61 protein-coding genes (1 of these 61 running past the window's edge) are annotated in these 57,671 nt (G+C 44.9%); 54 read left to right on the top strand and 7 right to left on the bottom strand.

All coding sequences use genetic code 11. From position 1 onward, the window contains the following. From OCV77_RS14885 to OCV77_RS14800, 18 genes are all read left to right on the top strand, one after another. On the top strand, positions 1-108 hold the end of the coding sequence (locus OCV77_RS14885; protein ID WP_227061835.1) for a sensor histidine kinase. It extends 1,149 nt beyond the left edge of the window; the window shows 108 of its 1,257 coding nt (coding positions 1,150-1,257); the start codon falls outside the window, past its left edge; its stop codon occupies positions 106-108. A gap of 95 nt (positions 109-203) precedes the next feature. Further along, the gene (locus tag OCV77_RS14880; protein WP_015517761.1) at positions 204-977 is read left to right on the top strand and encodes a hypothetical protein; all 774 of its coding nucleotides are present in this window, start codon (positions 204-206) and stop codon (positions 975-977) included. 45 nt (positions 978-1,022) lie between these two features. Further along, positions 1,023-1,571: a hypothetical protein gene (locus tag OCV77_RS14875; RefSeq protein ID WP_118092030.1), complete on the top strand. Its 549-nt coding sequence runs from the start codon at positions 1,023-1,025 to the stop codon at positions 1,569-1,571. A gap of 126 nt (positions 1,572-1,697) precedes the next feature. Further along, positions 1,698-2,144: a hypothetical protein gene (locus OCV77_RS14870; RefSeq protein WP_154269157.1), complete on the top strand. Its 447-nt coding sequence runs from the start codon at positions 1,698-1,700 to the stop codon at positions 2,142-2,144. Between the two features lie 114 nt (positions 2,145-2,258). Beyond that, positions 2,259-3,227 carry a hypothetical protein gene (locus tag OCV77_RS14865; RefSeq protein WP_227061836.1) on the top strand — a complete coding sequence of 323 codons (969 nt, stop codon included), beginning with the start codon at positions 2,259-2,261 and terminating at the stop codon, positions 3,225-3,227. 197 nt (positions 3,228-3,424) lie between these two features. Beyond that, entirely contained in the window at positions 3,425-3,613 is a 189-nt protein-coding gene (locus tag OCV77_RS14860) for a hypothetical protein (RefSeq protein WP_227061838.1), read from the top strand. A gap of 39 nt (positions 3,614-3,652) precedes the next feature. After that, positions 3,653-4,165, top strand: coding sequence for a hypothetical protein (locus tag OCV77_RS14855; RefSeq protein ID WP_015517455.1), 513 nt, complete (start codon positions 3,653-3,655; stop codon positions 4,163-4,165). Between the two features lie 153 nt (positions 4,166-4,318). Then, a complete protein-coding gene (locus OCV77_RS14850; RefSeq protein WP_015517456.1) occupies positions 4,319-4,903 on the top strand; it encodes a hypothetical protein in 585 nt (194 codons plus the stop codon). Positions 4,904-4,912: 9 nt separating this feature from the next. Further along, complete coding sequence (locus OCV77_RS14845; RefSeq protein ID WP_015517457.1) at positions 4,913-5,500, top strand: hypothetical protein; 588 nt, start codon at positions 4,913-4,915, stop codon at positions 5,498-5,500. Next, complete coding sequence (locus OCV77_RS14840) at positions 5,497-5,859, top strand: hypothetical protein (RefSeq protein ID WP_262575796.1); 363 nt, start codon at positions 5,497-5,499, stop codon at positions 5,857-5,859. Before OCV77_RS14845 ends, OCV77_RS14840 begins: the two co-directional genes overlap by 4 nt. Before the next feature lie 65 nt (positions 5,860-5,924). Continuing rightward, a complete protein-coding gene (locus OCV77_RS14835) occupies positions 5,925-7,457 on the top strand; it encodes a hypothetical protein (protein WP_262575794.1) in 1,533 nt (510 codons plus the stop codon). Between the two features lie 36 nt (positions 7,458-7,493). Beyond that, on the top strand, positions 7,494-7,643 hold the full coding sequence (locus OCV77_RS14830) for a hypothetical protein (protein WP_242854980.1): 150 nt from the start codon (positions 7,494-7,496) through the stop codon (positions 7,641-7,643). A gap of 3 nt (positions 7,644-7,646) precedes the next feature. Next, positions 7,647-7,859 (top strand): hypothetical protein, encoded by a 213-nt coding sequence (locus tag OCV77_RS14825; protein WP_055288240.1) that lies wholly within the window; start codon positions 7,647-7,649, stop codon positions 7,857-7,859. 149 nt (positions 7,860-8,008) lie between these two features. Then, positions 8,009-9,073, top strand: coding sequence for a hypothetical protein (locus OCV77_RS14820; RefSeq protein ID WP_262575791.1), 1,065 nt, complete (start codon positions 8,009-8,011; stop codon positions 9,071-9,073). 162 nt (positions 9,074-9,235) lie between these two features. After that, complete coding sequence (locus OCV77_RS14815; RefSeq protein ID WP_262575790.1) at positions 9,236-9,637, top strand: HTH domain-containing protein; 402 nt, start codon at positions 9,236-9,238, stop codon at positions 9,635-9,637. Positions 9,638-9,663: 26 nt separating this feature from the next. After that, on the top strand, positions 9,664-10,314 hold the full coding sequence (locus OCV77_RS14810) for a hypothetical protein (protein ID WP_012744349.1): 651 nt from the start codon (positions 9,664-9,666) through the stop codon (positions 10,312-10,314). 13 nt (positions 10,315-10,327) lie between these two features. Further along, on the top strand, positions 10,328-10,582 hold the full coding sequence (locus OCV77_RS14805) for an HTH domain-containing protein (protein WP_306723472.1): 255 nt from the start codon (positions 10,328-10,330) through the stop codon (positions 10,580-10,582). A gap of 121 nt (positions 10,583-10,703) precedes the next feature. Then, a complete protein-coding gene (locus tag OCV77_RS14800; RefSeq protein ID WP_262575800.1) occupies positions 10,704-11,330 on the top strand; it encodes a DUF3879 family protein in 627 nt (208 codons plus the stop codon). Positions 11,331-11,615: 285 nt separating this feature from the next. On the opposite strand, the gene OCV77_RS14795 is transcribed toward OCV77_RS14800, so the two are convergent. Next, positions 11,616-11,855, bottom strand: a complete 240-nt coding sequence (locus OCV77_RS14795; protein ID WP_262575789.1) for a DUF6061 family protein — start codon at positions 11,853-11,855, stop codon at positions 11,616-11,618. 534 nt (positions 11,856-12,389) lie between these two features. After that, the gene (locus tag OCV77_RS14790) at positions 12,390-12,827 is read right to left on the bottom strand and encodes a MerR family transcriptional regulator (protein WP_262575788.1); all 438 of its coding nucleotides are present in this window, start codon (positions 12,825-12,827) and stop codon (positions 12,390-12,392) included. 106 nt (positions 12,828-12,933) lie between these two features. On the opposite strand from OCV77_RS14790, the gene OCV77_RS14785 reads away from it, so the two are divergent. From OCV77_RS14785 to OCV77_RS14710, 16 genes are all read left to right on the top strand, one after another. Beyond that, positions 12,934-13,473, top strand: coding sequence for a flavodoxin family protein (locus tag OCV77_RS14785; protein ID WP_262575786.1), 540 nt, complete (start codon positions 12,934-12,936; stop codon positions 13,471-13,473). A gap of 3 nt (positions 13,474-13,476) precedes the next feature. After that, positions 13,477-14,241, top strand: a complete 765-nt coding sequence (locus OCV77_RS14780; RefSeq protein ID WP_262575784.1) for a carboxymuconolactone decarboxylase family protein — start codon at positions 13,477-13,479, stop codon at positions 14,239-14,241. A 2-nt stretch (positions 14,242-14,243) separates the two neighbouring features. Continuing rightward, a complete protein-coding gene (locus tag OCV77_RS14775) occupies positions 14,244-15,215 on the top strand; it encodes an alpha/beta hydrolase (protein WP_262575783.1) in 972 nt (323 codons plus the stop codon). Positions 15,216-15,818: 603 nt separating this feature from the next. Further along, entirely contained in the window at positions 15,819-16,286 is a 468-nt protein-coding gene (locus tag OCV77_RS14770; RefSeq protein ID WP_262575782.1) for an LptM family lipoprotein, read from the top strand. Between the two features lie 225 nt (positions 16,287-16,511). Continuing rightward, on the top strand, positions 16,512-16,676 hold the full coding sequence (locus OCV77_RS14765; RefSeq protein ID WP_262575781.1) for a hypothetical protein: 165 nt from the start codon (positions 16,512-16,514) through the stop codon (positions 16,674-16,676). A 21-nt stretch (positions 16,677-16,697) separates the two neighbouring features. Continuing rightward, on the top strand, positions 16,698-18,038 hold the full coding sequence (locus OCV77_RS14760; protein ID WP_262575779.1) for an MATE family efflux transporter: 1,341 nt from the start codon (positions 16,698-16,700) through the stop codon (positions 18,036-18,038). A 103-nt stretch (positions 18,039-18,141) separates the two neighbouring features. Then, complete coding sequence (locus tag OCV77_RS14755; RefSeq protein WP_262575778.1) at positions 18,142-19,512, top strand: MATE family efflux transporter; 1,371 nt, start codon at positions 18,142-18,144, stop codon at positions 19,510-19,512. Positions 19,513-19,595: 83 nt separating this feature from the next. Beyond that, positions 19,596-19,847 (top strand): kinase to dihydroxyacetone kinase, encoded by a 252-nt coding sequence (locus OCV77_RS14750; protein WP_118799213.1) that lies wholly within the window; start codon positions 19,596-19,598, stop codon positions 19,845-19,847. 10 nt (positions 19,848-19,857) lie between these two features. Beyond that, a complete protein-coding gene (locus OCV77_RS14745) occupies positions 19,858-20,091 on the top strand; it encodes a DUF896 domain-containing protein (RefSeq protein WP_262575777.1) in 234 nt (77 codons plus the stop codon). Next, entirely contained in the window at positions 20,088-21,371 is a 1,284-nt protein-coding gene (locus OCV77_RS14740) for an O-acetylhomoserine aminocarboxypropyltransferase/cysteine synthase family protein (RefSeq protein ID WP_262575775.1), read from the top strand. The genes OCV77_RS14745 and OCV77_RS14740 overlap by 4 nt, the downstream gene beginning before the upstream one ends. A 174-nt stretch (positions 21,372-21,545) precedes the next feature. Next, on the top strand, positions 21,546-22,529 hold the full coding sequence (locus OCV77_RS14735; protein WP_262575774.1) for an aldolase catalytic domain-containing protein: 984 nt from the start codon (positions 21,546-21,548) through the stop codon (positions 22,527-22,529). Positions 22,530-22,543: 14 nt separating this feature from the next. Further along, complete coding sequence (locus OCV77_RS14730; RefSeq protein ID WP_262575773.1) at positions 22,544-23,200, top strand: YkgJ family cysteine cluster protein; 657 nt, start codon at positions 22,544-22,546, stop codon at positions 23,198-23,200. Positions 23,201-23,326: 126 nt separating this feature from the next. Continuing rightward, the gene (locus OCV77_RS14725) at positions 23,327-24,160 is read left to right on the top strand and encodes a formate/nitrite transporter family protein (RefSeq protein ID WP_262575771.1); all 834 of its coding nucleotides are present in this window, start codon (positions 23,327-23,329) and stop codon (positions 24,158-24,160) included. A 24-nt stretch (positions 24,161-24,184) separates the two neighbouring features. Further along, positions 24,185-25,108: an SH3 domain-containing protein gene (locus OCV77_RS14720; protein ID WP_262575769.1), complete on the top strand. Its 924-nt coding sequence runs from the start codon at positions 24,185-24,187 to the stop codon at positions 25,106-25,108. A gap of 31 nt (positions 25,109-25,139) precedes the next feature. Next, positions 25,140-26,021, top strand: a complete 882-nt coding sequence (locus tag OCV77_RS14715; RefSeq protein WP_262575768.1) for an ROK family protein — start codon at positions 25,140-25,142, stop codon at positions 26,019-26,021. A 12-nt stretch (positions 26,022-26,033) separates the two neighbouring features. Then, the gene (locus OCV77_RS14710; protein WP_262575767.1) at positions 26,034-28,736 is read left to right on the top strand and encodes a translation factor GTPase family protein; all 2,703 of its coding nucleotides are present in this window, start codon (positions 26,034-26,036) and stop codon (positions 28,734-28,736) included. On the opposite strand, the gene OCV77_RS14705 is transcribed toward OCV77_RS14710, so the two are convergent. Further along, on the bottom strand, positions 28,708-30,306 hold the full coding sequence (locus OCV77_RS14705; RefSeq protein ID WP_262575765.1) for an ArnT family glycosyltransferase: 1,599 nt from the start codon (positions 30,304-30,306) through the stop codon (positions 28,708-28,710). The two genes, OCV77_RS14710 and OCV77_RS14705, sit on opposite strands and share 29 nt — an antisense overlap. Before the next feature lie 16 nt (positions 30,307-30,322). Then, entirely contained in the window at positions 30,323-31,369 is a 1,047-nt protein-coding gene (locus OCV77_RS14700; RefSeq protein WP_262575764.1) for a hypothetical protein, read from the bottom strand. Positions 31,370-31,465: 96 nt separating this feature from the next. Here OCV77_RS14700 and OCV77_RS14695 point away from each other — a divergent pair, with 96 nt between their 5' ends. The 5 genes from OCV77_RS14695 (at position 31,466) to OCV77_RS14675 (ending at position 37,136) form a co-directional block, all read left to right on the top strand. Next, a complete protein-coding gene (locus OCV77_RS14695) occupies positions 31,466-32,551 on the top strand; it encodes an acyltransferase family protein (protein ID WP_262575762.1) in 1,086 nt (361 codons plus the stop codon). Between the two features lie 230 nt (positions 32,552-32,781). Beyond that, positions 32,782-34,590, top strand: a complete 1,809-nt coding sequence (locus OCV77_RS14690; RefSeq protein ID WP_262575760.1) for a hypothetical protein — start codon at positions 32,782-32,784, stop codon at positions 34,588-34,590. Positions 34,591-34,729: 139 nt separating this feature from the next. Next, on the top strand, positions 34,730-35,629 hold the full coding sequence (locus OCV77_RS14685; protein WP_262575759.1) for a basic amino acid ABC transporter substrate-binding protein: 900 nt from the start codon (positions 34,730-34,732) through the stop codon (positions 35,627-35,629). A gap of 96 nt (positions 35,630-35,725) precedes the next feature. Further along, the gene (locus OCV77_RS14680; RefSeq protein WP_118799243.1) at positions 35,726-36,427 is read left to right on the top strand and encodes an amino acid ABC transporter permease; all 702 of its coding nucleotides are present in this window, start codon (positions 35,726-35,728) and stop codon (positions 36,425-36,427) included. Further along, positions 36,414-37,136, top strand: coding sequence for an amino acid ABC transporter ATP-binding protein (locus OCV77_RS14675; RefSeq protein ID WP_262575757.1), 723 nt, complete (start codon positions 36,414-36,416; stop codon positions 37,134-37,136). The genes OCV77_RS14680 and OCV77_RS14675 overlap by 14 nt, the downstream gene beginning before the upstream one ends. Before the next feature lie 22 nt (positions 37,137-37,158). On the opposite strand, the gene OCV77_RS14670 is transcribed toward OCV77_RS14675, so the two are convergent. Next, positions 37,159-38,982: a DUF6020 family protein gene (locus tag OCV77_RS14670; protein WP_262575756.1), complete on the bottom strand. Its 1,824-nt coding sequence runs from the start codon at positions 38,980-38,982 to the stop codon at positions 37,159-37,161. Between the two features lie 108 nt (positions 38,983-39,090). On the opposite strand from OCV77_RS14670, the gene OCV77_RS14665 reads away from it, so the two are divergent. The 7 genes from OCV77_RS14665 (at position 39,091) to OCV77_RS14635 (ending at position 46,599) form a co-directional block, all read left to right on the top strand. Continuing rightward, positions 39,091-40,098 carry a glycosyltransferase family 2 protein gene (locus OCV77_RS14665; protein ID WP_262575755.1) on the top strand — a complete coding sequence of 336 codons (1,008 nt, stop codon included), beginning with the start codon at positions 39,091-39,093 and terminating at the stop codon, positions 40,096-40,098. A 1-nt stretch (position 40,099) separates the two neighbouring features. Then, on the top strand, positions 40,100-41,155 hold the full coding sequence (hisC, locus tag OCV77_RS14660) for a histidinol-phosphate transaminase (protein WP_118799230.1): 1,056 nt from the start codon (positions 40,100-40,102) through the stop codon (positions 41,153-41,155). Positions 41,156-41,169: 14 nt separating this feature from the next. Further along, complete coding sequence (locus OCV77_RS14655; RefSeq protein ID WP_262575753.1) at positions 41,170-42,015, top strand: DUF368 domain-containing protein; 846 nt, start codon at positions 41,170-41,172, stop codon at positions 42,013-42,015. A gap of 24 nt (positions 42,016-42,039) precedes the next feature. Continuing rightward, the gene (locus OCV77_RS14650) at positions 42,040-42,945 is read left to right on the top strand and encodes a class I SAM-dependent DNA methyltransferase (protein WP_262575799.1); all 906 of its coding nucleotides are present in this window, start codon (positions 42,040-42,042) and stop codon (positions 42,943-42,945) included. Continuing rightward, a complete protein-coding gene (gene hslO, locus OCV77_RS14645) occupies positions 42,942-43,820 on the top strand; it encodes an Hsp33 family molecular chaperone HslO (protein WP_262575752.1) in 879 nt (292 codons plus the stop codon). The genes OCV77_RS14650 and hslO overlap by 4 nt, the downstream gene beginning before the upstream one ends. 10 nt (positions 43,821-43,830) lie before the next feature. Further along, positions 43,831-45,777, top strand: coding sequence for an NAD(+) synthase (locus OCV77_RS14640; RefSeq protein ID WP_262575751.1), 1,947 nt, complete (start codon positions 43,831-43,833; stop codon positions 45,775-45,777). Positions 45,778-45,855: 78 nt separating this feature from the next. Beyond that, a complete protein-coding gene (locus OCV77_RS14635; protein WP_262575750.1) occupies positions 45,856-46,599 on the top strand; it encodes a LuxR C-terminal-related transcriptional regulator in 744 nt (247 codons plus the stop codon). 73 nt (positions 46,600-46,672) lie between these two features. Here the strand turns inward: OCV77_RS14635 and OCV77_RS14630 are convergent, their stop codons facing one another. After that, a complete protein-coding gene (locus OCV77_RS14630) occupies positions 46,673-47,155 on the bottom strand; it encodes a hypothetical protein (RefSeq protein ID WP_262575748.1) in 483 nt (160 codons plus the stop codon). Positions 47,156-47,312: 157 nt separating this feature from the next. Here OCV77_RS14630 and glnA point away from each other — a divergent pair, with 157 nt between their 5' ends. The 6 genes from glnA to OCV77_RS14600 all read left to right on the top strand — a co-directional run bounded on the left by glnA (position 47,313) and on the right by OCV77_RS14600 (position 54,470). Then, positions 47,313-48,647, top strand: a complete 1,335-nt coding sequence (glnA, locus tag OCV77_RS14625) for a type I glutamate--ammonia ligase (protein WP_118799236.1) — start codon at positions 47,313-47,315, stop codon at positions 48,645-48,647. A gap of 29 nt (positions 48,648-48,676) precedes the next feature. Next, positions 48,677-49,228: an ANTAR domain-containing response regulator gene (locus tag OCV77_RS14620; RefSeq protein WP_118799237.1), complete on the top strand. Its 552-nt coding sequence runs from the start codon at positions 48,677-48,679 to the stop codon at positions 49,226-49,228. Between the two features lie 70 nt (positions 49,229-49,298). Beyond that, positions 49,299-50,447, top strand: a complete 1,149-nt coding sequence (locus tag OCV77_RS14615) for an aldo/keto reductase (RefSeq protein ID WP_262575746.1) — start codon at positions 49,299-49,301, stop codon at positions 50,445-50,447. A gap of 126 nt (positions 50,448-50,573) precedes the next feature. Next, positions 50,574-52,286 (top strand): Na/Pi cotransporter family protein, encoded by a 1,713-nt coding sequence (locus OCV77_RS14610; protein ID WP_262575744.1) that lies wholly within the window; start codon positions 50,574-50,576, stop codon positions 52,284-52,286. A gap of 97 nt (positions 52,287-52,383) precedes the next feature. Beyond that, positions 52,384-53,232 (top strand): diaminopimelate epimerase, encoded by an 849-nt coding sequence (gene dapF, locus OCV77_RS14605; RefSeq protein ID WP_262575742.1) that lies wholly within the window; start codon positions 52,384-52,386, stop codon positions 53,230-53,232. A 23-nt stretch (positions 53,233-53,255) separates the two neighbouring features. Continuing rightward, positions 53,256-54,470, top strand: coding sequence for an LL-diaminopimelate aminotransferase (locus tag OCV77_RS14600; protein WP_262575740.1), 1,215 nt, complete (start codon positions 53,256-53,258; stop codon positions 54,468-54,470). Positions 54,471-54,622: 152 nt separating this feature from the next. On the opposite strand, the gene OCV77_RS14595 is transcribed toward OCV77_RS14600, so the two are convergent. After that, on the bottom strand, positions 54,623-55,015 hold the full coding sequence (locus OCV77_RS14595; RefSeq protein ID WP_262575738.1) for a DUF5684 domain-containing protein: 393 nt from the start codon (positions 55,013-55,015) through the stop codon (positions 54,623-54,625). A gap of 560 nt (positions 55,016-55,575) precedes the next feature. Here OCV77_RS14595 and OCV77_RS14590 point away from each other — a divergent pair. Together OCV77_RS14590 and OCV77_RS14585 are read left to right on the top strand one after the other, a co-directional pair. Beyond that, complete coding sequence (locus OCV77_RS14590; protein ID WP_118799729.1) at positions 55,576-55,851, top strand: carbon storage regulator; 276 nt, start codon at positions 55,576-55,578, stop codon at positions 55,849-55,851. Positions 55,852-56,002: 151 nt separating this feature from the next. Beyond that, positions 56,003-57,382, top strand: coding sequence for a flagellin N-terminal helical domain-containing protein (locus tag OCV77_RS14585; RefSeq protein WP_262575735.1), 1,380 nt, complete (start codon positions 56,003-56,005; stop codon positions 57,380-57,382). Positions 57,383-57,671: the final 289 nt, after the last annotated feature.

The raw sequence follows: 57,671 nt of genomic DNA, 5'->3' as shown, positions 1-57,671 counted from the left end.
CATCACGGTATTGGATTGTTAAATGTAAAAGCAGTTGTGGATAAATATGGCGGTGATATGGTGCTTTCCTGCGATGAAAATGAATTTAAGGCAGTGGTCATCTTGTAAAGAGATGGTCTTTGTGTGCGTAATATGGTCGTTTGATGATATGGGACTAGGAGAACAGGTTATTTTATCCGATAAAGAAAGCAAAGGAGGTTACTATGAGTAATGCAATTAATGTGAACTATATGACACGGGCTTACAATCAGTACCAACAGAAAAATGCGGCTAAAGATCAGGAGAAGGAAGATACAAGGTTTGCGGATAGTGTAAGAGAAAAGAGCGAAGCTAGTGGAAGTATAGTGGGCAATTCAAAAATAGGTTCTGTGTCTGCTAAAGATATGACGATGGTGGAATACAAGCAGTACATTTACAATAAAATATCTCAAATTCCAATGCACCCCACAAGAGCAGGCGAATCAATATCTGTTACAATTTCAGAGGCGGGTTTTGAAGCAATGAAGAATGATCCAGAGTATGAAGCATGGGTATTAAATGATTTGCAAGTGGGTTGGTCACAACCAGATAAATGGTCCGGTATATGCGGAGGAGCGTTTTCTACAATATATTATGGAGCATCAAAAGAAGAATGTCATGCTGAGATGTGGAGTGCTGGTTATAACAATGGGAATGGTGGGAAGATTTTTAATGATAAGTCAAAAAATAGTTTTTGGGAGCGCAGAATAGAAAATAAAAAGAGAATAGAAAATCAGGTAAAGAAACAACAGGAAAAAAAGCGGATTCAGAAAAAACAAGCGGAAAGAACAGCTTATGAAGAATATGCGCAAAATAAAAGGTTATCCGCTCAGGATGCCAGAACTCGATTGGTGGCTGAGAGTAGTTCGTCTGTTAAGACTGTCACAATAAGTCAGGCAGTAGCTTCTTATGAGGCAAATTTTACAATGGCAGTAAGCGTATCGAACAAAACCCAATAGCCTGCAAATAAAAAATCAAGGCTAAATAGAAAGGAGAGATGCAGTATGGGAATTAATGGAGTATCATCGTATGCCAATACATACACATACGGAAATGTAAAAAATGAAAATGTAAAGCCATCAAAGAATAGTGAAAAGAATTATTATGCAGGATACACTATGAATTCAGCCAATAAGTTTAAAAATGTATCAGACTATTCAAAGTATTTGACTAACAAGTATAAATGTTTGACTCCATGCAAAAATGCTTCTGTATTGATTGACGGAAGTGTAATGCAAAAGGCATGTGGAGATGAAAAAACTGCGAAATGGCTTGAGGAAAATTTAGCAATTATGCCAGATGTTATACGAAATGCACAGAAGGCGGCAATAAGTCATGGTAGTAAACTGATATCAGTGGAGTTTAAGTTTACGAATAATGGAACCGAAATGACAACCTGTGGCATTTTTGGAGAGACTGGTACGGATTCAGAAATTGACAAATGGCTGGAGAGAATGAAAGAGGATAAAGAAAAAGAAGATAAAAAAACAGAAAATATGATTGCTATAGAAGCGACAACTAAAAATAAGGTAGGTTTTGATACATATGCATAGTATCAATTTCTATAATTTTGAAGAAAGGAGGAGTTCCATATGAAATTAGGGAAGAAAACAAAGACTGAAATCAAATTATTGGATGAACAATAATTTTGTTTATAAAATATTAGAAGAAGAAGCAATATGAGACTCAAAAAAAGTATTTTAGCAATGGTGTTGTCTTGTTTGACAATACTCAATGTATTTACCATTCCGGTAATGGCAGCAGAACCGGCAGCATCTGAAACTGAAGAAATAATGGTTGCAAGTGTGCCGTCTGATGCTAAATATGCAGGAACAATTTACCGAAACGGTGGTACTGTTTCACTTGGAAGTGTTACGTTAATCAACAATTCAAAGCTGTATGTGTATTTACCTAAAAACAATAATTTGGATTTGTATCAGGGTACGATAACATTCAGAAGCGGATTGAATGTAGTAACGAAGCAGCTCGCTAATTATTCGACAGATACATGGATTTATACTGCTGATGATATCGGATCAGGCACTTGGACTGTTACTGTAAGTGGGTATGCAGTTGGAACAACACAAAATGTGAAGTATGGTATAAAGCGGGAAATTGAGATTTAGGCACGGTGTAAATCTTGAATAGTGCTTTGGAGCAGTCTTGTTTTAAGAGGAAGGAATAGGTATAGATTTTCCTTCCCTCTTTTAAGAAGAATAATGAAATTGAGAGGTAAAATAATGAGAATAGAGAGTGGTTACTTAAAACAAGACAGGTTGTGTGGTCAAAAAAATAATAGAAATGCAGTAGGAAATTTTTCTGATGCAATGAATAAAGTCAGAGAGAGTATAAGTAATAAGGTTAGCACAAGGGATTCCTATGTGAATGGTATGGATTATAATAACTTTGGAATTTATACAAAAAATAGCATATCTCAAGATGTTGAATTACCAATAGAAACAGAAAGATATAAAATCGAAGATGCTACATATGTAAATGGAGTAGCAGCATATGAGATTGTAGATAAGCAGGCAGGAAAAGATTTTTATATAAGAGAAGATCAATTAGCAATTCAAAGAGATGAGAAAACAGGAATGGAGTTCCTGATTAATATGGATCAGCCATTTTCGTATAATGTAACCATGACAAGTGAACTGAAAAATCTTTTGAATGATTTGTCTGACAAAAGAAATATTGATATAAAGGAAATACCGCTACAGGGGGGATTGGTAGTAAACCGTGATTCAAAGACAGGGTTAAATTATTTGTCGATAAAAGGAAATGAGGCACAAGGAGTTTCGGTAATCATAACATCCGATAAAGATATAGAAACGCTGAATAAATTAGCCGATGAATTTCAAAAATATCCGGTAAGTTCGCAACAGTCTACGGCAGGATTATATGCTTTACTTGAGATATCAGGAAATCTGAAACGCGAAAAAGATGGTTTTACATTTTTGACTCCTAATGGAATTACATATATTCCGTATGATGGTGATTCCAGCAAAGCATGGGAAATTGATATGCCGGGTTCCTGTTATGCTACTGCCAGAAAATGTTTGGCGGCAGAAAATGATTGTGCAAACATAAGTACATGGACGAAAATTTTGAAAGGAATAAAGATATATTATGGTGATAATTATGGCGCCACTCAGGAAAATAATGCATATAAAGTTGATGATTTAGGCGGATATTGTATGTTTGCATAAGATATATATACAAGTATGAAACTAACAGTATGAACAGACAATGAGATTCTGTATTTTAGAAATATAATATTTTTTGGAACAGACAGAGAAAAAATCGGAATCTTGCAGACAAGCAGATTGCACTGACAAAAGGCGGAACATTAAATTTAACTATTTTAACATTAGATGGTTATGGTGTTCAAATTCAGAGTCAGGGCGTGAATGTATTGTTAAATACCGGTGCCGGCTGGGGATACGAAATGACTCCGGTAGAACTTACAAAAAAAGATGAATTCTATTCCATTTACTGGAAGGAATATAATGCCGTAAAGAATGGTATGAATTCTGAATTAAAAGAACTACCGGATTATCTGGAGAAAAGACCAGTTTTTGAAGCGAAAGCCTAATGATAATAATGCAATTCAAATAAAAAGGAGTATTGATATATGCAGATTAGTTCCAACTATTCTATGAATGGTGTGCCATATGAAAACAGACGCAGACAGAATGATATTCCTCAATTTAGTACAGAACGTGCTGAACAGGAAAATGAGAGTATAAATCCATATATGGAAGATACGGATTTTAACGAAAAAGCATTTGATATGATTGGTCCGAATGCTCCGCAGGATGTAAAAGATGCATGGATGGAAGCTGCTAAGGAAGTTAATGCAAACGGCATGGGAATAAAGAAAAATGGAATGTTGAGCCATATATCGCAGATGATGGTACAAAGGCTGAATAAACAGCTTAACGGAGAGGGAGATGTGGATAACATCGACATTTTGGGAAATACAACAGAGTCTACAATTCAGGCAACGAGTCAGGCTCTTTACGATTTAGATCACCCACGGGAATATGTTCCGAAAAGTATCGAAGTTCAGCGAGCTTGTATGAAAGAAAGAGAGTTTTATGTTGCTTTTCTGGAAAAATTAGAAAAACTAAAAGTAAAAATATAAGTATAGGTTTATTAACTGGAAACTCTTACATACACACTTGACAATATTCCTTTGAGGCGAACAATGATCCGAATGTTGCTGCAAAGGGAAGATAAAATAGCAGAAAATTGTAATGGATAAAAAAGGACACCTATAAAAATGGAGGAAACGAAAATGAGTATAGCAGGAATTAACGGTTATAATTATTCAAATTATTATACAGGAACAAAAAGAAACACTGCGAAAGCGAACGGTATGAATTCCGGTTTGTTATCAAATGTAAGCAGTACATCTTCTAATATTACATTACATATGTCGGGAACAGAAGATAGTGGAAATGCATTAACAGCAGTAGGATTTCCGGATGGCAGTAGTGCATCTGTATATAAATCAGATGCATATGATTCGGCAAACCCAGAATACAGGGTAAGATATTGGGACAAAGAAGGAAATTACACAGATACAAATGTACAGATAAATGATGTTGATCCAAGAAATGCAAGTTATTTGGAAATGCTTGCATATACAACATATAGTGATGTAGAAGGCTTTACGAAAAATGCTTTTGGAGATTTCATGAATGCGGCTGGTGGTGTGAATGGCAACATCACTTATGATTCTGACAGCATAAATGAAAAGAAAGACTATATGAGCATGATTAAAGAATTTATGCAGTTACAATATGATTCGAACAACTTATCAGGTTATCTGTCATATAAGGAATTGTATGATTACATAAATGACAGAACAGAGAGGTGATTCAATTAAATGGAAATATCAAATAATTATAGCACAGCAAAAGTGTGGAACACATCGAATAAAAATGTTTCTAAATCTTCTAAAAAAAACAAATGGAAATTAACGGATTCTTTAAAAGAGAAGATTGTTGATCTGGCAAAAAAAGATGCACAGGACAATGTATATATGGGAAATGCATTTATGAATTTGAGAAAGACGGAAGTAAGCAAAGTAGCCCCGAATAGAGCTGCTTTAATTGGAAAGTTTAGTCAATCAATGAATTCAGGTAAAATGTCAGCAATGAAAGAAGTTGAGGAAGCAGACAAAAAATGGCTCTGTATGCTGTTTGGAATACCTTATGAGGCAAAATATCAGGGAACAGGGACAGGCTCGGCAATTCATGTATACAATGAAGAGGGCGAAGAAGTTTTGACCTATACAGGGGGAGTAGGCTGGCAGGAAAAAGAAACAAAAGCAGAGTCACAGGTTCATTCAGCATTAAAAATGACATATTATGAGGCATTTAGTGAGGCGAGAAAAGCATTAAATAGTAAAGAAAAGACTGGTAGTGTAGGTGAAAACATAATATTGCAAGATAATTTTGATATGAAGGCATGAAGTATGCAATTAAAATAAGGTCTATAATTTGGAGGAAAATATCTATATATTCCGTTCAAGGCTTACCGGTAGGATCAAATAATGTTGGCTTTGATGTTATTGGAGCGTCACCGGAAGAATGTTACGGTTATGCAGGTCCAGTAGGAAAGAGTGGATCAGAAACAACGAATGACGGAGAATCTTGGTGGGAGAAGCGCCACGAAAGAATGGAAGAACTTATGAAAGAACAGGAAAAGGAAGCAGTAAAAAGAGCACAGGCAAGACGAAAAGCTGTACAAAACGAATATCTAAATAGCCGGTTGGCGGCGGCATATGAGAAAAGCAGTATTATTTTACCGGATAATCCTGTTATACTGTAGGCTCATCTTTTGACAGGAAAGCATAAGAATACAGGTAAGATATTTTTCGGGAGGAAGGATAAGAAATGGAAATAAACAGTAATCATTCTACATATGGGGCGGCATTTCGTCAAAAACCGATTTTTTTCATGTCTGGAAAGGAAACAGTGGCATTTTTTGAAGGAAAACTGAAGAAAAATATGACACTTCAAGAGGATACCTGTACACTTGGCAGCAATGACACTTATCGCAGACAGCATACTACTTATGAGGTTTCTGACAAGAAGGAAAGTACATTTCTGGATCTGGATTTTCTGATCAAGGACGAAACCAGCAGTCTGAAAGGAAGTCTCAGCGATAAAAAGGATGTGGATTTCTACAACTTTTCCATCCCTTTTAACCGGACGATACAGAATTACTTCGGTGTCCAAATCTATATGGACATGCCGGAAGGCTGCGATTATGACCTCACCTTATATGATGAATATGGCAATCAGGTCGGAAAGGCAGAATGGGATGGGGAAGGACGGAAAACACTGACCATCCCGAACTGGGATACAAATACCAATAAATATTGTATCAAAATAGAAAACAAAAATGGGGAAGAAGTTTCTCCAGATGATTATTATAAAATCAGTTTCAAGGTTACGGAAAATAAAGAACAGGAAAAGACCGATGCCATAAGGGAGGCATTCGGGAACCTTCACGGTGCATACAGCCGGAAAGATGAAAATTGGAGGGAATACCTCGACAAATATAATGAAGTCCTGATGGATACAGAGAAAAATTATACAAAAGAAATGGAGAAACTCCACCAGAAGCAGTTTGAAAGTCTGCCGGAAGAAAAACAATACAAAGGCGGGCGCACAGTGGATGAATTGTTGCAGGACATGGCAGAAGGAAAGACACTGGATGATGCGGAAACGGAGTATGTGAAGATTTTTGCAAACCTGAAAGATTTTGAGAAAGCACAGCAGAAGGCGGAACTGAAAAATGATTTTTCCGAGGATTTTGTAAAGGATCTGGAAAGCAAAGGTATCTCCCGTGATGAGCTGGAGGGAATGCAGATAAAGATTGAAAGCAATGGGAATGTAACAGTGAGCGGTATCGAAGATAAGGAAGTCCGGGAACAGGTTCAGAAACTGGTAGAGGAAAAGTACAGTGACCGGATGTATCAGTATTACACAGGAATTGCTGACAGTGTGGGAAATCTGTCGTCCAATACCTACCAGTATGCCACGGATGTGCAGGAAGTCAGGCGTTACTTAAAAGGGGTTACGGGAGAAGATATTTCTCTGGAGAACCTTTACCTGACACCAGACGGAAAGATTGGCGGGCTGCCGGAAAAAGCTGCTAATCTGATTAACAAAACAAAGGACAATGCCAAGATAGAGCGGATAAAGGATGCATTGATAAATATTATAGGACATAACCGGACAAGCGGTGATCTGGGGATTCCAGACTTTACTTCGGAGTTTCAATTCAGTAATGGTGCTTTTTCTGTGGCAGACAGTGGTTTTACGGTGGATATGGCGGCATTGGATAGAAGGCTGACGCCACAACCGCATGATAACATGTATTCGGATATGTATGCGTATAGTTTCAGGAAAGTATTATGATTATGAAAAGTAATTATACACAAGGAGAATGAATAGATGGTAATAACCCGCACAGTAGAGATGCATGCGCAGCTTGTGGGATATGATTTTAAGAAAAAAGGTTTACCCACTGATAAAAATATTGCAGTAGAAAATAGTAAAGTTTCCAATGATTATTTCTGGAAAACAAATAAATATACGGATTAGGATGTGTTTGGAAGAACACTGGATCTGACGGCACTTATCAATAAGCCGGACGGATATTTAAAGGGAAGTTTATCGGATACGGAGGATGTGGACTATTACGAATTCAATATTACAGAGTACCGGGCATTAAGTTTCGCGAAGGATACCTATAATAAGGATATTACGATCACTTTAGATCATATACCGGAAATAATGTATATAAAGTTGATGATTTAGGCAGATATTATATGTTTGTATAAGATATATATACAAGTATGAAACTATAAAAATATAGTATGTTTTATGTGGTAAAAATATTGTATTTATGAGACTTTTGGTATTTCACAAATACCTAAGAAAAAATAAAGTAGAGGAGAGTGTATATTATGAATATTGATTACAGTCAGTTTTACAGAGGAACAACGAATATTCCCTCATATGGGAATGGTATATATAAGAAAGACACCCTTGTAAAGTATGAATTTAACACTACAGATGAACATGGCAATAAGATTATGGACAAGATGTCAAGGGAAGAAACCCTGCAGGCGATGAAGGACATCGGTTCGCAGTATGGAGATGCGGTTATTGTTGAATTTTCGGGAGATGGAATGGCTGCACTTGTGGAAAACAAGAAAGGTATAGTGGATGCCAATGTAACACAGGAGCAGCGGGAATCAATGGAGGCGAGAAATGCAGCGTTCCAAAAAGAAATTACGCAGGTTGATAACTCACTAGAACTTCCGGCATATTCCGGAATGTATGGTGCAGACAAGGCGGTTGCATCTGCGGTAGAGAACTGCAGCAAAGAGGAACAGGGATTTGTGTATGATATCATCCGTCAGAATTTCCTTGTTGGAAATACTGGCTCTATGACAGAGGAAGAACGGCAGGCAAATATTTCACTTGGTATGAAAAAAGCGGAATATGCGGCAGAGAATTTTATCCCGGAAGATAGCAGAAAACCATTTTTGGAAGCAATGGAGTCTATCGCAAAGCTTGCGAGCGCAGGAAAAGCTGACAATAACGGAAATATGGACTATGGAGTAGGGAAAGGTACATATCTTGGACATGGTAGCAATCTAGTAAAGACTACAAATGCGCTTGATATGATGAGGACGATGGACGGCAGTGCATACACGGAATATCAGAAGATTAGTAAAGAAAGCAGCAATGAGGACAGACAGCTTAATGCATTAAAATACCTTACAAATTGGTATGAAGGGGCAGTGAAAAAGAATCCTTCGATGGTTGATAATTACGAAAAGCAGTCGGAGGAATATGTGGAGAAAAATGTAAAAGATCAGAAGCTGGATGCAACTTTTTCAGATATAAAGACAGAGAATAAAGCGGCTTTTTTTGAAAGTCTGAAAGTGCTCCAGAATAATAATCCTAATTTTCTCTCATCTATCATAAATCGGGAGCTGGCATCTAAATTTTGGAGCATTTGATAAACGTAGATTGGAAAAGTTATAATTGCTCGGAAAATGGAAGATAACAACAATAAAGTGTAGAGTGTGCCTTTCACATAGGGACACTTGTTACAAGCAATATTGTAAATGATACAAGTGGAGATTAAGGCACAAATATGATAAAAAAAATATATTTCAGAAATGTTGACTTCTTTAATTGAGGAGTATCGTTTTAATAAAAATACTCTTTCAAAATATTTAGAAATAACTGAAGAAACAATAGATGGAGTAGTAATGGGCAATGTGGAATGTTTGCCAGATGATCCTGCATTGCGTCTTAAAATACTTAGTAAAGCAGGATTTCTGTATTTTGGAGCGATTGAAGATAAGGATAGGCAATTAAGCGGTTTTTTGGAAGTGCTTGTTTCCTATCATGGCATATCCAAGCTAACGATAGCAAAAATGGCTGGTGTTGAGGAAAATGATATTGACAGGCTTTTAGCCAATCCACCAGAAAAGATTGAAATCGAAGTAAAGTATAAAATTGCTGTGACGGTTATGGAACTGCGATTTTGGCTAAAAGATTGTGAATCACCGATATAATCGGGATTTGTGAGTAGAGGGCACTTATGAAAAATAAAAGTATCAATCAAGTTTCCATAATAAATGGTGAAGATGGTCCCACAAGTGTTTTTATATTTGGAGAAGCTCAAAAGCAATCTCTAAAGATTAGAATCCGAAATGCTATCTATCAATCCAGACGAAAAAGGATAGAAAAGAGAATAGCGGCCAACCCGCATACCCTTGCGGAAGTGGTGCAATACGCAAAGGATCATTATGATTTAGTGGAAATCAATCCTGCCGCAACAAATTGGATAGAACGACAGAAAAATCTAAAAGCTAGTTTGATTATGCAGCATAAACCAGAACTTTTGGGCCAAAGGAAGGATATTCCAAAACCAGATTTTCATAATGAAGAATCTGTTAAAAATTTTTTGAATGAAATGGAAATTAGAAATAAATTGATTGACCAAATGCCTGATAATGTAATTCCCATGGATTTTCATTTATATGAAATAAAAATTGGTGAGGATTTAATGGAAATAGAGGTAGATTATACCTGGAATATATTTGGAATATCTTACTCTGGAAATAAGTCGGTCATAAAAAGGTTTAAGAAAATAGCCAGAGATTTATATTGTTATTATGGTGTCAGTGAGGAGGATATAAAGAACCGGACAAAAAGATATTCTTCACTGGTAACGGAATTGAGTTCATAATTCAGAATTTTAAATAGAAGTAGGATTTCTGTATTTTGGAGCGATTGAAGATAAGGATAAGCAATTAAGCGGTTTTTTGGAAGTGCTTGTTTCCTATCATGGCATATCCAAGCTAACGATAGCAAAAATGGCTGATGTTGAGGAACAGGATATTGACAGGCTTTTAGCCAATCCGCCAGAAAAAGTTGAAATCGAAGTAAAATATAAAATTGCTGTGACTGTTATGGAACTGCGATTTTGGCTAAAGGATTGTGAGTTACCTGTATAATTGTGAGGGCACTTAACGGTGAAATTTATTTCTTGGAGATTTATGACGATATATACCATATAACATTGAGTTAATTCTAAACGGATTTTGAATTTATTTACAAGGAGGTTTTTATATGGCAATGAATATCAGCGGATTAGGTAACACGTATAATGGCATCAATACAAATAGCAAACAATATAAGGCTTTGAAAGAAAAAGGCTGGTTATCTGGTATTATGCAAAATGAAGCCATGATGTCACCAGAAGAAAGAATGATATATGAAACATTCGGTGGAAGAGATACCATTATTAAGAATCTGATGAAGCAATTTGATTCAGAAGGTGATTTGCTGAATGCAAATGGAGTGGCAGGAATGGATGTTACCGGCAAAGGTACATCGTGGCAGCAACTCACAAGTGTATCTGAGGAATATCGTCAAAAGATGTTTGATAATGTGAAGAAGGAATTTATTCAGGAAAATGGTCTTTCAAATGGTGATACAACGAAGCGTTCAGATATTTTCAAAGATTATCAGTTAAGTGTAAGCAAAGACAAACGACTAAGTGGTACATGGACTTTAGAGCAATACGAAGGACAATATAAAGCTGCTATGTATGCAGCAGTGAAATCAGCTAATCCAAATTGGAAACCAGGACAAAAGTTTGATACAAGTATTCTTGATAATGTCAAAAGAGAATCAGTGGAATCTACTCTTGTCAAAAATGGTAATAGGTTAGTTCGCAATTCTATTGATGTATCAGTATAAAATTAGGAGCTTTAGATAATAATATCACAAGGGAAAAAGTTTTCAAAAACTTCTGGTAACTCTTTGAAATATGTATCATATCAATAGATACGATAATATAAATTATTTTTGTATTTGTTGATAACAGGTTTATATCTGAAAAATTGTAAATTTATTTTCTATGTGAATTTTCATTTTTGTAGGGCTGGCATTAGACCAGCCCTTAATTTCATTATAATGGATAAAAAGATATTGAATATATATGCACGGTAAAATGACTATTCTCAATAAACGATGTTGAAAAAATTACCATAGTTCTAATGAATCTTCTGCATCAACCCATATCTGCATTGTTCCATCAAGATATAATTTTGCATATTCTAGAGGTTCATCAATAGCAAGTGCATTTAAAGCACAATCTGAGCCGGGTGTAGTTTTTAAATTCTTTTCTGCTTCCCAACAGTCAATGCGGAGCATATAGCCCGCAGAGGTATAAACATCAATACTATTACGTTGTGGATTGTATTCTGCAAATATTGTTCTCATCGTATCAAATCTCCTTATCATTCAATCAATCATTTGTTACAAAAATCAGAAGCATTTCAATCAGTTCACCATGTCATTTTCATTTTGTGTTATAATGTGTTATCAGATTTTTTTGCCCTTGTATTTACCCTTATCAGAGTTCGTAAACACTGGTGGGACGATATAACACAAGGGAAACAATAGAGGAAAGCTCACCTGTGATAAACTTAGTGTTTTCAAGGACTTGGGAGATATTTGATAATAAAATATATCAGTTATTAAATCCCTTGGAATAGATAAAATCTCAATTCAAGTTTGCAGAAATATCTTTCTAACTTTTCCTATTTTACAGGCTTTTCAGCCGCAAGGAGAACGGAGAGTGCAGCTGCTCCATTGATTTGCTGATCGAACTGTCCTGCATTCTCCATGTCAGCACGGATTATCTTCTGATGGGCAGCGAGTCAAGCAAAGAGGAAGTCAAAAATGATCTTCTGAGCATTATTTCGGAGCTGTCTACGATTGCGACAAAATCAGACGATACGGAGTACGGAAAGGTTAGCTATGTGCGTTTTCATATGCTTTTCGGATTCCGTCCGGCAAGTGGTCGGGAATCAGTGTCTTTAGTCTGTCCTCACTGCCGTCTTTGATTGCCTGCTCATAGTACCAGCATTTGAATTTCAGCATGTCCAGAGTGCGGTTCATCTGCTCAAGCTCTGCCTCCATGTGCGACCGTTGCGCCTCAAACAGTGCCTTGCGTTGCGGGTAGGTGGACGGCCCTTCTACACACCAATCCATGAATTGCCGGATGTCCTTGATCTCCATGCCAGCTTTTTTCAGACATTCAATGACCCGGAGTGCTTCAATCTCCGTGTCACCGAATTTGCGGATGCCGGATACTCGTTCCATGTTCGGAAAAAGTCCCTGCTTGTCATAATAGCGCAGCGTGGAGATAGGCAATCCGAACATCTCTGCCACCTGTCCAATAGAATACATAAATTTCCCTCCCCAAATTTTCAAAAAATATCTTGACCTAAAGTTAGGTTTAGGTATTACCATGAGAATAACACAAAGAATATAAAAATGCAAGGAGTGTTCTACGATGAATAAAAAGGTACTAATCATTTCCTCAAGTCCCCGTAAGGGCGGCAACTCCGAAACGCTGGCGGCAGCATTTGCCAAGGGCGCACGGGAGGCAGGCAATCAGGTAGAAACCGTATATCTGCGGGAAAAGCAGGTTGACTTCTGCAAGGGCTGTCTTGCCTGCCTGAAGTTGGGGCACTGCGTCATCCAGGACGATGCCGTGGAAATTGCCGCCAAAATGCACGATGCGGATGTGCTGGTGTTCGCAACCCCCGTCTACTATTACTGCGTCAGCGGTCAGCTCAAGACTATGCTGGACCGTGCCAACCCATTGTTCGATACGGACTACGCCTTTACGAAAGCCTACTTGCTGGCAACAGCGGCAGAGGACGCACCGGAAACCTTTGCGGGCACAGAGAAAGCTGTGCAGGGCTGGGTGGACTGCTTCCCCAACTGCGCGCTGGTTGGCACAGTGTTTGCGGGCGGTGTAAACGGCGTGGGAGAGATCGCAGGTCATATTGCACTGGAGCAAGCTTATCAGATGGGCAAGGAGGTGTGAGCCATGGCAATCAAACAAACGGCAGGCAGAGATGCTCTAGGGGAATTTGCTCCAAAATTTGCGGAATTGAATGATGATGTTCTGTTCGGGCAGGTGTGGAGCCGAGAAGACAAGCTTTCCCTGCGAGACCGCAGCATTGTAACAGTGGTGGCGCTGATGGCACAGGGACTGACGGATTCGTCTTTTCAGTACCACCTGATTTCAGCAAAGAACAACGGTGTAACCAAAACGGAAATTGCGGAAATCCTGACTCATGCGGCATTTTATGCGGGCTGGCCTAAGGCGTGGGCGGCCTTCCGTATGGCAAAGGAGGTATGGGCGGAGGACGATGCTGCCGACGCAAAAGCCAAACACCAGAACGAGATGGTATTTCCTATCGGAACACCCAATGATGACTTTGTGAAATACTTTATCGGGCAAAGCTATCTCGCACCTCTTTCTACGCAGCAGGTCGGCATTTACAATGTGACCTTTGAACCCGGCTGCCGTAACAACTGGCACATTCATCACGCCAAAAGCGGCGGCGGACAGATCCTCGTCTGTGTGGCTGGTCGAGGTTACTATCAGGAATGGGGCAAACCGGCACAGGAGCTTTGTTCCGGCGATGTGGTAAATATTCCTGTTGGCGTAAAGCACTGGCACGGCGCAGCACCGGATAGCTGGTTCTCTCATCTGGCAGTAGAGGTTCCAGGGGATGAAACCTCCAATGAATGGTTGGAAGCCGTGGACAACACAGTATATTTTAAGGTAACAGGCAAGGAGGTCTGAATATGGAAAAATTGAATCTGACACAGGAATGGGACAAGGTGTTCCCGAAAAGCGACAAGGTGGATCACAAGAAAGTAACCTTTCACAACCGCTACGGCATCATACTGGCGGCGGATATGTACACGCCAAAGAGTGTGGTGGGCAAGTTGCCCGCTATTGCCGTCAGCGGTCCGTTCGGTGCGGTAAAGGAGCAGTCCTCCGGTCTGTATGCACAGAAAATGGCAGAGCTTGGCTTCTTGACGATTGCCTTTGACCCGTCCTACACCGGCGAGAGCGGCGGTACACCCCGCTATGTCGCTTCACCGGACATCAACACCGAGGATTTCTGCGCAGCGGTGGACTTCCTCTCCGTGCAGGAGAATGTTGACCCAGAGCGCATCGGTATCATCGGTATCTGTGGCTGGGGCGGTATGGCGATCAACGCTGCTGCCATTGATACCCGCATCAAAGCTACAGCGGCCATGACCATGTACGACATGACCCGTGTAACTGCCAACGGATATTTTGATGCTGAGGATTCTGAGCAGACACGCTTTGAGAAGAAAAAAGCCATGAATGCACAGCGCATCGAGGATTATAAAAAGGGCAGCTACGCGCTGGCAGGCGGTGTGGTCGATCCGCTGCCGGAGGACGCACCGCAGTTTGTAAAGGACTATTACGCCTACTATAAGACTCCGCGAGGCTACCATCCCCGCAGCCTGAATTCCAACGGCGGCTGGAATGTGACCTCCTCGCTGTCGTTCCTGAATATGCCGATCCTGCAATACAGCAGCGAGATCCGCTCCGCCGTACTGCTGGTGCACGGAGAAAAAGCGCACTCCCGCTATTTCAGCGAGACGGCTTACAGCAAGCTGACCGGAGACAACAAGGAATTGCTCATTATCCCCGGTGCAAGCCACACTGACCTTTACGATCAGATGGACATCATTCCGTTTGAAAAGCTCAATGCATTCTTTACGGAGTATTTGAGATAAAGCGGCATATTATGTGTTTTTGCGTAAGCATCTGGAGGAAGGTTTATATCAAGTTTCTGCTGTTTCTGCATCGGATGTACTGAAACGAAATACAGACTCTTTAGAAAAAAGAGCAGCTGCATGAGCAGGAAGTGCAGAAGGAAGAAGAAAATAGACAGAGCAGTTGATGATGGAATGTCCGGTGCAGTGTGGGTGTAATGCTCATGTTGCATCGGTTTTTTTGTAAAAATAATTTTTAATAATGTTGATTTTTAAATGCTCTTAACTCAAAAAGAGTTATAATACAAAAAAAGAGTTAAGATTGCAGGTGATGACATGGAATATCTCGATAAAGTTCTGGGAGTCAAGGTTACCTATGATGATGTAGAGTTTAAGCATTTGCCCAATTTTATAGCCACAAGGTACCGTTTACAGATGGTGTCAATGAATGAACAGAAGATGATTTTTCTTTAAGGAATGGTTCAAGGGCAGTGAACCGTTACTGTTACAGAAGAAAATTTTGATGCGGTTCCGGAAAGTATCTTAATGGCGAGCATTATTTCGGAGTTGTCTACGATTGCAAATAAGATCTAAGAAGCGACAGAATAAAGGTTGGAGGTAAAAATGGGAAAATATATATTAAGCATGGCAAGTTTGGGACTTTTAATTTTTACATTAGCAGGATGTGGAAACACTCAAAAAAATGACTTGCCAAATAGTAAAGCTCAGTCAGATACTGCTACCGCAGATGGCGAAATTCAGTCAAATACCGCTGCCTCAAAATTCCAAATGCCAGAAGAAGGCTATTATAGTAATGATTTTGATGAAATTCTGAATATTACTAAAAAGGATGATGGCACATATAGTATCGAATATAGCGTTACCCATTTGCTTTATGTCGAAAACGCAATTGGAACTTATGATTCTGAAACAGGGATTCTCAGCTTTAGCGGCAAAGATGATAGGGGAGATGATATAAAAGCGGATATCGAAAATAAGGGTGATCATTTGGAGGTCACTGTAACTCAAAGTAGTCATGAAGATATTGTTGGAACAACACAGATTTTTTCTCAGACAGATGAGTATCAATAAAAAATTTTCATTTTCCAGTTTATCAAATAGGTAACACCCACTCAACAACTGAATATATTAACCATGAGCAGTTATTTTCAATCCAGAAAACGGCTGCTCTTTTTATGGGCCGTGACCCCGTTGAGCTCGTGAAGCGTGTGAAATATAAACCACAATCACCTATTCTTGTAATAGAAAGTAGAGTATGGTAGTGTATAGAAAAGTAACTGAGGGGAGGTACATATTGTGGATATTTCTTATGAGTATGGTTACCTTTTGGGGAAAGTTGAACAAAATTCCCTCAGGGATGATGGAAAATACTCTCAGATTACAACGGTTCTTCCGGAAAAGAATGCAGTTGTTTATAAAATATGTTTTTTGCTATGCTTGTATTTTCGAATAAAAAGTTGAAAGGCGTGAAGGAATATGATCATGTCAAAAGATGAGTATTTAATTACCGATGTGCCGCTGAAAGCATTGACGGTTTTTGCAATGCCGATGATTCTCGGCAGCTTTTTTCAGCAGGTATATAATATGGCTGACTCCATTATCGTAGGTCAGTTTGTTGGTTCCTCCGCACTGGCGGCGGTTGGTGCCTGTGCAGCGCTTACTAATGTTTTCATTTGTGTGGCACTGGGTGCCGGTGTTGGTGCAGGTGTGCTTGTGAGCCGCTATTTCGGTGCCAGGGAGTATGGAAAAATGAAAACCATTGTGTCTACATCACTGATCAGCTTTTTGCTTCTGAGTATCATCCTTGGTGTCTTTGGCTTTTGCTTTTCCCATGTGATGATGAGCGGATTACAGACTCCTCCCGATATTCTGGAGGAAGCAGTGCTGTACTTGCGGGTCTATTTTGCGGGCTTTCCGTTTTTGTTCATGTACAATATTCTCTCTACCATGTTCACTTCCATCGGTGAATCAAAAATTCCCCTGGGACTGCTGATCTTTTCATCCATCCTGAATATTGTGATGGATCTTTGGATGGTAGCCGGTCTGGGGCTTGGTGTGTTCGGTGCGGCGCTTGCAACTTTGATTGCACAGGGCATTTCGGCTGTGCTTTCACTTTTGATTTTCTTTTACCGGATGCAGCGGTATAGGAGTAGCTTTGCCTGGTTTGATGGGCAGGAGCTGCGCTCGATGCTTCGGATTGCTGTTCCATCGGTTCTTCAGCAGTCTACCGTATCTATCGGTATGATGATCGTACAGGCGGTGGTAAATCCTTTCGGTACACAGGCACTCGCCGGGTACGCGGCAACAATGAGGGTGGAGAATGTTTTTTCCCTGATTTTCGTGTCCATCGGTAATGCGGTTTCGCCGTATGTTTCCCAGAACCTTGGCGCAAACAAAATCCCGCGCATCAAAAAAGGCTATCACGCAGCATTGGTGTTGGATGTGTGTTTTGCGGCTCTTGCCTTCCTTGTCATTGAAACGCTGCACACGCAGATTTCCTCGTTGTTCCTCGGAAAAGACGGAACCGCCCTGGCTTATCAGGTGTCTGGGGATTATATGAGATGGCTTGGTTACTTCTTTATCTTTATGGGAATTAAAATGGCGACCGATGGAGTTCTTCGCGGACTCGGAATCATGCGTCCGTTCCTCATTGCCAATATGGTAAACCTTGCGATTCGCTTGTCTGTGGCGTTGATCTGTGCTCCGCGTTTTGGTATTGATTTTGTTTGGCTTGCCGTGCCGGCAGGCTGGCTTGCTAACTTCCTGGTTTCCTATACGGCACTCAGAAAATCCTGGCCGACTGAGAAAGTGGAGCCATCTTGATAAGAGTCCTGTGCACGCTCCCGGGAGGAAAATCCTTGCAAAAGTCTGTTATGACGAATAGAATAAAATCAGAACAAACAGAAGCACAAAGGACACAGTCAGCATGAAAACAGCAGTAAACAATAATAACGGACTTATGACAGAGGGCAGTATCTTCCAGAAGATACTGTTCTTTTCCATACCACTGATCCTGGGAAATCTGCTGCAGCAGTTATACAATACAGCAGACTCCGTCATGGTAGGAAATTTTGTTGGAAGCAACGCGCTGGCAGCAGTTGGAGCCAGCTCATCCATGATCTATCTTCTGATCGCCTTCAGCCAGGGCGCAGCAGTAGGTGCTGGTGTGATCGTGGCACAGTATCTTGGGGCGGGGGACAAAAAGAGCGTTTCTGATGCCGTACATACATCGCTTGTGATTGCAGGGATACTTGGTATCGTGCTGACTATCGCGGGAATTGTCCTGAGCAGGCAGCTTCTTGAATGGATGAAGACCCCGGAAGAGGTTATGGAGCAGGCAGTTACTTATTTCAGGCTGTATTCCGCCGGTATGTTCTTTGGTATTGTTTATAATATGGCAGCAGGCATTTTAAATGCAGCAGGAAATTCCAAAAGATCCCTTTTATATCTGGCTGTTGCCTCTTTCACCAATATCATACTGGACATCCTTTTTATTGCCATTCTGGACATGGGCGTTGCAGGGGCAGCAATTGCAACAGATATCAGCCAGGCAGTTTCCTGTATTCTGTCCATGGCTTTCCTGATGCGGGTAAAGGACAGCTATCAGGTTTCGCTGAAAAAGCTGAAGATCCACAGGCGGATCGCAGGCAGCATGATCCGGGTGGGACTGCCTACCGGAATCCAGAATATGGTCATTTCCCTGTCCAACGTACTGGTGCAGACCAGTGTCAATGGCTTTGGGGCAGCTGCCATGGCAGGCTATACGGCTTACCTGAAGGTAGATGGCTTTAATATACTTCCGGTCATGAGCTTCAGTATGGCGGTGACAACCTTTGCCGGACAGAACTATGGAGCCGGAAACTATGACAGGGTAAAGAAGGGCATGTATGTGACACTGGCGATGGGCTTTGTGTATACGGTACTGACAGGAGCCCTGCTTCTGACCTTTGATGACCAGATCATGGGAATGTTCTCAAGGGATGCAGAGGTGATCACATGCGGAAAGCTGGCTATGAAGTATTTCTGCCCATTTTATTTTATCCTGAGTATCCTGCATGGTCTGTCCGGGGCGCTCAGAGGAGTCGGTAAAAGCATTCCGCCCATGGTGGTACTTCTTTTGTCCCTGTGTGTGTTCCGTATTTTCTGGATCTGGCTGGTGCTTCCGCATTTTTCAACGATCGAGGGCGTTTATCTGCTGTATCCGGTATCCTGGGCACTTGGGGCTGTGATGATCATCATTTATGCCTGCACGGCAAAGTGGCTGCCGGCCGGCAGACAGCAGGGTAAGGTGAGATGAATTCTCGATAGAGAAAAAACAGTGGCATATCCTGCTGAATACAGGTATAATGAGCCTGTAAAAACCATAAGGAGGATGTAAGGATGCTAGAGTTCAGATATGATACACAGCTTCTGATCGAGGGAGAGGATCTTGATGAAGATGTGATCAGTGATTATTTTACAGAGAATTTTAAAGGTGATTGTCTGCTTGCAGTAGGAGATGAGGATCTGATCAAGATCCATTATCATACCAATGAGCCATGGAAGGTTCTTGAGTACTGCTCTACTCTTGGAGAGATCTACGACATCGTTGTAGAGGATATGGACAGACAGGCACGTGGACTGAAAGGCTAGGAACAGAACCATGACAATGGACGAAACCATTAAGCGTATCAACGAGCTGTACCACAAGTCGAAGAAGGAAGGGCTTTCTGAAGAGGAAAAGCAGGAACAGAAAAAGCTGAGGCAGGCTTATATTGACAGTGTGAAGAAGAATCTGCAGGGTCAGCTGGATCATATGGAGATCCAGAGACCGGACGGCAGTATTGAAAAGGTAACCAGGAAGAAACCCATTACAAAGGAGGAAAGGACAGAATGAGCAATTACAGGATGAGTACCAAATGTGTACAGGCAGGCTATACACCTGGAAACGGTGAACCACGTCAGATACCGATCATTCAGTCAACTACCTTCAAATACGAAACCAGCGAGGATATGGGAAAGCTTTTTGACCTGGAGGCCAGCGGCTATTTTTATTCAAGGCTCCAGAATCCTACTAATGATTATGTAGCAGCCAAGATCGCAGAGTTGGAGGGCGGCAGCGCAGCCATGCTGACATCCTCAGGACAGGCAGCGAATTTCTTTGCCCTGTTCAATATCTGTGAGGCTGGCAGCCATATCGTGGCATCCTCTTCCATTTATGGAGGTACCTTCAACCTGATCGATGTGACCATGAAAAAGATGGGCGTGGAGGCAACCTTTGTTTCTCCTGACTGTACGGAGGAAGAGCTGGATGCAGCCTTTCAGGAAAATACAAGAGCCGTATTCGGAGAAACCATTGCAAACCCGGCACTGACAGTTCTCGACATCGAGAAGTTTGCAAAGGCAGCACACAGCCATGGTGTACCGCTGATCGTGGACAACACCTTTCCGACACCTGTCAACTGCAGACCTATTGAGTGGGGTGCGGATATTGTGACCCATTCCACAACGAAATACATGGACGGGCATGGCGCAGCGATTGGCGGAGCGATCGTAGATTCCGGTAAATTTGACTGGATGGCTCACGCAGAGAAATTCCCTGGTCTCTGTACACCGGATGAGTCCTATCATGGGATCACCTATGCAGAAAAGTTTGGCAGGGAAGGTGCCTTTATCACCAAGTGTACCTCCCAGCTGATGAGGGATCTTGGCTGTATCCAGGCTCCCCAGAACGCATATATCCTGAACCTTGGACTGGAATCCCTGCATGTGCGGATGCCAAGACACGTGGAGAACGGACAGGCAGTGGCAGAGTTCCTGGAAAAGCAGGAGCAGGTAGCTTATGTAAATTATCCCGGACTTCCCGGAAACAAATATTATGAGATCGCAAAGAAGTATCTTCCAAACGGAGGGTGCGGGGTGGTTTCCTTTGAATTAAAGGGTGGCAGAGAGGCAGCGGAAACCTTTATGAAGCACCTGAAGCTGGCTGCCATTGAAACGCATGTGGCAGATGCCAGAACCTGCTGTCTGAATCCGGCGACCTCCACACACAGGCAGATGACGGAGGAGCAGCTGATCGAGGCAGGTGTACCGGCAGGGCTGATCCGGATTTCCTGCGGACTTGAAGATAAAGAGGATCTGATCGAAGATCTGAGACAGGCACTACAGGCTATCTGAGAGAGGAAAACGCAGCAGAATTTCTGTTGCGTTTTTCTTTATTTTATGACATAATAGCTACAGTTTAAAGCGTTACGCTTTAAAGCACTAAAATACCGGCAAGATAAAAGAAGTATTGTAAAGAAAACGAGAGAATATGAACAGGCCGGACGGACAACACAGGAGGAATCAAAAATGAGTCGACAGAGACAGGGATCACTGGTATCCTACAGACCGGATATCAAGGTGCTTGACTGCACCATGAGAGATGGAGGATTAGTCAATAACTTTGCTTTTACGGATGAGTTCGTAAAGGATCTTTATCTTGCCAATATCAAGGCAGGTGTAGATTATATGGAGTTTGGCTATAAGGCATCCAGTGAGATTTTTGATCCGCAGAAGTTTGGAAAATGGAAATTCTGTAAGGAAAAAGACATCAGGGATATTGTTGGGGACAATAAGACTGATATGAAGCTGTCGGTCATGGCAGATGTGGGAAGAACCGATTACAAGAAGGACATTCTGAATAAAAAGGACAGCGTGATCGATCTGATCCGTGTGGCTACTTATATTAATACCATTCCGGCTGCTATTGAAATGCTGGAGGATGCGAAGAAAAAAGGCTATGAAACAACCGTAAATATTATGGCTGTTTCCAAAGTAAATGATGAAGAACTGGATGCAGGACTTGAGCTGCTGGCACAGAGCAGTGCAGATGTGATCTATCTGGTAGACAGCTTCGGAGCATTTTATCCCGAGCAGATTGAACGTCTCAGTGACAAATATCTGAACGTGGCAGCCAAGTATAATAAGAAGATCGGTATCCATGCGCATAATAACCAGCAGCTTGCCTTTGCGAATACCATTGAGGCATTGTCAAGAGGTGTCAGCTATCTGGATGCTACCGTGAGCGGCATGGGGCGTGGAGCCGGTAACTGTTACATGGAATTGTTGTTGAGTTTTCTGCGTAATCCGAAGTATAATAAGATTGCTATTATGAACTTTGTGGAAAAGCATATACTGAAGCTGAAAGAGGAGGGCGCTGTCTGGGGATTTGATCTTCCATACCTTCTGACGGGGATTTTGAACAGTCATCCTTCTTCTGCCATTCAGTTTGAAAAGGAAAAAAGAACGGATTACGCCATGTTTTATCAGGAGCTGATCGATAATACCCTGTAATCCGGAGGAGGATTATGGAACGGGAGATCGATTTACAGGAAGTATCAGATGGAAGGCTTTATACCTCGGCAGATATGGTGAAGCTCGGCTGTAATGACTGCAGCGGATGCTCTGAGTGCTGCAGGGTGGTGGAGGATACCATCATTCTGGATCCTTATGATATCAGTCAGCTCTGCCAGGCACTTGAAACCGACTTTCAGGGACTGCTTGCAGGCGGCAGGATAGAACTATCTGTGGTGGAAGGTGTGATCCTGCCTCATTTAAAGCTGAAGGAAGGCAGGGGCGGCTGTACTTTCCTTGACGATGCCGGACGCTGCATGATCCATGATTATCGCCCGGGATTCTGCCGGATGTTCCCCATGGGAAGGATCTATGAAAACGGAGATTTCCGATATTTCCTGCAGGTGCGTGAATGCCCCTACCCGAACAAAACCAAGGTCAAGCTGAAAAAGTGGCTGGGGATCCCGGAGCTTGCAAGGTATGAGCGGTTTGTAAAGGACTGGCACTTTTTCCTGAAGGATACGGAAAGAAAACTGGCAGAGGCAGAGAATGAGGAGATCCCAAAGAAAATCAATCTGTTCCTGCTGCAGCAGTTTTTCCAGAAGCCCTACGGAGATGCGTTTTATGAAGCATTTTATGAGAGACTTTCAGAGGCGGGGGCGGTACTCTGATTCCTTTCTTTTCTCCTTTCTTTTTTGCTGTACGATTAGACAAAAACGCAATTATCCATTATAATAGGGAGCATATGAGCAGAGAATGCAAAAGAGAAAAGATAGCATTCCGGAATGGAGAACATAATGGATAACTTTTTATCAATCAAGGAAGCCGTACAGAGATACAGTGCTTCCTGTGACGGCAAAATAAAGACACCCTTTGACAAGCTGTTTATCAAGGCCATGCTGGCAGGTATGATGATCGCCATGGGTGCGGCAGGCAGCAGTGTGGCGTGTCATGCGATCGGCAATGTAGGACTTGCCAGGCTGGTAGCAGGTGTGGTATTCCCGGTTGGCCTGATGATGGTCATTCTGACAGGAGCAGAGCTGTTTACCGGTGACTGCCTGATGATCGTAGCGACCGTGGAGAAGAAGAATACCATGGCACAGATGATCAAGGAGCTGGTCTTTATTTATATTGGAAATTTTGTGGGCGCAGCCCTTCTGGCACTTGGTGTTTATTTCAGCGGGCAGCTTGGTTATTCTTCTAATCTGCTTGGCGCTTATACGATCAAGGTGGCTGTCGGCAAGACAGGCCTTTCCTTTGGCACAGCACTGGTATCCGGTATTCTGTGTAATATCCTGGTATGTGTAGCCGTACTGATGGCGATCTGTTCCAAAGATATTGTAGGAAAACTGTTTGTTTCCTTTTTCGTTATCATGCTGTTTGTTGTCTGCGGTTTTGAGCACTGCGTTGCCAATATGTATTACATCACAGCAGGACTTCTCTGCAAGCTGAATCCGGCTTACGTGCAGATGGCCATGGAACAGTATGGCTATACGGCGGATCAGCTTGCTGCTTTGAACGTTGGCTCTTTCCTGGTCGGAAATCTTCTGCCGGTAACCATTGGAAATATGATCGGAGGAATGGTAACACTTGGTCTTCCTCTCTGGTATGTTAATAAAGAGGGTAAGTAGGGGATCCGGTTGGAGGATAATGCGATGAAGAAGACGGATTTGCAGATGAGGGGACAAAAAATAGGAACGGCATTCGCCATGGTTCTGGCAGTGCTGCTTCTGCTCTTCCCGGTTACAGTCCATGCGGAGGGAGAGTTTCAGGTCACAGAGCTTTCTACGCAGGGTGAGATCACCAGTGATGTTAATGTACGAAAGGGGCCAAGTACCGACTATGACAAGATCGGTACGGTAAGAGTCGGAGAAACGATTCCTGTTACCGGAGAGACAGCAGATGGGTGGTACAGAGTCACCTATCAGGGACAGGAAGGCTATATTTACGGGAAATATATGACGGTACAGCAGACAGAGCCACCTGCTGATAACAATCCGCAGGATGGAGATGGCACAGCACCCGGGGAACTACCAGAGAAAGAGGGAGGCTTCAGTGCACTTAAGCTGGTTGCCATTGTTTTTATTATCATTGTCATCATTATTATGATCTTCCTTACGATCCGCAGTATGCGTCAGACAGTTGATGAGGATGATGAGGATGAAGATGAGGAAGATTACGAGGACGAAGACTACGAAGATGACGATGAGGACGGAGAAGACTACGAGGATGACAGCAACGAAGAGGAAATAGAGGATGACGGTGAAGATGCCGGGGAAGAGGATACAGAGGAGGAAACAGCCCCGGAATCATCTGCGCAGAAGCAGTCAAAGAGTGAGCCTTATGTCCTTCGGGAAGAGGATTATCAGCTTCACATTGATCCCAAGTATTTTGAAGATGAACCGGTACCTCAGCCGGAGTGTGTGACCGGTTACCTGAAGAAAAAACAGGAAGAGGAAGAACTGGAAAAGAAGAAAGAGGAAGAAAAGGCTTCCTCCGGTGATCTGCAGAAGGCTATGGATAAGCTGCAGGAATTACAGGAGGAGCTTGAAAGACTGAAGAAAAACAGCAAAGAATAAAAAAGTGTTATGGCAAACGGGAGGGTAAACTATGAGAATTGGAGCACTGGAAGCTGGCGGAACCAAAATGGTATGCGCCATTGGCAATGAAAAGGGAGAGATTTTCGAGAAGATTTCGATCCCTACCAAGACACCGGAGACAACCATGCCGGAAATGATTCAGTGGTTTAAGGCAAAAAAAATAGAAGCACTGGGAATTGGCTGCTTTGGACCGATCGATCCGGATAAGGATTCTCCGACCTACGGGTATATTACCAGCACACCCAAGCTGGCGTGGAAGGATTACAATATTGTAGGGGCTTTTGAAGAATGCCTTTGCTGTCCGGTTGGCTTTGATACGGACGTAAATGGTTCTGCACTTGGTGAAGTGACCTTTGGTCAGGCGAAGGGCAAGAAGAACATTGTTTATCTGACAGTTGGGACTGGTATAGGTGCCGGTGTTTATGCAGAAGGAAAACTCCTTCATGGCATGCTGCATCCGGAAGCCGGGCATATTCTGATGCGCAGGAGAGAGGATGATCACTACGAAGGCAAGTGTCCTTATCACAAGACCTGTCTGGAAGGACTGGCAGCAGGTCCTGCCATTGAGGAGAGATGGGGAAAGAAGGGAATCGAGCTGCAGGACCGAGATGAGGTCTGGGATCTGGAAGCCTATTATCTGGCACAGGCTCTGACCGATTATATTCTGATACTGGCGCCCCAGCTTATCATCCTTGGCGGCGGCGTAATGCATCAGGAGCAGCTTTTCACGAGGATCAGGTCATATGTAAAGGAAATGCTGAACGGTTATATCAAGACCAAAGAGCTTGAGGATATTGACCATTATATCGTACCGGCAAGTCTCCATGATGATCAGGGGATCATGGGAGCTCTTGAGCTTGGAAGAAGAGCCTTTGAAGAAAAGAACAGTTGATAAAGGACGGACATGAAACAATTAACACTGGGAATACTGGCGCATGTAGATGCAGGAAAAACAACGCTTTCCGAAGCGCTGCTTTTCACTGCAGGCGCCATCAGGAAGGCAGGAAGAGTAGACAAGAAGGATGCCTTTCTTGACAATTACGAGCTGGAAAGGGAAAGAGGGATCACGATCTTTTCCAAACAGGCGGTTTTTTCGTATGAGGATCTTCGGATCACGTTACTGGATACACCGGGACATGTAGATTTTTCCACAGAAATGGAGCGTACCCTTCAGGTACTGGATGCAGCAGTACTGCTGATCAGTGCAGCAGACGGGGTGCAGAGCCATACCAGAACCTTATGGAAGCTGTTGGAAAGCTATCAGGTGCCGGTTTTTTTGTTTGTCAACAAAATGGATCAGCCGGGAGCGGATCAGGAAAAGATCCTTGCAGGGATACAGAACCAGCTATCTGGAAACTGCGTGGATTTCACGCCCCTTGTGGGAACGGCCGCTACCGAAAGCAAAGGAGCAGCACTGGAAGCGGATATGCAGGAAGCCATGGAAGCAGTGGCCATATGTGATGAGGAGCTGTTAAACAGTTTTCTTACAGATGGCAGGATCAGTCAGGGGCAGCTCAGGGAAAAGATCGCAGAACGGAAGGTATTTCCCTGCCTGTTTGGTTCAGCGCTGCGCCTGCAGGGAATAGAAGCACTTCTTTCCGCTATCGAAGCCTATGCGCCGGAGAAGACGTATCCGGAAGCATTTGGAGCAAGGGTGTTTAAGGTAACAAGGGACAGCCAGGGCAGCCGTCTGACCCATATGAAGATCACAGGTGGTACATTGAAAGCCAAAATGGAGCTTACCTGTGCAGAGGATAAAACAGAAAAGGTGAACCAGATCCGGGTCTATTCAGGAGAACGGTTTGAAGCAGTGAATGAGGCTGTGGCAGGCAGTGTCTGCGCGGTGACAGGACTGCTTGGAACCATGGCGGGACAGGGACTTGGCATGGAGAAAAATCTGGAAAGCCCATTTCTGACACCGGTATTGAGTTATTGCCTGCTGCTTCCGGAAGGAACAGATCCAATGGCGGTGATGCCAAAGCTGAAGGAGCTGGAGGAAGAGGATCCGGCGCTGTCCTTTACCTGGGAAGAGGAGCTTAAGGAGATCCATGTGCATGTCATGGGCGAGGTTCAGATGGAGATCCTGAAGGTACTGATCAGGGAACGCTTTGGACTGGAGATTGCTTTTGGAAAAGGAAGAATTGTGTATAAGGAAACCATTGCCGACACGGTAGAGGGAGTAGGGCATTTTGAACCTCTGCGGCATTATGCCGAGGTACACCTTCTGCTTGAGCCGGGAGAGCCGGGGAGCGGTCTGCAGTTTGAGGCTGACTGCAGTGAGGATATCCTTGCCAGAAACTGGCAGAGACTGATCCTGACCCATCTGGAGGAAAAGCAGCACAGAGGTGTCCTGACAGGCTCGGCGATCACCGACATGAAGATCACACTGGTATCCGGCAGGGCACATCAGAAGCATACAGAGGGTGGTGATTTCCGGAAGGCAACCTACCGTGCGGTCAGACAGGGACTGATGGAGGCCATGAGCGTGCTCCTGGAGCCTTACTATGAATTCCGGCTGGAAATTCCGGAGGAAATGACGGGACGGGCCATGACGGATATGGAAAAGCTTTTTGCTGACTTTACGCTGACAGAAAGGGCAGAGGGGCGCTGCGTGCTGACGGGCTGTGCCCCGGTAGAAACGATGCGTGACTATCAGAAGGAGGTATACGCCTATACAAGAGGTCAGGGAAATCTGACTGTCAGACTGAAAGGCTATATGCCCTGCCATAATGCAGATGAGGTGATTGAGGAGCGGCATTATGATCCGGAGGCAGACCTAAGGAATCCTGCCGGTTCTGTATTCTGCTCCCATGGAGCAGGCTTTGTGGTGCCATGGAATCAGGTAAAGGAATATATGCACGTGGAGAGCTGCTTTGCCGGTGACAGGAGGGCAATAGAGGAGAGTGCGTTTCAGGAGGAACTGGAGAAGCGCAAGGAAGCTGCCAGAAAGAGGGAAGAAAACCGAAGCGCATCCGGTGGGGAATATTTCCTTGGAACGGATGAGATCGATGCGATCCTGCAGCAGGCGACAGGAGCCGGCAGAGGCCTAGAGAAAAAGAAGGAAGGCTGGCAGAGACAGAGCCGCAGTACAGAAACCAGGCAGGCTACGACGAGAGTCTATCAGGGACAGCCAAAGAAGGAGGAATATCTGCTGGTGGATGGCTACAATGTGATCTTTGCCTGGGAAGAACTGAGTGCACTTTCCAAAGTGACACTGGATGGGGCGAGAGGCCGGCTTCTTGATATTCTCTGCGATTATCAGGCTATGAAGGGCTGCCGGCTGATCGTGGTCTTTGATGCCTACCGGTTAAAGGGACACCCGGAGGAAGCCTATGCTTACCACAATATTTATGTGGTATATACGAAGGAGGCAGAAACAGCAGACCGCTATATAGAGCGTTTTGCCCATGATAACAGTAAGAAATATCAGATCACAGTGGCAACCTCTGACGGTCTTGAACAGATCATCATCCGGGGAGAGGGCTGCCGGCTTTTATCATCCAGGGATCTGCAGGCAGATGTGGAAAGACAGAAGGAACAGACCAGAGGGATCCTGGAAGAAAAAAAGGAACGCCAGCTTACCAGCGTTCCCAGAATAGATATATGATCTGAATCAGAAGTAATATGGCGAGGATGCCGCCGTTGATCAGATGCATCAGGAAAGGAGCAGCTTTTTTAGTGGCTCCTTTTTGACTGCCCTGGTCTTTGGAAGCCCCGCTGCCCTGCAGATAGTACTTGTTACCAAGGCCAAGGGCAATGGAAATGTACATAAGGCATATTGTTACATAGCGGAAATCACTGCTGCAGGTATAAGGGTAGATCACAACAAAGGCTGCAAAGGAGATCAACATGATCACATAGCCGGTCAGCAGAAATACCCGGTCTTCCAGACAGGTCTGCTTATTTAACAGCACAGCAATAAGAAGCACCGCCGTCAGGACAGCCATGATCAGCGCCAGCACAAATACCACCTGGCAGAGGATCAGAAGAATATCGGACAGATCCGTAGGATATTCCTCGGCAAACAGGGAGGTATGCATCATGATCGCCCAGGTATTGCAGCAGGCTTTTGCACTGATCGGATGGAACGGAAAGTCCAGATGAAGCTGTGACAGGGAAGGGATCCCAAGCCGTTCCCAGAGGGAAAAGGGCTCCGTATACATGGGAGAGGTTTCTCCAGGTACCGGTACACCGGGCTTTTCTGAGAAGCGGACAAGATTCCGGATGATCCATGATAAGCCGATGGGCATTACGATCACGGCAAAGATTGCATAATTTCTGATCCATGTCAGCAGTTCCCTTTTGTCCTTTTTGCGTATCACAGAGATGAAGTGCATCAGGAAGATGATCGCAAGCGGGATGGCAAGTACGGCACTGTTCAGCTTCGTGATCATGCCAAAGCCGATGATCAGAGCCAGAAATACCAGATTTTTCAGGCTTTTATCCCGGATGAAGCGTAAGGAAAAAAGCAGAGTCAGGCTCATAAACAGGATCGTCAGCATATCGTTGTTGACACTGCCTGCCATGATGATCGTAGCAGGATGGAACACAAGAAAGGCAAGTGCGATATACATGCCTTTTCCACTTATCTTCAGAAGCTTCAGGGTTCTCCATGTTACGACCATACACAGACAGGAGTACAGCAGCGTCAGGATCTGCAGATTTTCAAAGGCAAGAGCCTCGGATACCCCCAGGAAAATATTCAGCTGCAGCCAGAGACAGGACAGAATATGATGCAGGGGTGGATGGTAATAACCAAACAGAGTATACGGATTGATATCGGGAAGCTTATGGAATTTGTAAATATATTCCACATAGCCGATGTGCCCCGGATTGATAAAGTCAGTACCCATACCGGTGAAGGCACCGGCATCATGCTGCCTGTCATACAGACCGGACAGAAGAACATAGGAAAGCCGAAGGAGCACACCAAGCAGGATCATCATGGTTACAGCCGTGTCTTCATGGGAAAGCAGCCCTTTCAGCCGGAAGCTATAAAGCATGGCAAAGTAGATAAGAAACAATATCGTCAGGAAGAAAACCTGATGGTAATGGGTCATGGAAAGAAAACCATTTCCCTGCAGTACAGCACCAGACAGGCACAAAACTACGATCAGAAGAAGCTGCACCGTAAGGGCTGACATAGGTTTGAAAGAAAAGCTTTTGATTTTATTCATGGCAGAGAAGCATCCTTTAATAAATAGTAGTCACATTTGTGATCTCGTTCTTGTCATTTACCTGAAAGCTCCAGATGGAGTGGCCGGGAAGCCGGTGTTCTGTCAGGTAATAGGTATCATCAATTCTGGAAATATAATAGGGAGTGCCGCCACCCACAAAGGAAGCATAAACATCCTCATAGCTTCCCTTTGCAAGGTCTGAGAGCTTCCTGGCACGGATCATGGTCGCGTATTCCTGATTGCCGGTGGCATCTGTTGAGATTGTCAGGTAGCAGTAATCACGGATAAAGGTAAGCTGTACCATGCCGGACATGCTGTCCGGAACGGGATATTCCTTCCTGACCTTGAAGGTATCAAGCTCTGCTTCGATAATGGAGGAATTACCGGATACAAAGTAAATGGTATCATCCTCTATGGTGAAGGATCTTACATAAACACCGTTCAGCGAAGGAATGGAACGTACCTCTGTCAGATAAAGACCGGTATCATCGGCCGGTCTGCGAAGCAGGTACATTTCACCGCTTTCTGAGCTCCAGACGTAAAAGGTTTTTGTTTTTTCGTCATAAACAATATAATGAGGTCTGTCCCCGATTTCTGTAAATTCCTGTGTGGGGAGAAAAACAGACTGTCCGTTTTCATTAACACCCTCTTCCATTACAAGTACACGGTTATTCTCTGTATCATCGATCAGATAGACAAAGCCGTCACTGGCAAGGGTGTGTGGCATGCCAAGACCGGAGGCCATGATACGCCATTCATAGAGCGGATCGGTCAGATTTCCATTGTAGATGACCTGATTGTGATAGCAGTCCACGATAAAGTAGGTATCTTTAACCTTGGTGATATAGGTTGGGACGCTTAACGTGGGATTCGGATTATCCGGAATTGCATTTAAGGTGGAGACATCAAAATCAATCCTGTCAGATTCCCGGATATAGGGATCGGTATCCGGATTGAAATAGGTGGCCTCCTTTTTTCCACACCCGGTGCATAAAAAAATGACCGGAAGAAGCAGTATCATCAGATGACAAAATCCGGCAGTAAAATTGTAAGTGTAGTTCATATTCTTTTCCATAAGGCTATTATAAAGATTTTACTTCCTTATGACAATAAAATTTTGTATACTGATGATAAAAGGCATGTATCAAAGGAGAAGCATATGACAGGACATTATGAAAATAAAGAATTCCGGATTTTATCGGCAATCGGAATGATTCTGGTCGTGGCAGGACATCTTGGCTTCAATGTGTTTGATGTTGGAGGCCTGTTTCCCTATTATTCCTTCCATGTATTTATTTTTTTGTTTGTATCCGGTTATTTTTATAAAAAGGAGGCAGAGAAAGGGATCGGAAGCTACCTGGCCGGAAAAGTGGTATCACTGCTTCTTCCTTATTATATATTCAATGTGGTCTATGGTGTGCTGGCGGCAGTGCTGCATCATGCGGGCTTCAGTATTGGTCAGGAACTGTCTTTTTATTCACTGGTTCTGGCTCCCTTTGATGGGGGACATCAGTTTATGTATCAGTTCCCGGCATGGTTTGTGCCGGTACTCTTCCTGATCGAGGTGATCAATGTCTGTATGAGAAAGGTGTTGTCACTCATCCGTCTTAACAATGAATGGCTGATTTTCAGCCTGTGCCTTCTTGCCGGTATCCTTACGGTCTGGCTTGCGGATGGCGGTCATGTATATGGCTGGTACAGGATACCCGGGAGACTGCTGTTCATGCTGCCGGGCTATGAGCTTGGCTGTCTCTACAGGCAGAAGCTTGAAAGACTGGATACCCTGCCACATGCGGTTTACTTTGCTGGTGTTATGGGAATTCAGCTGTTGATCTCTGTTTTTTCAGGAGGACTGGCATTCAGTGCAGTCTGGGTGACCAGCTTTGCCAATGGTCCCTTCATTCCCTATCTGACGGTGATCACAGGGATTGCTTTCTGGCTGCGGGTAGCAAGGATCCTGCAGGATATCCCTGTTCTGGCAGGAAAGCTTGTGACGATCGGACGCTATACCTATTCTATTATGATGCACCATATATTTGCGTTTTTTCTGGTGAAAACAGTATTCTACTGGATATCCAGACTGACGCCGTTATGTCAGGAGTTTGATGCTGCCATGTATTTTTCGGAAATTAACTTTGTATATCTGCCAGGCGGCGCAGAGGCAGCCAAATGGCTCTATCTTTTTGCCGGGATTGGTCTGCCGCTGCTGTTCTCCTTTGCTGTGGAAAGACTCAGGAGAGATTGACACTGAAATCGCACTTGACAGAGCCGGTGCCTGGTGATATGCTTGACTATACTTACCGATTAGAGAAAACAGAAGAAGGAAACAGTGACCTGTCTATGGAAAGCATAGGCGGGTCTTTTTGTTGTCTGCAGCCGGAAAGCTGTTTATAGGACAGACCGGGAAATGCTTCCGGGACAGAAAAGAAGACACGCTGTAAATTTTATGTATGTGAGTATCGAAAGGAAAAGAAAATGAAAAAGAGAATCGTACGCTACAAAAGAAAAAAAGTATATGACCTGTCAAAAAGGTTTGTTGCAGTGGCAGCAGCCCTGACGCTGGCAGTCCTGGTGCCGGTGAATGTGAAAGCAGAGGAGAAAGGCTCTGAGACACCGCAGAATCAGGTCATTCATTATGTGTACCACTGTCATGCCGGAAACGAGACAGCAGAAGGCGGCTGTTATCACGGGGTTGTTTATCATGCCCATCAGGGAAATGAAGAAGATGGCGGTCCCTGCTATGGAAAGCCCATATACCATGCCCATCAGGGCAGTGAAGCAGAGGGAGGAATCTGCTATCAGACACCGATCTGCCATGAGCACAGCGGCAATCCACAGGAAGGAGGCGGCTGCTTTGTACCCGTATACCACAGTCATTCCGGAGGCTGCTATAAAACGGTATCAAGCAGTGAATATGGCTGCAGTACAGTGAGATGGTGGGACACCTCTGACGGAGACTATGAGGGACATGATTACAAATACTATGAGATGTCCTGTGGAAGGACCATACATGGAACCAATTCCTCCCATACGCATACAGTGACGGTCTGCAACAGGGGAGGGAGCATTGAAAGATATACCCTTGGGTGCGGTAAGACAGAGGAAACCCCGGAGAGCTATGTCTTTGACTGTCAGAAGAAACCGGGGCTGACGATCGATTCCTATGAATTCGACTGCCAAAAGACGACAGATACCATTGATGGTTACAAGCTTGCCTGTGGTATGGATGAACAGACAAGAGTAGGAAAAATCATATTGACAGAGGTGCCAATGGAGGACAGAAAGAAAGCGTCGGTTAAGGCAGCTTTCGAGGATCTGACCGGCGGGCAGCTGACACTTTCTGAAAATCCCTTCTGCTGGAAGGATAAAAGCGGTAATCTGATATCCAATGATCTGGAAGCAGTGGTAGATAAAAACGGGGATTATAGCTTTCAGGTGGATATTACCAATGAGGATGTAAGCAAGGGAGATCTGTCTGCAGCGATCAGTATCAGCAGCATTTATGTTCCGGCTTCCGGTGGTGGAAATGGTGATGGCGGCAGCGGTAGCGGGAATGATGGTGATGGAAGCCATGGCGGAAATGGAAGCGGAGGCGATGGAGGTGACGGAAATGACCAGGACGCAGGCACTTCTCCTTCCGCATCTCCATCAGCATCGCCTTCTCCATCAGCAACACCTGCACCTTCAAGGGTCCCGGAAACTGCCGGTGGTAAAGGACATGGCAGCAATGGAAATGGTGATGGCGGCAGCGGTGCAGAAACAGAGGATGACAGCAGTACCGGAAGCTGGTGGCCGAGGGAAACCGGAGAAACAGAAATACCGGATATGCTGGCAGAGACAGAAACTGTAGTGCTTCCTGAAATTGCAGCAAACCGTGAGATAGAAACCGGGGAGATCACCGGCAGGGAGGATAATGGCAGTGGAAATATCATTGGAAAAATTCTGTCAGCAGGGGCAGTGAAGGTGATTGGTATCACCTTTGGCGCATTACTGACACTGACGGGACTTTCTGCACTTATCTATTTTCTGTGTATGAGTGTAAGGGTCTATAATGATCAGGGGCAGGGAAAATGGAAATATCTCGGCAGATATGCCGTAAAGCTCGATGAGGATGGTTACCTGCTCACGATCACGGAATCTGCGGTGGAAAGATCTGTGTCAAACAGGTACCGTATCAGACCGGATCTGTTCGGACTGTTTAAGAAAGAGGAGGAACTGCTTGTCCGGAAAGAAGAAAGGGCAGTGTCTGTGCAGATTCAGAAGGAAATAGTCATTACTGTATAAAATACACATGTTTCGCATAAAGAACTTGATTTTGCCTGGAGAAAGTGATAGACTACCTATGATTCAAAGGGAATAATTCCCGAGGATAGATAATTTGGTTGCATAAATATGCACCCAAGATTTTCAGGAGGAGAAAATTATGAAAAAAGTATTGGCAGCAGTCGTAACAATGGCAATGACAATGAGCCTGCTTACTGCATGCGGAAGCACAGCAGCTTCTACAGATGAAGCGGCAGAGACAACAGAGGCAACAGAAGCAACAGAAGCAACAGAAGCTTCTGCAGATGAAACAGCTGAAGCAGAAACACCTGTTGAGGAAGCAGCAGATGAAGCTGAGGTTGCAGAGGCAGCTGAGAGTGATGCACTGGCAGACGGTGTACTGACAGTAGGTACCAACGCAGAGTTCCCGCCTTTCGAGTATGTAGATGACAATGGTGAGGCAGATGGCTTTGATATGGCTCTTTGCAAGGCAATCGGTGAGAAGCTTGGTGTAGAGGTTAAGATTGAGAATATGGAGTTTGCTTCCCTGGTATCTTCTATCGGCAGCAAGATCGATATCGCAGCAGCTGGTATGACAGTAACAGATGAGAGAAAGGAAAGCGTAGACTTCTCCAATCCTTATTACGAAGCAGTTCAGTATGTGATCGTTTCTGCAGATTCTGATATCGCAACAGCAGATGACCTGAAGGATAAGACAATCGGTGTCCAGCTGGGTACAACAGGTGATTTTATCGCAGAGGAATATACAAGCAACGTGGCACAGTACAACAAGGCTGTAGATGCTGTTAACGATCTGGTAAACGGCAAGGTTGACGTTGTTATCATCGACAAGAATCCTGCACTTGTATTTGAGACCAAGTTCGAAGGCAAGGTAAAGGCAATCGAAGGTGCACAGTTTGGATTTGAGACAGAGGAATATGCGATCGCACTGCCCAAGGGAGACACCGCACTTGCTGATGCTGTCAATGGAGCCGTTGATGAGCTGAAGGCTGATGGTACCTTTGATGAACTTGTAAAAACTTATATTGAAGCTGAATAAAAAATAAGATACAATATAGGAAATAAGGATGATCAAAGAGGATAGCATTCTATGCTATCCTCTTTCAGTCAGAAAGGTATGATTGAGGGAGAACATATGCAGGAATGGTTTGATTCAGTGGGAAAGAAATTTGTCCTTGCGTTCGTGGAGGGCGACAGATGGAAACTCTATTTTAAGGGACTCGGTGTTACACTGGAAATTGCTCTGTTTGCAGCAATTCTGGGTATGGTGATCGGTACAGTGGTAGCCTTGATGCGTCTGTCACAGAAGCGGAACGGCAAAAAGACGATCTGGGCGAGGATCGCCGGTATCTATGTGGATGTTATCAGGGGAACCCCGTCAGTATTACAGCTTCTGATCATGTGGTTCATCGTCATGAAGAATTCACAGAACGGTGTACTGGTGGCCAGCCTTTCCTTTGGAATCAACAGTGGAGCCTATGTTTCAGAAATTGTCCGTGCAGGAATCCTTGCCGTGGACAAGGGACAGACAGAGGCAGGAAGAAGCCTCGGGCTTTCCAAGGCACAGACCATGATCTACATTGTAATCCCCCAGGCAATCAAAAATGTGCTTCCTCCGATCGGTAATGAATTTATTGTCCTGCTGAAGGAAACAGCGATCGTAGGTTATGTGAGCCTGACTGACCTGACAAGGGCAGCCAACCAGATCACATCAAGAACCTATGAAGCATTTATGCCGCTGATCGGTGCAGCAGTGATCTACTTTACTGTCATTAAGATACTGACTATTCTGTTGGATAAGCTGGAGAGGAGGCTGCGTAAGAGTGATAATCGTTAAGGATCTGCATAAAACATTTGAAAATAACCATGTATTAAAAGGGGTGAGCTATCATGTCCACCAGGGAGAAAAGATTGTTATCGTAGGACCCTCCGGTTCCGGTAAGAGCACCTTTCTCCGCTGCCTGAACCTTCTTGAAACACCGACAAGCGGTGAGATCTGGTTTGACGGACAGCTCATTACTGATGAAAAGGTAAATATTGACAGGATCAGACAGCATATGGGAATGGTATTCCAGAACTTCAATCTGTTCAATAACCATACCATTATGGATAATATCACACTGGCGCCAGTGAAGCTGAAGCTGATGAGTAAGGAAGAGGCTTCGGAGAAGGCGCTTACGCTGCTTGACAGAGTAGGACTTAGGGAAAAGGCAGACGCTTATCCGAGCCAGCTTTCCGGTGGACAGAAGCAGAGGATTGCTATCGTGCGGTCCCTTGCCATGAATCCAAGAGTGATGCTGTTCGATGAACCTACATCAGCACTGGATCCTGAGATGGTAGGAGAGGTTCTGGCTGTTATGAAGGAGCTGGCAGAAACGGGTATGACCATGGTAGTTGTTACCCATGAGATGGGATTTGCAAGAGAAGTAGGTACGAAGGTATTGTTTATGGATGAAGGCAGGATCATGGAGGAGAACACACCGGCAGAATTCTTCGCGAATCCCCGGTGTGACCGTCTGAAGGAGTTCCTGTCCAAGGTACTGTAAACAGCACTGCAGAAGGATTTCCTTAATGCTCTGACATTTCCAGTACAGCAGTCATCAGATAGAATGGCAGTGAAAATACCATGAAATAAACATAGCGGAATTCGGTGGCCACGGGAGTGGCGATCATGACCGTGAGATAGAGGGCAAAGCTTGGCAGGTAATAGACGAGCTTTGCTTTTTCTTTTCTTACAAAGGCATTGCTGATAGAAAAGAGCATAGCCCAGAAGATGACACCCATACTCCAGAGGAGACTGTAGATGGGAACCATGCTGCCCATTTTGATAGCAATCTCCTTTCCTTTTACGACAAAGGGACCGCCGATCAGCGGTGTATGGGAGACACCAAACTGGGTGGCACTGACACCTTCTGCTTCTGCTACCAGATAGAAGGAATCGGGATACCAGTAGCCATAGGTCTGATTGACATAAGCCTGAATGTAATCACCGGGATAAGCAGCGAAAAGACGCAGGTACAGGTTCAGAAATTCTGACTTATGGCTCGTCAGATAGCTCTGGTCTCCGGCACGTACCAGCTCTTTGATATTGTCGGCATAGGTAGGATTGTAAAGCTCCTTGATATATGTCAGGTCTACTACATGCTCGATCAGGTCAAGATCCTCTGGAGCAATCTCTCTGTCATTGCAGATCACGGCAGCGATCTGCTGGACAGGTATGGAGCAGGATTCAATGAAATCCGGCTGGATCACATGGGCAGCATTTATAACGGGATATTTGATGACTGCTGAGGTCAATACGATAACTGCCAGACAGGGATAGAGCTTCAGTGCCTTTTTCCTGTAATAGATCAGAAGGAAGGGAAGGGCGAATAAAAAGCCATACCAGCCGTTGGAACGGAACAGGCAGAGCATCAGCCCGGAAAGCGTGAATGTGACAAGCTCCCTTATTGTGATCTGTCTGGAGATGCGGAGCAGGCAGCAGCTGAAGATAAGCACAGCTCCCGCAAAAGGGATATCCTTCCAGATTGTTACGGAAAAGACAGCATGATAGGGAACAAGGGCATAAAAGAGTGTGATGAAAAACAGGATCAGGGAACGTACCCTAAACTGCTTCAGTGTGCGGATCAGATAGGCTGCCGCAAAAGCGAGAAAGCACATCTGCGCAAAAGTATAAAAGGAGATAGCGATCACTTTGTTATTTGTAAAGAGAAGGCCAATCTGGTAGAAAAATTTTATGGTCAGGGTGTGCGCAAGTGGATGGTGATTGCTGTAAGGGACAAGTTCCAGGATCTGCTCATACTGATTGATGCTGTCTGGTGTCATGATACCTGGATATTGATAAAGAAAATAGGGAAGCCAGCAGAGCAGACAAAGGAAGAAGCTGCAAAGACCGGTTTTTCTGCGGTACAGCTCCTGAAGAAAATTGACTGTCCTGGTTAAACGTGGAAAACGGCAGGAAAAGAGTCTGCCGGTATGGTCGTTTTCAAACAGATAATAACGCAGCATTTCCCGGTTGCAGGAATACGAATAGAGGAACAGCAGCAGCTCGTAAAAAAGAATGGTAAAGCCGGCAAATACAGAAAGCAGGATGATACCCTGGTAGAGCCGGCTTGTAAGCTGCTCGATATAGTGGTGCCCATCCACCAGCATATACATCAGAGAAAACATCAGGGAAAGGATCAGTGCATTCCGTGCGGCAGGCAGAGAGCTCATGAAGGGCATATCCTTGATCCGGTGGTGGATCCGCCTGTATAGGAAGAAAGAAAGTAAAAAGAAAACACCGGTCAGAATATTGCCGGGCTCCAGCCTGGCAGCCTTCATCAGCGCCCATGTGGTAAGGAAGCTTTCCAGTATATGAATAAGTAATCTTACATTTCTGCTGACCTTCATGAATAACTCCTGTTCTCTTGCGGAATTTTATGCTATACTAAATTGATTATCCTCTTTCCTATCATAGAAAAAAGAGGGTGAACTGTCAACCAACAAAAGGAAAACAATATGCCAACGATCAGCCTTTGTATGATTGTAAAAAATGAAGAGAAGCATCTGGCAAGGTGCCTTGATACTGTCCGGGATCTGATGGATGAGATCATTATTGTAGATACCGGCTCTGTAGACCGGACAAAGGAGATCGCAGCCAGGTATACGGACAGGATCTACGACTTTGCCTGGATCGATGATTTTTCGGCGGCCAGAAACTTCGCTTTTTCCATGGCAGGCTGTGATTATATCTATAGCGCAGATGCTGATGAGGTTCTGGATGAGGAAAACCATGAGAAATTCCGTCTGCTGAAGGAAAATCTGCTTCCTGAGATTGAGATCGTACAGATGTACTACGGCAATCAGCTTGCCTTTGGAACAGTTTACAACTTTGACAGGGAACTGCGTCCAAAGCTTTTTAAAAGGCTTCGGACATTTCAGTATGAGGATCCGATCCATGAGATTGTGCGTACCATGCCGGTGATCTATGACAGCGATATTGAGATCACCCATAAGCCCCACGAAAGCCATGCAGAGAGAGATCTTGCCGCTTTCCGGAGACTGACAGAGAAGGGGACGATCAGTGACAGGCTTCTTTCCATGTATGCCAGGGAGCTGTATCTGTCGGGAACAGAAGAGGATCTTCTGCTTTCTGAGGATTATTTTACAGAAAGAGCAGACAGCGGGGAGCTGGAGCTTTATCATTTAAAGGAAGCAGTCTGTGTGATCGTAAGGGCGGCAAGGCTCCGGGGAGATTACCTGAAAATGTACCGGTATGCCATGAAGGATATTGCCAGCGAGGGTGTCAGTGAGGTATGCTGTGAACTGGGAAATTACTATGAACAGGCGGGACTTCTGACAGAGGCTGTTATCTGGTATTATAATGCCTGCCATGAGACGGGGGCGATCCTCAATATCCGTATGCAGAAGCAATTCCCCCTGGAAAAGCTGGCAGAATGCTATGAAAGGCTTGGAAATCAGGAGCTTGCAGATCAATATAGAAAAGAAGCGCAGGAGGAAGAATAACATGGGCTTTGAACAGAATATCAGAAAGGTAGAACCTTATGTGGCAGGGGAACAGCCAAAGAATCCCGGTGTCATCAAACTCAATACCAATGAATGTCCATATCCCCCGTCTCCTCTGGTAAAAGAGGCAGAAGGAAAGATCGACTATGAAAAACTCCGGTTGTATCCGGATATGAATGCAGAAAAGCTGGTAGATGCCCTTGCAGAGTATTATCAGGTAAAGCCCTCGCAGGTGTTTGTGGGTGTGGGAAGTGACGATGTACTTTCCATGGCCTTCCTTACCTTTTTTAACGGCAGTCTTCCGGTGCTGTTCCCTGATATCACCTATTCCTTTTATGATGTCTGGGCAGATCTGTACAGGATCCCCTATAAGACATGCCCTCTGACAGAGGACTTCCATATCAGGAAGGAGGATTATCTGGTACCAAATGGTGGTATCATTTTCCCAAATCCCAACGCGCCGACAGGTGTCCTTGAGGAGGTTTCCATGATTGAGGAGATCATAAGAGCCAATCAGGATGTGGTCGTGATCATTGACGAAGCCTATATTGATTTTGGAGGGGAAAGCGTCCTCCCCCTGATCGATAAATATGAAAATCTTCTGGTTGTGCAGACCTTTTCCAAGTCAAGAGCCATGGCCGGTATGAGAATCGGCTATGCCATGGGAAATGAGAAGCTGATCAGGTATCTGAAGGATGCAAAATTTTCCTTCAATTCCTATACGATGAACCTGCCGTCTATCGAAATGGGGACGGCAGCAGTAAAGGATGATGCGTATTTTAAAGAAACAACAGGCAAGATCATAGCAACCAGAGAGCGTGTGAAAAAGGAAATGAAGAAGCTGGGCTTTTTCTTTACAGATTCCATGAGCAATTTTCTGTTTGCCGGCCATGAAAATGTACCGGCGGGAGAGCTGTTCCGGGCACTGAAAGAAAATGACATATATGTCAGATACTGGAACAAGGACAGGATCAGCAACCGTCTGCGTATCACTATCGGTACAGATGAACAGATGGATCGTTTCCTGGAATTTTTAAGAAGCTATCTGAACAACTAAGGAGGAAGTAATCTATGTTTAAGAATTTTTTAAAGGGAATGGTAATGGGACTTGCCAATATCATCCCAGGTGTCAGTGGAGGAACCCTTGCGGTTTCCATGGGTATTTATGACAAGCTGATCCACTGCCTGACACATCTGTTCAGGGAATTCAAGGAAAGCATCCGCTTCGTACTGCCGATCATACTTGGTATGATCGTGGCACTGGCAGGACTGTCATTTGTGATCACTCCGGCATTTGAGCATTTCCCGCTGCAGACAAACGGACTGTTTATTGGACTCATCGTTGGCGGACTGCCGCTTATGTTCAGGAAGGTAAAGGGCAGCAGGATCAGGATCGGACACGGGATCGTGTTCCTGATCTTCTTTGCCATCGTGATCGGAATGGCCATGCTGGGTGACACGGAAGGCAAGGCGGCCGATCTAAGCTTTGGCCTTGTAAATGTACTGAAGCTGTTCGGCGTTGGCGTTATTGCATCTGCAACTATGGTGATCCCCGGGGTCAGCGGTTCCATGATGCTTCTGGTCATGGGCTATTATAATCCCATTGTGGCAACTATTAAGGAATTCGTAGAGGCACTGGTACATTTCAATATGCAGGAAATCCTGCGCTGCTGTGGCATCATGATCCCGATGGGGATCGGCGTTATTGTCGGTATTTTCGCCATTGCCAAGGTGATTGAGATTATTTTTGAGAAGTTTCCGGTCTATGCATACTATGCGATTATCGGACTGATCCTGGCATCACCCATTGCGATCCTGATGGCCTCGGAGCTTGGTGTGATCACTGTTCTTTCTGTGATCACCAGTCTTGTCACCTTCGCTGTCGGATTCGTGGTTGCCATGAAGCTTGGAGAATAAAACTGGAGAACAGAAATGGAAGAAATGGAAGCCTATACGGGGTTTGCAGAAGTATATGATACCTTTATGGATGATACACCCTATGAAGAGTGGGCGGATTTTCTGGCAGGGCTGATCGGGAAATATGGGATTTCAAGACCGGTACAGTCAGCCGGAGAGGCAGGCTGCGCGGCAGGAACAGCAGAAAGCACCGGCACAGAGCAGGAATCCGGTGCAGATCCCTCCCTCAGGGAAGCCCTTGAGGAAGAGAAAAATCTGGTGCTGGATCTTGGCTGTGGCACAGGCACACTGACGGAGCTCCTTTCACAGAAGGGCTTTGACATGATCGGTGTAGACAGCTCGGAAGAAATGCTGCAGCTTGCCATGGACAAAAAGGAAAAAACCGGAAGCAGAATCCTGTATCTCTGTCAGGATATGAGGGATCTTGACCTGTACAGTACTGTGGGAACCGTTGTCAGTGTCTGCGACAGTATAAACTATCTGCTTGAGGATGAGGATGTGGCAGATACGTTTTCACTGGTTGAGAATTATCTGTATCCGGGAGGGATCTTCATTTTTGATTTTAATACGCTTTATAAATATGAAACAGTGATCGGGGATACCACGATCGCTGAAAACCGGGATGACTGCAGCTTTATCTGGGAAAACTACTATCATGAGGAAGAGCACATCAATGAGTATGACCTGACGATCTTTGCAAGGGAGAAGAAAAACAGGGAATCCTTCCGCAGATTTCAGGAGACCCATTACCAGAGGGGATATACCCTGGAAGAAATGAAGAGCTTTGTGGAAAACAGCGGACTTTCCCTGATCCTTGTAATGGATGCGGAAACCCACAGGGAACCTACAGAAGACAGCGAACGGATCTATGTGGTGGCAGGAAAAGGGCGGAAAGCCGCGGAAGAATGTAATACAGGAGAAAACAGATGAGTGATTATATAATCAGGGCGACGGCCGCTGATGCAGGTATCAGAGCCTTTGCGGCAACAACGAAGGAGCTTGTGGAAAAAGCAAGACAGATCCACGATACCAGTCCGGTGATCACGGCAGCCCTCGGAAGGCTGCTGACAGGCGGGGTGATGATGGGAACGATGCTAAAGGGAGAAGATGACCTTTTGACTCTGCAGGTCAGCGGAGATGGACCGGTACGGGGCATGACGGTTACTGCGGGAAGCAACGGGACAGTCAAGGGATATGCAGTCGAGCCACAGGTGATGCTGCCAAAGAATGCTGCTGGAAAGCTGGATGTAGGCGGTGCAGTAGGAAGGGGAACACTGCGTGTGATCAAGGACATGGGACTGAAGGAGCCTTATGTGGGGCAGACCGCCCTGCAGACCGGTGAGATCGCTGATGACCTGACCTATTACTTCGCAGCCTCCGAACAGGTGCCTTCCAGTGTAGGACTGGGTGTTCTGATGGAGAAGAACAATACAGTGAAGCGGGCGGGTGGCTTTATCATCCAGCTGATGCCCTTTGTCGGAGAAGAAGTGATCGGAGCACTGGAAAAAAACCTGGCTGCTTTTTCTACAGTCACAACTGTGCTGGATGAAGGAAAAACACCGGAAGAAATGCTGCAGCAGCTGCTTGCAGGACTGGATCCGGTGATCACAGAGAAGGTGCCGTGCCGGTATGAATGCAGCTGCAGCAGAGAACGTATGGAGCGTGCGATCATCAGTATTGGTAAGAAGGATATCGAAGAAATGATAAATGATGGGGAAGCCATTGAGGTAAACTGTCAGTTCTGTGGAAATTCCTATCACTTTTCTGTAGAAGAGCTCAAAGAAATGCTGAAGGCAGCAAGATAAGGGTGATCATATGAAGCATGGATTTATCAAGGCGGCAGCCATTACACCGGATCTGAAGGTGGCAGACCCGGTTTATAACAGTCAGGTGATCTGTCAGAAGATAGAGGAGGCTGAGAAGGAAGGAGCAGTGCTCCTTGTTTTTCCGGAGCTTTGTATTTCCGGTTATACCTGTCATGACCTGTTCCTGCAGGAAACACTGCTTGTGGCATGCAAAGAACAGCTGCAGAAAATTGCCGGATTTACCAGAGGGAAGAACTGCATTGCTTTTGTGGGACTGCCGCTGGAAAAGGATGGGAAGCTGTATAATGTGGCGGCGGCTCTTCATGACGGTGAGGTGCTGGCACTGATCCCAAAAACATGGATCCCTTCTTATGGAGAGTTCTATGAAACAAGACAGTTTCAAAGGGGGAATGAAACGCCTGTTTTTGTAGAGCTGTTTGAAAAGCAGGTTCCGTTTGGAACGCATATTCTCCTGACTGCGGAAAATATCGGTGGGTTTACGATAGGATGTGAAATCTGTGAAGATATGTGGGTGCCTGCTTCGCCAGGTCAATCGGCGGCACTGGCTGGTGCGACTGTGATAGTCAATCTTTCGGCATCCAATGAAACCATTGGAAAAGAGGCTTACAGAAGACTGCTTGTGAGATCAGAGAGCGCAAGGTTCCTTGCCGGTTATATTTATGCCAGTGCAGGGGAGGGAGAATCGACACAGGATCTTGTCTTCGGGGGACATGACCTGATCACAGAAAATGGAACCGTGCTGGCAGAAAGCAGAAGGTTTCAGAATGAAATAATCTATGGAGATATTGATATCCACAGGCTTTCCATGGAACGCCGCCGGATGAATACCTTTGCTTTGGAGAAAAGCAGTGATTATCTGACCGTGGGCTTTTGGCTAAAAATAGAAGAAACAAGACTGACAAGAAGCTTTGCACGACAGCCTTTTGTTCCGTCAGACAGGAAGGAAAGGGAAGAACGCTGCAATGAGATTCTTATGATCCAGTCCATGGGACTGAAAAAGCGTTTTGCCCATACCGGCTGTCAGAAGGCAGTCATTGGTATTTCCGGTGGCCTGGACTCCACACTGGCATTGCTTGTGACCGTAAGGGCATTTGATATGCTGGGGATTCCCAGGGGAAATATTTATGCAGTGACCATGCCGTGCTTTGGCACCACAGACAGAACCTATGATAATGCCTGTAAGCTGACAAAAACGCTTGGAGCCACACTGGAAGAGATCGATATCAGGGAAGCAGTCACGATCCATTTCAGGGATATCAGGCAGGATATGGAGAACCATAACGTTACTTATGAAAACGGACAGGCACGGGAGAGAACCCAGATCCTGATGGATATTGCCAACAGGGAGAATGCACTTGTGATCGGAACCGGAGATATGTCGGAGCTTGCGCTTGGATGGGCAACCTACAATGGAGATCACATGTCCATGTACGGTGTGAATGCCGGTGTGCCAAAGACACTGGTGAGACATCTGGTGGCTTATTATGCAGATACCTGTGAAAATGAAACCCTGTCGGCAGTTCTCCGGGACGTGCTGGATACACCGGTCAGCCCGGAACTCCTGCCTCCCGTTGAGGGAAAGATTTCCCAGAAGACGGAAGATCTGGTAGGACCCTATGAGCTTCATGATTTCTTCCTATATTATATGCTGAGGTGCGGCTTTGAACCGGAAAAGATCTACCGGATTGCCAGGAAGACCTTTACAGGTGTCTATGAGGACGAAGTGATCCTGAAGTGGTTAAAGACCTTTTACCGGAGATTTTTTGCACAGCAGTTCAAACGCTCCTGCCTGCCGGACGGTCCAAAGGTCGGAAGCGTGGCACTTTCACCAAGAGGAGATCTGCGGATGCCCTCTGATGCCAGTGCAGCCTGCTGGCTTGCCGAGGTGGAGAAGCTTCAGCAGACTTGCAAAATAAAAGAAAATGATATATTATGATATCAGTGATTGCAAAGAAGCAGTATCCTTACGTGGAGACTGCTTTTTTTCTTTATTTGAAGGACAGGGGGAAAGGGTATGAAAAATCCTGAAAACAGTGATTTCCTGGTTCTGAACAGAATGATCTACCGGATCTATACGACTGAGGATGAAAAGACGATGCGCATAGATCTTCTCGAACAGATGAAAATGCTTGTAGATTTTGACGCAGCAGACTTTTATCTGGCAGGAGAGGGAAAAGAGGTACTGGAGGATCCTGCCCTGTATAACTGCGAAGGTACAGCTTCGGAATTTGTTGATATGGCGCCCTTTAAGAAGCTTATGGAAGGGGGAAAGAGCCTTGTGATCCGGGAAACAGATCTGGTCGCGGAGGAGAAAAGGCAGGAAAGCCTGTATTACAAAAAGGTATACCGGCCGGGAAACTGGAATTATTCCCTGCTGATGGTGCTTGCCAGCGAAAAACAGTTTCTTGGTATCATGACACTATACCGTTCCATAGGGAAGGACAATTTTGACTATGATGATATTTTCCTGCTGGATATGCTGAAGGATCATCTGTCATACCGTTTATACAGGGACAGACAGCTGCGTCTTTATGAACCTCATAAATATACGATCGTGGAAGCTACAAGGGAATTTGGCCTGACTGGCAGGGAGGAAATGGTTCTCCAGTGTATCATGGAAGGGAAGGATAAGGAAGAGATCTGTGAGGAGCTGTCGATCAGCATCAACACATTTAAAAAGCATTCTCTCAATATTTACAGAAAGCTGCAGGTAAATAACAGAGTGCAGCTTTTCAAGAAGGTGCTGGAAAGAGAATGAAAATAGCAGGTCAGGACAGGGAGCGGCTGTAAAGGGAATATGGCCGCTCTCTCTGATCTGTACAGATACCCTGTCACCTGCTGCCGGAGCCGGCAGGATCCTCAGAGGCAGACGGTGAAGGAGAGGCTTTCTGCAGGGAAGCTTTAATCGCGTTTAAAAGCACGGTGGAGGTATATTTATTATCATCGGCATAGGTAATATTTTCCAGAGACTGGGTTTTCAGTATTTTCTCTGCCAGATCATCAAAGACAGGCTCGATCAGGGGGAACATGGTCGTAACGGCTTCGTCCAGATTGACGATCTGGATATCATTGATATTGTTCTCATCAACCGTGACCTCTACATCCACAACATTATCATTGATGATCAGTGAGGTAGTATAGACACCGGGAACATAGGCAGCGGTATTTGCTGAAGCGGATGTTTCCTTTGCTGTAGTCTTTGGCAGGAACATGACGATCATCAGGATCAGGAACAGGATGCCAAGGACAACAAAAATACCTGTATATATTAATTCTTTCAGATGCAGTACAACGATCTTTGTCTTGGAGCTCATGGATTTTCACCGGTTTTTCTCTTTTTACTATAGTATTAGTGCGGGAAAGGTTTTATTACAGAAACATCCCCTATTGACAAATAAAAAGTGCGGTTGGTATTATTTTTTTAGAATATTTTTACTTATTGAGAATCAGGAACGGTGGGAGGAATGAACCATGCATAAGCATTATACAAAGGAAGATATTATGGAGCTGGTACAGGATGAGGATGTGGAATTTATCAGGCTGCAGTTTACGGATATGTTCGGACAGATGAAGAATGTGGCGATCACAGTCAGCCAGCTCGGAAAGGCTCTGGATAACCGCTGCATGTTCGACGGTTCTTCCATTGAAGGCTTTGCCAGGATCGAGGAGGCTGACATGATCCTGTATCCGGATCTGGACACGCTTGCTATTTTTCCGTGGAGACCACAGCAGGGCAAGGTAGCAAGACTGATCTGCGATGTGAAGAGACCGGGAGGGGAGCCCTTTGAGGGGGATCCCAGATATGTGCTGAAAAGGGCTGTCAGGGAGGCAGCAGAGCTTGGGTATACCTTTGAGGTCGGACCGGAATGTGAGTTTTTCCTTTTTCATACAGATGAAAACGGACTGCCAACGACCATTACCCATGAAAAGGCAGGCTATTTTGACTTAGGACCTCTGGACCTTGGAGAGAATGCAAGAAGAGATATGGTCCTGACGCTGGAGGATATGGGATTTATCGTAGAATCCTCCCATCATGAGATAGCACCGGCGCAGCATGAGATTGATTTCCAGTATGATGAAGCACTGGCGGCTGCGGATAATATCATGACCTTCAAGCTGGCCGTCAAAACGATCGCAAAGCGTCATGGTCTTCACGCTACCTTTATGCCAAAGCCTAAATTCGGTGTGAATGGCTCGGGTATGCATATCAATATGTCTCTTGCAAAGGACGGAAAGAACATTTTCTCAGATCCCTCTGATAAAAACGGACTCAGCAGGGAGGCCTACTGGTTTATCGGCGGTATCATGAAGCATATGAAAGGAATGACAGCGATCACCAATCCCCTTGTCAATTCCTACAAGAGACTTGTGCCAGGCTATGAAGCACCTGTTTATATTGCGTGGAGCGCAACAAACAGAAGTCCGCTGATCAGGATCCCTTCTTCAAGAGGGGAACATACAAGGATCGAGCTGCGCTGCCCGGATCCGTCAGCCAATCCCTATCTTGCGCTGGCAGTCTGCCTGCGCGCCGGACTTGATGGTATCGTGAACCATATTGATCCGCCGGAAAGTGTGGACTGCAATATCTTTGATCTGACAGAGGAAGAAAGAAAGAGCCGTGGCATTGAAGCAGTGCCGGCTTCCTTAAGAGAGGCTGTCAGTGAGCTGGAGAAGGATGAACTGATCAGGGAGGTCCTTGGAGTCCATATGGCAGATAAGTACATCAGGGCGAAAAAAGAGGAATGGGAAAAGTATACCGCACAGGTCACAGAATGGGAGATCAGCCAGTATTTAAACCAGTACTAGGAAAGCTGTGATCGAGAGGAGGTGTGCTTATGACCAGCGTGATCATCGCCCTTCCCAAGGCAGAGGTTGCACAGGGAATACGGAACCTGTTAGTCAGAAGCGGCATACCGGTAGCTGGCGTATGCACAACTGGAGCGCAGGCACTTGCACTTGCGGATGGGCTGAATTACGGAATCGTCATATGTGGTTATAAACTGGCAGATATGATTTATTCACAGCTGCATGAGGATCTGCCCTTTGGGTTTGAAATGCTGCTCATGGCTTCCCAGAATATCCTGGGAAGTGGTATTGTAGAAGAAGGGATTGTCTCGGTGATAATGCCGCTGAAGGGAAATGACCTGATCAGCACAGTTGATATGATGATCCAGGCAACAGAACGGCGGAAACGCAGACAGCGGCTGAAGCCGAAGGAACGGAACCCGGAGGAGACAGCACTGATCAGACAGGCAAAGGAGCTTCTGATGGATCGGAATCACCTGTCAGAGGAGGAGGCTCACAGATATATCCAGAAATGCAGCATGGACAGTGGCACGAATATGGTAGAAACTGCCCAGATGGTGCTGAGTATGATGCAGGTATAAGCATGATATATGGGTTTAAGGACAAAAATATATAAGAACAGAAGAAAGCAGAGAAACAGGAGAAAAGATAATGGGAGATTTCAGTAGTATTTACAGTGGAAGTAAAAAGCTTGGCTTTGGTCTGATGAGACTGCCGCTTTTAAATCCGGGTGATGCCGCAAGCATTGACCTTGAGCAGATGAAGCAGATGGTAGACACCTTTATAGAAAGAGGCTTTACCTATTTTGATACAGCGTGGATGTACTGCGCCTTCAAAAGTGAAGAGGCTGTCAGGGAAGCACTGGTAAAACGTCATGACAGAAGCACTTATACACTGGCAACCAAGCTGCATGCGGGATATCTTAAGACAAAGGAGGACCGGGACAGGATCTTTCAGGAGCAGCTCCGTAAGACAGGTGCAGATTACTTTGACTACTATCTGCTCCATGATGCGGGAGCCCACCATTATGAGATCTATAAGGAGCTGGACTGCTTTACCTGGATCGCAGAGAAAAAGAAACAGGGTCTGATCCGCCATATGGGATTTTCCTTCCATGACAATGCAGAGTTTCTTGATAAGGTACTGACAGAGCATCCGGAAATGGAATTCGTACAGCTTCAGATCAATTATATTGACTGGGACAGCGAAGGCGTGCAGTCCCGGAAATGCTATGAGGTAGCCAGAAAGCATGGCAAGCCGGTCATCGTTATGGAGCCGGTGAAGGGAGGGACACTTGCCAAGGTACCGGAAGAAGTAGAAAAGGAAATGAAGACTGTGCATCCGGACATGAGTATACCCTCCTGGGCGATCCGTTTCGCGGCAGGACTTGACAATGTCATGCTGGTGCTCAGCGGCATGAGCAGCATGGAACAGCTGCTCGACAATATCAGCTACATGGAGGACTTTAAGCCTCTGGACGATGAAGAACAACAGGTCATCAGAAGGGCAGTGGACATCATTAACAGGGATATTGCCATTCCCTGTACAGGGTGCTCCTACTGTACAGATGGCTGTCCGAAGCATATTCCGATCCCGAAATATTTTTCACTTTATAATGCAGAGATGCAGAAAACAAGGGACAAGGACTGGATTTCCCATAGAGGGTACTACAGAAATCTGACAAAGACCTTCGGGAAGGCCAGTGACTGTGTGTCCTGCAGGCAGTGTGAGCGGATCTGTCCCCAGCATCTGCCCATTGCAGAGGATCTGAAAATGGTTGCAGCAATGTTTGAAGGCTGATTTTACATAGACTTTACATAGAATTGACCTCCACTTGACTCAAACGGAAAAAAGCTCTGATATACTAAACTGGATGATACATGGATTTTACATTCTGAGGGACAGAAACCAGTTTGGAGGAGAGAGATGAGTAACACGGTACAGATTTTGTTTGGGTTGTTTGGAGGTCTTGCTGTTTTTATCTATGGCATGAACATGATGAGTGAATGCCTGCAGAAGGCGGCGGGAGAAAAAATGAAGGCCGTTCTGGCACTGCTTACGAAAAATCCGGTGCTTGGTGTACTGGCAGGCGCACTGACAACAGCAGTACTGCAGAGCAGCAGCGCTACGACAGTCATGGCGATCGGCTTTGTCAGCGCAGGCCTGATGACGCTGCCACAGGCGATCTCTATTATTTTTGGTGCGAATATCGGTACAACGATGACAGCACAGATCATAGCATTTAAGATCAGTGATTATATTTTCCTGATCATCTTTGTGGGATTTCTGATTTCCTTTCTTTCCAGATCCGAGAGAATAAAAAATATCGGCCTTACCATTTTTGCCTTTGGCCTGCTTTTCCTTGGCATAGATACTATGGGAAGTGTGATGCAGCCGCTGGCAAACAGCCCGGTGTTTACAGAGCTTTTTGACAAGGTATCGGATATACCGGTGCTTGGTGTGCTGACCGGTACGGTCATGACCCTGGTAGTACAGAGCAGTAGTGCGACGATTGCCGTTCTCCAGAACTTTGCCATTCAGCCGGGAGCTGACGGAGTGAGCAGTGTGATCGGTCTGACAGGGGCGATCCCGATCCTGCTTGGTGATAATATCGGAACTACGATCACGGCAGTGCTTGCCAGCATCGGACAGCCAAGGAATGCCAAGAGGACAGCGGCCGCGCACTGTATCTTCAATGTCAGCGGATGCCTTCTGTTTATCTGGTTTATCCGACCCTTTGCTGCCTTTATCCAGATGATCTCACCAAAGGGACCTGAGGTAGAGGTTATTTCCAGACAGATCGCCAATGCACATACCACCTTTAATATTGTGATGACTCTGATCTGGACACCACTTTTGTTCGTTATGGTGAAGCTTGTCATGAGACTGATACCGGACAAAAAGGAGGGAGAAGGAGATCCGGCGGAGCCGGTTTATCTGGATGACAGACTGATGGCGCAGCCGGCAGCCGCACTGCAGCTTGCAGCCAAGGAGATTCTCCATCTGGCTTTCCTTGTGGGGGAACAGCTTCATCTGACAACCGGTATGGTAAGAAGGAAGGAAGAAGGACGGCCGGCAGCCGGGATAGAGCAGCGTGAAAGGCTGAAGGGCTTAGGTGGTAAGATCACAGAGTATCTGTCCGGTCTGTTTTCTGCGGGTGTCCTGACAGAAGAGCAGGCGGCACAGACAGCGGGTGTTATGTATCTGCTCGGGGATGTGGAACGGATGGGAGAGCTGTGCGTGGATGTGACACTGGCGATCGAGGACAGAGATCGGAGGAAGACGAAATATTCCAAGGAAGCCATGAAGGATCTGGAAAAAAGCCTTAAGGTAATAGAAGACATGTATGGAGCGGCATTGCAGGTATTGACTACGGGAGACGAAGAGAGTGCCAGGAAGATCCGTAAGAAAAAGGAAAAGGTGCTTGATCTTGATATTGAGATGAGGAAGGGACATATGGACAGGGTCAGTAAGGGAAAATGTGCCACAGAGATGACAGGCCCCTTAAATGATATCCTCCATGCCGTTGACAGAATGGGCAACTGCTGTGTGAATATCGCAGATGCAGCCCTTGACAAGGTGGATCTGAATTATTTCAATGCCACAGGCAGTCCGGAAGAGCTTACAGCTAAAGAATAGCATTTTTTGCAAACCCTCCAGCAGAAAACATTATTTTCCTTCATATTGGGTATGGTATATAATAAAATTTGCAATGCAGGAACAGGAGGGTTTCTCTATGCTTAAATTTACGAAAATGCATGGCTGTGGAAATGACTATATTTATATCGATGGTGCCAGGGAAAGGATTCCGGCAGAGCAGAAGCCGGAGCTCGTAAGACGTCTGAGCGACAGACATTTTGGTATTGGCGGGGATGGCGTGATCTTCATCAACCCTTCTGATCAGGCGGATTTTGAAATGGAAATGTACAATATGGACGGAACCCGTGCAGAAATGTGTGGAAACGGGATCCGCTGTGTGGCCAAATATGTATATGATAAGGGACTGACGGATCAGACGCAGATCAGTGTGATCAGTGCGGGAAGGATCAAGTATCTCGATCTTCATGTAGAGAATGGCAGGGTGTCGACTGTGAAGGTCAATATGGGAGAACCTATCCTGAAGGCCTGTGAAATCCCTGTGCTTGCTGAAGATGAAAAGGGAGAGGTGATCGCAGAGCCCATAGAGATAGAGGGGAAAGCCTACCGGATGACCTGCGTATCCATGGGAAATCCCCATGCAGTTGTTTTCGTGGAGGATGTGCAGGATTTTCCGCTGGAGCAGGTTGGACCTGGGCTTGAGAAGCATCCGAGATTTCCAAAGAGGGTCAATGCCGAATTTGTAAAGATACTGGATGAGGAAACGATAGAGATGAGAGTGTGGGAAAGAGGAACCGGGGAGACGCTGGCCTGCGGAACCGGAGCCTGCGCGGCTGCTGTTGCCTGCAGCTTAAATGGTTTGACGAAAGACACGGTTACTGTTAAACTATTAGGTGGTACTTTACAGATTCAGTGGGATAAAGCAGAGAACCGTGTTTACATGACAGGACCTGCCACGACTGTATTTGAAGGTGAAATAGAAATCTAAAGATCCAGGAGGAGACAGAATACATGTTTAAAGTAAATGAAAACTACCTGAAGCTTCCGGGCAGCTATCTTTTCTCAACAGTAGGAAAGAAGCAGAGAGCCTATCAGGAAGCACATCCGGATAAAAAGGTGATCAGGCTCAGCATTGGTGATGTGACCCAGCCCCTTGTACCGGCGATCATCGAGGCACTGCATAAGGCAGTAGATGAGATGGGACATGCAGAAACCTTCAGAGGCTATGCACCTGACCTTGGTTATGAATTCCTGAGAAATGCGATCGCAGACAATGATTACAAGGCAAGAGGCTGCCAGATCTCTGCGGATGAGATCTTCGTGTCAGATGGTGCCAAGTGCGATTCAGGTAATATTCAGGAAATCTTTGGCCTTGATAACAGGATTGCCGTATGTGACCCGGTTTATCCTGTGTATGTGGATACCAATGTCATGGCGGGCAGGACCGGAACCTATGATCCGGTCAGGGAAACCTGGAGTGATGTTATTTATATGCCCTGTACAGCAGACAATAATTTCGCACCGGAGCTGCCGAAGGAAACACCGGATATCATTTATCTTTGCTTCCCCAATAATCCGACAGGCTCCACGATCACGAAGGCTCAGCTTCAGGAATGGGTTGATTATGCGAATAAGACTGGTGCAGTTATTATTTATGATGCTGCCTATGAAGCCTATATTTCAGAGGCCGATGTGCCGCATTCCATTTATGAATGTGAAGGTGCAAGAACCTGTGCCATTGAGCTTCGTTCCTTTTCCAAGAATGCAGGCTTTACCGGCGTAAGGCTTGGCTTTACTGTGATCCCGAAGGAATTAAAGAGCGGAGACGTATCCCTTCATTCTCTCTGGGCAAGAAGACATGGCACCAAGTATAACGGTGCTCCCTACATCGTGCAGCGTGCCGGCGAGGCAGTATACTCACCGGAGGGAAAGGCACAGCTGAAGGAGCAGGTTGCTTATTATATGAAGAATGCAGCTTATATCCTGAATGGCCTTAAGGAAGCCGGCTACACCGTGTCCGGTGGTGTAAATGCCCCTTATATCTGGCTGAAGGCACCAAACGGCATGACAAGCTGGGAGTTCTTTGATCATATGCTGGAGAATGCCAATGTAGTCGGGACACCCGGTTCAGGCTTTGGACCGAGCGGAGAGACCTACTTCAGACTGACTGCGTTTGGAAGCTATGAGAATACGGTAGAAGCAGTAAACCGGATAAAGGCACTGTAAGAAGCCTGAAATTTAAGAAAACAGTATGAATATACTGCCCTGATATGTAAGTACCTGCCGGGTTTCCCGGTAAAAGGAATCATATCAGGGCAGTTTTTTAGATTAAAAAAGCAGCCTGTCGTGTGACAAGCTGCTCTCCTTACCTGAGTGCGTCAGTTCTTGGCGGAAACCTGGGGACCAACGTACTCTGCACTGCCGAATCCAAGAATCAGAATGAAAATGGTGTTCAGGAATAATAAACCGAAACCAAATCCTGTGCCCTGACCGAAAGCCTTAGCTAACTTGAAGAGCATCATGATTCCAACAACAACGTTCACGCAGGGAACAAACATCAGCAGGAATAACCATCCATTTCCCCATGCGATATCATACAGACAGTATGTGTTGTAAAAGGGAATCAGGCACTTCCAGCCTGCCTTGCCAGCCTTTACAAAAAGCTTCCACATAGCAACTAAAGTAAGAACAGAAATTGCCAGAGATAAGATGACGTAAACTGCAGAAACTCCAGAAGCGGCTGCTGCATAAGCTGCATCATAACTTTCCATTAGAATATCCTCCTTCATAAGTTTTATAAAAAATTTATATGTTCTTAATGATCTTATAATACATCTAATGGCTTGTCAATTTATAAATGGTACTAGTTGGCACTTTTTTTACTTTTTTCGACAGAGATTTTCCCATGATGATTTTCCCATGATAAAGGTGAATGCAAAGGGGAATATAGTGCAGAACGAAAAGATGCAACATTTTATAATGAAATGTTGCATCTTTGCTTTGTGATTATTATTTCGGATGGTTTGCAGGAAACTTTAGAGGTGAAATGAAAAATTTTTGAAAATTATTTAGTCCTCTATTGCCAAAGTAAATTCCGGCAGCCAGATTCTGACCGGAGTGCCTTTCACAGAAGCTGCTTTCGCGCCGCATCTGCAGTAAAAAATCTGTAATTTCCTTTAAAAATATCCCTCAGTCTGGCTGAGATAATGACACATTTCATTATAAAACGTTGCATGACTGACAAATTGTTACAGAAAGCAGGGAGGCTTGGCTGGAGGCTTCAGACCCATGGAGCAGCAAAGCAGGATACCAGCAGACAGGGAGGTTAAGGATGTTAAGACTGACAGTAAGCACAGAAGAATATCTGATGATCGGTGACAACGTGAAGATCGTGTTCCTTGGCGGAACGAAGAACCATCTCCGCATCATGGTGGATGCACCGAAGGACGTGAATATCGTCAGAAGCACCGTACTGGAAAACAGGGTCACAGATCCGGAGGAGAAGGCAAAGCTTCCCAAATACTATGCCGAGCCGGAAACGGATCCCAAGTACCTGAAAAAGAAAAAGTCCAGAGTCGTCATTACCCACGGCAATCTGGAGGACTGAGCAAGGTAATAACCGGAGGCTTTGAATGCCATAAGGCAGGGCCCGTCTTTGAAGTTCGGGTTTCCGGTTACTATAAAAGCAACAAAAAGCAACTAATAGCAAAGTAACTGACGCAAACGGATTTGCGCAGAAATACAAGGAGGTAACTATTATGGTAGTACAACACAATTTAACAGCTATGAACTCTAACAGAATGTTAGGATTAACCACCACTTCTCAGGCAAAGTCCACCGAGAAACTGTCTTCCGGTTACAAGATCAACCGTGCAGCTGATGATGCAGCAGGTCTGTCCATCAGTGAGAAAATGAGAAAGCAGATCAGAGGTCTGACACAGGCTTCCCTGAATGCACAGGATGGTATCTCCGCAGTACAGACCGCTGAAGGCGCTCTGACCGAAGTACATGACATGCTGCAGAGAATGAATGAACTGGCAGTTAAGGCTTCTAACGGAACCAATTCTGAAGATGATCGTGGATACATCCAGGATGAGATTGATCAGCTGGTTAAGGAAATTGATCGTGTATCGGAGACAACCAAATTCAACGAGACCTATCTGCTGAAGGGTGACGGAACGGCTACACGTGAGGTTACTAAGATAACTCCCGCCAAGGAAGCTATTAATGTAAAAGCTGAGTATGTAGCTGGTATGGGAACCGATAAAGTAGGATTTGCCCAGAATAAGACAATAGCTGATGCAAAATGGTATAAAAAAGGTTCAATAACTGCTATTACCGAGAATGACTTTGATGAACTCTTTGAGGTTAAAAATGGAAAGGTAGTACAGAAGGAAGGTGTTGAACTGTATAAAGTTGCAGCTAATAGTACAGTCGATTTTGGTAACCAGGTAGCTGCTCAAAAAGTTGCGGATGTCGCAGATGTGCAGCAGACACTTGCGGTTAAGAGTACAAAAGTTGCTACAGATAATACTGGTGCAACTCTGATAGATGCAAAAGATTTGGCAAATCATTTTAACACGAATGGATCTATTAAAACACCGTTCTACGCGCAGAAGAGTGACGGGTCATGGGTTGAAGTTGGTGCTGATCAGGTTGACAAATTTGTAAAAGTAACACCCGGTCAGGATCAGGCTGCAGAAGTGACTGAAACAGTAGACGAGACTTATACCAAAGCCCTTACCTTATCTCTTCATGTTGGTGCAGATGGAAATGATGATAATAAGATTTCTCTTGATATCGAATCCATGAGTGCTGAAGGAATTGGTGTTAAGGGACTGGATGTAAGTACTGAGGATGCAGCTACCAAGTCTATTGAGACCTTGAAGGCTTCTATTCAGAAAGTATCCACCCAGAGATCTGCACTCGGTGCTATCCAGAACAGACTTGAGCACACCATCAACAACCTGGACAACGTAGTTGAGAATACCACCAGCGCAGAGAGCCAGATTCGTGATACCGATATGGCTACTGAGATGGTTAAGTATTCCAATAACAACATTCTGGCTCAGGCAGGTCAGGCTATGCTGGCACAGTCTAATCAGGCTAACCAGGGCGTACTTTCCTTATTACAGTAATTTCTGTAAGAGTAAAATTGCAAAGATAAGTTGTGAAGGAAAAGGCCGGTTTATCCGGTCTTTTCTTTATCTGGATATGAAATGAATACAGAAAGAGAAACAACAAAAAAATGCAACATTTTGTAATAAAATGTTTCATTATTGCTCCAGTAAATTGTTTGCAATATCCGTGTCCTGTCCGGAGAATGGACATTGGCAGCATGCCTGAAAGGAGAAAAGATTTTATGAGTACAACACAGCCGATCAAGTCAGTAAAGCAGCTGGAACAATTTAAAAAATATTATCAGGA

This window comes from Suilimivivens aceti (assembly GCF_025567405.1).
Taxonomy (GTDB): Bacteria; Bacillota; Clostridia; order Lachnospirales; family Lachnospiraceae; genus Suilimivivens; species Suilimivivens aceti.
Note: the sequence above shows the minus strand (reverse complement) of the source record. Positions and strands in the feature narration are given on the sequence as shown.

What these genes read in the sequence shown, in the direction of transcription:
- OCV77_RS14880 (WP_015517761.1), top strand. Translation starts at nt 204, where the DNA reads ATGAGTAATGCAATTAATGTGAACTATATGACACGGGCTTACAATCAG.
- OCV77_RS14875 (WP_118092030.1), top strand. Translation starts at nt 1,023, where the DNA reads ATGGGAATTAATGGAGTATCATCGTATGCCAATACATACACATACGGA.
- OCV77_RS14870 (WP_154269157.1), top strand. Translation starts at nt 1,698, where the DNA reads ATGAGACTCAAAAAAAGTATTTTAGCAATGGTGTTGTCTTGTTTGACA.
- OCV77_RS14865 (WP_227061836.1), top strand. Translation starts at nt 2,259, where the DNA reads ATGAGAATAGAGAGTGGTTACTTAAAACAAGACAGGTTGTGTGGTCAA.
- OCV77_RS14855 (WP_015517455.1), top strand. Translation starts at nt 3,653, where the DNA reads ATGCAGATTAGTTCCAACTATTCTATGAATGGTGTGCCATATGAAAAC.
- OCV77_RS14850 (WP_015517456.1), top strand. Translation starts at nt 4,319, where the DNA reads ATGAGTATAGCAGGAATTAACGGTTATAATTATTCAAATTATTATACA.
- OCV77_RS14845 (WP_015517457.1), top strand. Translation starts at nt 4,913, where the DNA reads ATGGAAATATCAAATAATTATAGCACAGCAAAAGTGTGGAACACATCG.
- OCV77_RS14840 (WP_262575796.1), top strand. Translation starts at nt 5,497, where the DNA reads ATGAAGTATGCAATTAAAATAAGGTCTATAATTTGGAGGAAAATATCT.
- OCV77_RS14835 (WP_262575794.1), top strand. Translation starts at nt 5,925, where the DNA reads ATGGAAATAAACAGTAATCATTCTACATATGGGGCGGCATTTCGTCAA.
- OCV77_RS14830 (WP_242854980.1), top strand. Translation starts at nt 7,494, where the DNA reads ATGGTAATAACCCGCACAGTAGAGATGCATGCGCAGCTTGTGGGATAT.
- OCV77_RS14820 (WP_262575791.1), top strand. Translation starts at nt 8,009, where the DNA reads ATGAATATTGATTACAGTCAGTTTTACAGAGGAACAACGAATATTCCC.
- OCV77_RS14815 (WP_262575790.1), top strand. Translation starts at nt 9,236, where the DNA reads ATGTTGACTTCTTTAATTGAGGAGTATCGTTTTAATAAAAATACTCTT.
- OCV77_RS14810 (WP_012744349.1), top strand. Translation starts at nt 9,664, where the DNA reads ATGAAAAATAAAAGTATCAATCAAGTTTCCATAATAAATGGTGAAGAT.
- OCV77_RS14800 (WP_262575800.1), top strand. Translation starts at nt 10,704, where the DNA reads ATGAATATCAGCGGATTAGGTAACACGTATAATGGCATCAATACAAAT.
- OCV77_RS14795 (WP_262575789.1), bottom strand. Translation starts at nt 11,855, where the DNA reads ATGAGAACAATATTTGCAGAATACAATCCACAACGTAATAGTATTGAT.
- OCV77_RS14790 (WP_262575788.1), bottom strand. Translation starts at nt 12,827, where the DNA reads ATGTATTCTATTGGACAGGTGGCAGAGATGTTCGGATTGCCTATCTCC.
- OCV77_RS14785 (WP_262575786.1), top strand. Translation starts at nt 12,934, where the DNA reads ATGAATAAAAAGGTACTAATCATTTCCTCAAGTCCCCGTAAGGGCGGC.
- OCV77_RS14780 (WP_262575784.1), top strand. Translation starts at nt 13,477, where the DNA reads ATGGCAATCAAACAAACGGCAGGCAGAGATGCTCTAGGGGAATTTGCT.
- OCV77_RS14775 (WP_262575783.1), top strand. Translation starts at nt 14,244, where the DNA reads ATGGAAAAATTGAATCTGACACAGGAATGGGACAAGGTGTTCCCGAAA.
- OCV77_RS14770 (WP_262575782.1), top strand. Translation starts at nt 15,819, where the DNA reads ATGGGAAAATATATATTAAGCATGGCAAGTTTGGGACTTTTAATTTTT.
- OCV77_RS14760 (WP_262575779.1), top strand. Translation starts at nt 16,698, where the DNA reads ATGTCAAAAGATGAGTATTTAATTACCGATGTGCCGCTGAAAGCATTG.
- OCV77_RS14755 (WP_262575778.1), top strand. Translation starts at nt 18,142, where the DNA reads ATGAAAACAGCAGTAAACAATAATAACGGACTTATGACAGAGGGCAGT.
- OCV77_RS14750 (WP_118799213.1), top strand. Translation starts at nt 19,596, where the DNA reads ATGCTAGAGTTCAGATATGATACACAGCTTCTGATCGAGGGAGAGGAT.
- OCV77_RS14745 (WP_262575777.1), top strand. Translation starts at nt 19,858, where the DNA reads ATGACAATGGACGAAACCATTAAGCGTATCAACGAGCTGTACCACAAG.
- OCV77_RS14740 (WP_262575775.1), top strand. Translation starts at nt 20,088, where the DNA reads ATGAGCAATTACAGGATGAGTACCAAATGTGTACAGGCAGGCTATACA.
- OCV77_RS14735 (WP_262575774.1), top strand. Translation starts at nt 21,546, where the DNA reads ATGAGTCGACAGAGACAGGGATCACTGGTATCCTACAGACCGGATATC.
- OCV77_RS14730 (WP_262575773.1), top strand. Translation starts at nt 22,544, where the DNA reads ATGGAACGGGAGATCGATTTACAGGAAGTATCAGATGGAAGGCTTTAT.
- OCV77_RS14725 (WP_262575771.1), top strand. Translation starts at nt 23,327, where the DNA reads ATGGATAACTTTTTATCAATCAAGGAAGCCGTACAGAGATACAGTGCT.
- OCV77_RS14720 (WP_262575769.1), top strand. Translation starts at nt 24,185, where the DNA reads ATGAAGAAGACGGATTTGCAGATGAGGGGACAAAAAATAGGAACGGCA.
- OCV77_RS14715 (WP_262575768.1), top strand. Translation starts at nt 25,140, where the DNA reads ATGAGAATTGGAGCACTGGAAGCTGGCGGAACCAAAATGGTATGCGCC.
- OCV77_RS14710 (WP_262575767.1), top strand. Translation starts at nt 26,034, where the DNA reads ATGAAACAATTAACACTGGGAATACTGGCGCATGTAGATGCAGGAAAA.
- OCV77_RS14705 (WP_262575765.1), bottom strand. Translation starts at nt 30,306, where the DNA reads ATGAATAAAATCAAAAGCTTTTCTTTCAAACCTATGTCAGCCCTTACG.
- OCV77_RS14700 (WP_262575764.1), bottom strand. Translation starts at nt 31,369, where the DNA reads ATGAACTACACTTACAATTTTACTGCCGGATTTTGTCATCTGATGATA.
- OCV77_RS14695 (WP_262575762.1), top strand. Translation starts at nt 31,466, where the DNA reads ATGACAGGACATTATGAAAATAAAGAATTCCGGATTTTATCGGCAATC.
- OCV77_RS14690 (WP_262575760.1), top strand. Translation starts at nt 32,782, where the DNA reads ATGAAAAAGAGAATCGTACGCTACAAAAGAAAAAAAGTATATGACCTG.
- OCV77_RS14685 (WP_262575759.1), top strand. Translation starts at nt 34,730, where the DNA reads ATGAAAAAAGTATTGGCAGCAGTCGTAACAATGGCAATGACAATGAGC.
- OCV77_RS14680 (WP_118799243.1), top strand. Translation starts at nt 35,726, where the DNA reads ATGCAGGAATGGTTTGATTCAGTGGGAAAGAAATTTGTCCTTGCGTTC.
- OCV77_RS14670 (WP_262575756.1), bottom strand. Translation starts at nt 38,982, where the DNA reads ATGAAGGTCAGCAGAAATGTAAGATTACTTATTCATATACTGGAAAGC.
- OCV77_RS14665 (WP_262575755.1), top strand. Translation starts at nt 39,091, where the DNA reads ATGCCAACGATCAGCCTTTGTATGATTGTAAAAAATGAAGAGAAGCAT.
- hisC (WP_118799230.1), top strand. Translation starts at nt 40,100, where the DNA reads ATGGGCTTTGAACAGAATATCAGAAAGGTAGAACCTTATGTGGCAGGG.
- OCV77_RS14655 (WP_262575753.1), top strand. Translation starts at nt 41,170, where the DNA reads ATGTTTAAGAATTTTTTAAAGGGAATGGTAATGGGACTTGCCAATATC.
- OCV77_RS14650 (WP_262575799.1), top strand. Translation starts at nt 42,040, where the DNA reads ATGGAAGCCTATACGGGGTTTGCAGAAGTATATGATACCTTTATGGAT.
- hslO (WP_262575752.1), top strand. Translation starts at nt 42,942, where the DNA reads ATGAGTGATTATATAATCAGGGCGACGGCCGCTGATGCAGGTATCAGA.
- OCV77_RS14640 (WP_262575751.1), top strand. Translation starts at nt 43,831, where the DNA reads ATGAAGCATGGATTTATCAAGGCGGCAGCCATTACACCGGATCTGAAG.
- OCV77_RS14635 (WP_262575750.1), top strand. Translation starts at nt 45,856, where the DNA reads ATGAAAAATCCTGAAAACAGTGATTTCCTGGTTCTGAACAGAATGATC.
- OCV77_RS14630 (WP_262575748.1), bottom strand. Translation starts at nt 47,155, where the DNA reads ATGAGCTCCAAGACAAAGATCGTTGTACTGCATCTGAAAGAATTAATA.
- glnA (WP_118799236.1), top strand. Translation starts at nt 47,313, where the DNA reads ATGCATAAGCATTATACAAAGGAAGATATTATGGAGCTGGTACAGGAT.
- OCV77_RS14620 (WP_118799237.1), top strand. Translation starts at nt 48,677, where the DNA reads ATGACCAGCGTGATCATCGCCCTTCCCAAGGCAGAGGTTGCACAGGGA.
- OCV77_RS14615 (WP_262575746.1), top strand. Translation starts at nt 49,299, where the DNA reads ATGGGAGATTTCAGTAGTATTTACAGTGGAAGTAAAAAGCTTGGCTTT.
- OCV77_RS14610 (WP_262575744.1), top strand. Translation starts at nt 50,574, where the DNA reads ATGAGTAACACGGTACAGATTTTGTTTGGGTTGTTTGGAGGTCTTGCT.
- dapF (WP_262575742.1), top strand. Translation starts at nt 52,384, where the DNA reads ATGCTTAAATTTACGAAAATGCATGGCTGTGGAAATGACTATATTTAT.
- OCV77_RS14600 (WP_262575740.1), top strand. Translation starts at nt 53,256, where the DNA reads ATGTTTAAAGTAAATGAAAACTACCTGAAGCTTCCGGGCAGCTATCTT.
- OCV77_RS14595 (WP_262575738.1), bottom strand. Translation starts at nt 55,015, where the DNA reads ATGGAAAGTTATGATGCAGCTTATGCAGCAGCCGCTTCTGGAGTTTCT.
- OCV77_RS14590 (WP_118799729.1), top strand. Translation starts at nt 55,576, where the DNA reads ATGTTAAGACTGACAGTAAGCACAGAAGAATATCTGATGATCGGTGAC.
- OCV77_RS14585 (WP_262575735.1), top strand. Translation starts at nt 56,003, where the DNA reads ATGGTAGTACAACACAATTTAACAGCTATGAACTCTAACAGAATGTTA.